Consider the following 56,441-nt stretch of genomic DNA (forward strand, 5'->3'; position numbering starts at 1 on the left):
CGGGTTCCGGGGCTTGTCCTCCGCGCTGGAGCCCGCCGACCCGCGCCGCGAGTCCACTTCGGACTCAACGGAGATGTTTTCCTGAACCTGTCTCGAAACGGGACGCCAAGCCCGTACGCGCGGCACCCTGTCCGCACGCGGTACGAGCTGAGAGCGCGATCACATCGCTGCGCGGCGGCGCCGGGTACCGTTGGAGCCGTGAGCATCAGTCTGAGCAGCGACTTCGCCACCGCCGTCCCCGAGATGGCGGTCTCGTGGGAGGCCGCCCCGGTCGCCGAGCCGGAACTCCTCGTCCTCAACGAGCCGCTGGCGCGCGAGCTCGGCCTCGACCCCGCCTGGCTGCGGGCCGACGGCCTGCCGTTGCTCGTCGGTGGCGGGCGGACCGGCGTGGCGCAGGCGTACGCGGGGCACCAGTTCGGCGGCTACTCCCCCCGGCTCGGCGACGGCCGCGCCCTGCTGCTCGGCGAGCTGACCGACGCCGGGGGACGCCTGCGCGACCTGCACCTCAAGGGCTCCGGCCGCACGCCGTTCGCCCGCGGCGGCGACGGGCTCGCGGCGATCGGCCCTATGCTGCGCGAGTACGTCGTCAGCGAGGCGATGCACGCGCTCGGCATTCCGACCACCCGGTCGCTGGCCGTCGTGGCGACCGGCGCGGTCGTGCAGCGCGACGAGCCTCTGGCGGGCGCGGTGCTCGCTCGCGTGGCCGCGTCGCACCTGCGGGTCGGCAGCTTCCAGTACGCGCGCAACACCGGCGACGCCGACCTGCTGCGCCGCCTGGCGGACCACGCCATCGCCCGCCACCACCCCGGCAGCACGTACCCGGAACTGTTCGAGCACGTCGTGGCGGCACAGGCGGACCTCGTCGCGCGGTGGATGCTCGTCGGGTTCATCCACGGCGTGATGAACACGGATAACATGACGATCTCCGGCGAGACCATCGACTACGGCCCGTGCGCGTTCATGGAGGCGTACGACCCGGCGACGCGGTACAGCTCCATCGACCACCGCGGCCGGTACGCCTTCGGCAACCAGCCGATCATCGCCGAGTGGAACCTCGCGCGGCTCGCCGAGGCGCTGCTGCCGTTGTTCGACGACGACCAGGACAAGGCCGTCGCGATGGCGATGGAGACGCTCGGGACCTTCCCCGAGCGGTTCGAACGGGCCTGGATCGACGGGCTGGGCCGCAAGCTCGGCGTGTCCGGTGACGTGAAGCCGTTGCTCAAGGACCTGCTCGCGTTGCTGCAGGAGAACCACGTCGACTTCACGTCGTTCTTCCGCCTGCTCTCCCAGGCCGCACGTGGTGACGCCGAACCGGCCAGGTCGCTGTTCCTCGACCTCGCCGGCATCGACGCGTGGATCGCCCGCTGGTGCGAGCTCGGCCCGGACGCCGACGCGATGGACCGGGTCAACCCCGTCTACGTCCCGCGCAACCACCTCGTCGAGGAGGCACTGGCGGCGGGCGCCGACGGCGACCTCGGCCCGGTGCACCGCCTGCTGGACGCGATCACCCGCCCGTTCGAGGAACGGCCCGGCCTGGAATACTTCGCGGCTCCTGCGCCGCAGGACTTCAGCGCCACCTACCGGACCTTCTGCGGGACCTGATGAAACTGCAGCCCATCGGCCACGTCGAGTCGCCGCTGCGCGACCGCGCGGCCGCACCGAGGCAGGCCGACGAGGACGCGCCGCAGGCGTGGCTCGTCTTCGCCCCCGAGTACGCGCGGGCCATCCGCGAGCTGGCCGCGGGCCAGGACGTCCTCGTGCTCACCTGGCTCGACCGCGCCGACCGCTCCGTGCTCGCCGTGCACCCGCGCGACGACCGCGACCGGCCGGAGACGGGGGTGTTCTCCACCCGCTCCCCCGACCGGCCGAACCCGATCGGCCTGCACCGCGTCGAGATCGTCGCCGTCGACGGGCTGAAGGTGCGGGTCGCGCACCTGGAGGCACTCGACGGGACACCGGTGGTCGACGTGAAGCCGGTGCTGGGCACCGAACGCTGACCGGTGAAGGTGAACGGGCGTCCCGGCCGGGTACCCGGCGGGCATGAGCCAGCCAGTACCGCCTCCAGGACCGCCCACCACGCCGGGACCGGACCAGCCGCGCCCGCCCGGCCCCGACACCGACCCGCTGAACCCACCGGGACCGGCCCCGGACCCGCTGCGGCCACCGGGGCCTGATCCGGACCCGGTCCCGCCCGGTCCCGAACCGCTGTAGCACCCCACCCGGGAACGCGGGGGCCCTACGTTTCCTCCGAGGGAACGTAGGGGCCCCGCGTTTCCTGCGGAGACGGGTTTGGCCGGCTGCCGCGGTGGGTACACGCCCCGTGCGACAGCCGACCGACCTGGGGAGCGCGTGATGCTCAGTCGTCAGGAACACCAGCGGCTCATCGACATCGAACGGCACCTGCGCGCCACCGACCCCGACCTGGCCCGTTCCCTGAGCGCCTTCCCGGACTCCCGGCGCGCCCGCCGTCAGCTCGCGGCGGCCGTGGTCGCCGTGATGGTGGCCGCGGTGCTCGCCGGGCTGGGCGTGCTGATCCTGAGCTGACCGTTCGGCGGCGCCTGCCTGCGGTTCCAGCGCATCCGCGACCACGGCAGGTCCATCTCCTCCAGCGCGCCGATCTGCCGCGGCCGCAGGTCGTCCGGCGCCATCGCCTGCTCGTGCCGGGAGTAGGCGGCGTCGACGTAGCGGTGGCCGGTGTCCGGCGCCAGCACGACGACGTGCCGGTCCGGGTCGAGGCGCTGCTCCCACCGCGCGGCCAGGTACGCCGCCCCCGCCGACAGACCGGCGAAGATCGCGTGCTCGCGCAGCAGGGCCACGCTGCCGGTCAGGGCCGCGTCGAAGCCGAACCAGTGCACGGTGTCGTAGAGCGCGTGGTCGACGTTGCCGAACGGGATGGAGCTGCCGATCCCGGCGATGATGATCTCCGGGTCGTGCACGTGCTCGCTGCCGAACGTGACGCTGTCGAACGGCTGCACTCCGGCCAGCTCGACGTCCGGGTCGGTCTCCCGGAGGAACCTCGTCAACGCGCCGGTCGACGCGCCGGTGCCGACGCCGCCCACGACCGTCAGCCGTGAGCAGTCGGCGTGTTCGCGCACCAGGTCGGCGATCGGCCGGTAGCCGCGGTAGTGGACGTCGTCGTGGTACTGGCGCATCCAGTGGTGCCGCGGGCGGTCGCGCAGGATCTCCCGCACCCGTTCGACCCGGCGGCTCTGGTCGAGCTTGAGGCTCTGCGACGGTGGCATCGGCTCGACCGTGGCGCCGAGGATCTCCAGCTGCGTGCGCAGCGTCTTGTCCACGGTCGTGGAGGCGACGATGTGGCAGTGCAGGCCGTAGCGGTGGCACGCGAGCGCCAGCGCGTGGGCGTAGATGCCGCTGGAACTGTCGACCAGCGTGTCCCCGTGCGCGATCGTGCCGCGTTCGAGGAGGTACCGGACGGCTTCGAGCGCGGAGGCGACCTTCATGGTCTCGAAGCGCAGGCAGAGGGTGCGGGAGTCGAGGCGCACCAGGGCGGGGCGGCTGAGTGCTTCTGCGATGTGGTGGTCCACGTCTTCTCTCAGGCTCGGTAGCGGTACAGCGCTGTCTCGTCGGCGCTGAACTGCGAGAACGGGAACGGCTCTGCGGACAGGGCGGTGACGCCCTCGCCGAGGAAGTGGCGGGCGACGGCGCTCGCGGTCTGGGCGTAGACGACGAGCGGCACGTCCCGCTCGCGGCAGGTGCGCAGGATCTCGTCGAACGTGCCGTTGCCGATGGTCATGCCGGTCGCGACGACGGCGTCCGCGACGCCGAGGACGTCCCGCATGTCCGGTGTCACCGGGTCGCCCCACTGCGTGGTGCGCAGGTGCAGGTCGCACGGCAGGCATTCGGCGCCGCGCTCGCGGATGGCGGCCACCAGCGGGTTCACCACGCCGATCAGCGCGACCTTCGCTCCCGCCGGCACGTCCAGCAGCCCGGCGACGGCGGCGTCACGGGCCCGCGCCCGTTCCTCCGGTGTTCCCGACGGCAGCACCACGCGTTCGGCGTCTCCAGTCCGGTGTGGACGGACGTGCCCGAGGTAGGCGTCCAGTGCCGCGATCCGCACCGGGGCGGGCGCCTCGGTGAGCAGCGTCGCGACGGGTGAGCCGGAGTAGTTCGCGCACACCGCCGGATCGGCGTCGCCTTCCGCGAACGCGCACGCGCCGAACGCGGAACCCATGCGCACCAGCACGTACTGGTTGCGGTAGGTGGTGTCGCCGCCCGCGAGCCTGGTGCCGTGGTGGACCCAGAACACGCTGGTCGCCGGCACCTCCCCCGGGTCGGGCCCGTGCCGTCCCGACAGCACCTCCGCCGTCAGTTCGTCCACAGTGGTCACTTCTTCCCCCTTCTCAGCGGACCGGCTCGCGGTAGCCCACGGCCAGGTGGCCCAGGGCGTCGCGGCCGATCTCGGCTTCCACGTCGAACACCTCGCGCAGCAACGGCGGCGTCAGCACGTCGGCGGCGGGGCCGTCGGCGACGACGGTGCCGCGGTGCATCAGGACCAGGCGGTCGCAGTAGCGGGCCGCCAGCGCGAGGTCGTGCAGCGCCACGACGACCGTCTGCGGCGTGCGGGCGGCCAGCTCCATCAGTTCGAGCTGGTGGCGCACGTCCAGGTGGTTGGTGGGCTCGTCGAGCAGGAGCCCGGTCGTGCGTTGCGCCAGCGCCCTGGCGAGGTGGGTGCGCTGCCGTTCGCCGCCCGACAGCTGCTTCCACGGCCGGTCGGCCAGGTCCGTCAGGCCGAGCCGTGCCAGCGCCTCCTCCACCACGGCGTGGTCGGCGGCGTCCGGGCCGCGCCACCGCGACCGGTGGACCGTGCGGCCGAGCATGGCGACGTCGGCGACGCGCAGGTCGCTGTCGGTGTCGGCGGTCTGCTCGACGAACGCGAGCTTGCGCGCCCGCTCGTGCGAGGGCCACCGCGTGATGTCCACGCCGTCGTAGCGGACCTGGCCCGCTGTCGGCGTGCGCAGCCCGGCGAGGCACCGCAGCAGCGACGACTTGCCGGACCCGTTGGGCCCGATCAGCCCGACCGTCTCGCCCTCGGCGACGCTCAGCGACACGGCGCGGACGATGGTCTTGCCGGGCACGCCCCAGCTCAGCTCCTCGGCGTCGATCCTCACAGCTCTCCCCTCCTGCGCAGCACCAGCAGGAAGAGCGGCACGCCGATCAGCGCGGTGAACACGCCCACCGGCACCTCCAGCGGCGCGAAGACCACCCGCGTGAGCGCGTCCGTCCAGACCAGGAACACCGCGCCGACGACCGCCGTGAGCGGCAACAGCGTGCGGTGCAACGGACCCACGAGGAACCGGACGCCGTGCGGCACGATCAGCCCGACGAACCCGACCGCTCCGACCGCGGCGACGGCGACGGCGGTCAGCACCGACGTGGTCACCAGCAGGACGATCCGCGTGGCGCGGACGTCGATGCCCAGCGACGACGCCGTGTCCGCGCCGAACGCGAACCCGTCCAGCGCCGAGGAGCACAGCCACACCACCAGCAGTCCGGCCGCCAGCACGACCGCGCACACCGCCACGGACGTCCACCGCGCCGACGCGAGCGAGCCCAGCAGCCAGTTCGTGACGGCGCGGATGCTGTCGGCGTCGCCGGACGACAGCAGGATCAGCGAGGTGAGCGCGGCGAACAACTGGCCCACCACGACACCGGTCAGCACGATCCGCGACGAGTCGAGCCCGGTGCGCCGCAACAGCACCAGCAGCAACCCGAACGCCACCAGCGCGCCCACCAGCGCGCCGCCGGTCATGCCGAGCTGCGACCCGGCGAACCCGAGCACGACCACGACAACCGCGCCGGTCGACGCGCCGGACGAGACACCGAGCAGGTACGGGTCCGCGAGCGAGTTGCGGGTGATGCTCTGCAATGCCGCCCCGCACACGGCCAGCGCCGCGCCGACGAGCGCCGCGAGCAGCACGCGCGGCAGCCGCAGGTCCCAGATCAGCGAGTCGAGCAGCCGCGGCAGCGGGACGACCGGCAGGCCGAGGCGCACCCCCGCGGCCCTGCCGATCTCCTCCCAGCTCGCGCCGACGCCGATGCGCACGGCGAGAACCAGTGACACGACGAGAACGACAAGGCCGAGCGCGATCGTCACCCCGTTGCCCCGCACCGCTTTGGGTGCTGTCACCGCACGTTCGAGCAGGGCGGCCTCAGCCACGGCCGGCGATCCTGTCGAGTCCCGCGGCGAACGCGCGCAGCGCGTCGACCGTGCGGACCGACGGGTCCATCTCGATGCCGGGCAGCTCGATGACCTTGTTCTCCCGCAACGCCTTCAGCTGTGACACGACCGGGTGTTCGCGCATCATCGCGAGCTTCTCCCCAGCCGTGTCGCCGGGGTTGCCGCGCTCGGACAGGTCACCGACGACGATCACGTCCGGGTCGCGCCGTGCGATCTCCTCCCACGACGCCTCCGGCCATTCCTGGTCCACGTCGTCGAAGACGTTGACGGCACCGGCGATCGAGCTCATCTCGCTGGCCATGCCGTCCTTGCCCGCGACGTACGGGACGCCCTTGAACACCGAGTAGACCCACACGACCTTCACGGGTTCCCGTTTCACCGCACGCACTTCGGCGAGCGCGGCACGTTGCTCGTCCGCCAGCTTCGCCGCCTGGTCGGTCACGCCGAAGATCCGGCCGAAGTCCTCGTAGTCGCGGAACAGCCGCTCGAACGGCGGGGTCGTGCCGTCCGGGCAGTTCACCGCGCTCACGAAGGTGGGCACTCCCAACGCGTCCAGCTCGTCGCGCGTCCCGGCGCGGTCGGCGGTGAACAGCTCGCGGAACGACGCCACGACGACGTCCGGGTTGGCGGCTCTGAGCGGCTCGGACGTGAGGACCTTGGGCGAGAGCACCGGGATCTTCGCGTAGGCGTCGGCGTACTTCGGGGCGACCTTCGTCTTGAGGTTCGCCGTGCCGGCCATGCGGTCCTGCAGTCCCAACGCCAGCAACGTCTCGGTGGAGTTCTGGTCCAGCGTCACGACCCGTTCCGGCGCACCGGTGAACGTGAGCTTCTTGCCGCAGCTCTCCACCACCGCCGAAGGCGTCGAGGGTGGCTGGGCTCCTCCCGGTGCGGCGCAGCCCGCGGTGAGCACCGCGACCAGCGCCAGGCCGAGCCGGGCGGGGTGTGACATCGGATCCTCCACTGATTTTCACTCGATCGGCTTGCGCTACTGTAACGACAATCATTTTCAAATCAACCCCGCTCCGGAAGGTCGATCGAGTGGTCCACGACACAGCGCGCAGCCCGTCCGTGCTGCGCAGCACCGCGTTCCTCCGCCTCTGGACGGCGACCACCGCGTCCGGCATCGCGACCTGGGCGCTGCCGTTCGTCCTGGGCCTGGCGGTGCTCTCCCGTTCGCTGACGGCCGTGGAACTGGGCGTGCTGCTCGCCGCGCGCACCGCGGGGTTCCTCGCCGCCGTCCCGGTCAGCGGCGTGCTGGCCGATCGCTACGCCCGTCGCCAGGTCGTCCTGGTCTCGGGTCTCACGTCCGCACTCGCCGCGCCCGTGCTGGCGATGTCGGTGGGCGGCTCACTGGTCGTCGCGGGGCTCGCGGCGGCGTTGATGGGCGCCGGCCAGGGCGCGTGCCGCCCGGCGTTCCAGGCGCTGACCGCCGAGGTGGTGGCGCCGGACCAACGCCAGCGGGCCAACGCGGCGATGACGTTGTCCGTGCGCGTCACGACGCTGGTGGCACCGGGCCTGACCGCCTTGCTGGCGCTGTTCCTGACGACGCAGGTCCTGCTGCTCGGCATCGGCGCGCTGTGGCTCGTGGCCGCGCTGGTGCCACCGGCGGGGACGGGGGTCGTGGCGGGCGCGTCCGGCTCCGGCTTCGTCGCCGACTTCCTGGACGGGGTGCGGGAGGCCCGCCGCCACCCGTGGTTCCTCGCAGGGCTCGGCGCGCTGACCGCGGTGATCGCGACCGGCTACTCGGCGACCGGTGTCGTGCTCCCGCTGGTCAGCCGCGACCGCTACGGCACGGAGGCGGTGCTCGCCGGAGCGCTGACCGCGTACACGCTCGGCGCACTCGCCGGGGCCCTGCTGATCGCCCGCTGGCGACCGCGGTTCGTCGGCTGGACGGCGTTGTTCGGACTGGCTTTGTACGGGTTCGCGCCGCTCAGCCTGCTGCTGCCGGTGCACCCGTTCGTCGTGGTCGGGGCCTATGTCGTGGCAGGACTGGGGATCGAGCTGTTCAACGTGCCGTGGTTCACGGCGACACAGCGCGAGGTCGAGCCGTCGAAGCTGGCACGCGTGTCCTCTTTGGACTTCCTGATGTCGTACGGCCTCGCGCCGGTCGGACTCGCCCTGATCGCACCGGCGATCTCCGCCTTCGGCGCGGCGGCGGTGCTGGTGGCGTGCGCGGTGATCTGCTTCGCGGCACCGGCTTTGGCGGCCTTGGTGCCGTCCTCACGCGACTTCGCCCCACGCACATGAGTGCGCCGCCGGGGAACCCCCCGGCGGCGCACTGGCGGAACAGCGGATCAGGACGAGGCGGCCTTCTCCAGCTCCTTCTTGAGCTGTGCCTTGCTCATGCTCGACGCCCCGCTCAGCCCCAGGTTCTTGGCCTGCGTCAGCAGCTCCTCGCGGCTGGCCTGGCCGGGCATCTCACCGAGGTGCTCGGCCCGGCTGCGGGCGAACAGCTCGCCGAGCTCGTAGCGGCGCTCGGCGCTGAGGCGCTGGCGCATGCCGGGGAGGACGGTCTTCTCCTCCTCCTCGACGTGGTGCGTGATGGAGTCGACGACGTCCTGCAGCGCCTTCTCGTACTCCGGCGAGTCGTACTCGCAGTCGAGGAGCTTGACGAGCAGCTGCTCGGCCTCGGCGTGCTCCTCCTGGCTGTGCTCGACCTCGTCCTCACCACCGGCCTCCTTGGCGGCCGGGTAGATCTCGGACTCTTCCGCGCGGCTGTGCGCGACGAGCAGACCGCACAGCACCGGCGTGAGCAGCGGCCGCTTCTCCGGGTGTCCCTTCAGCTCCGCGAAGAGGCGCTCGACCTCGCGGTGGTCCTGCATGATCAGGTCGACGACGTCGTACTGCATGGTGGTGGTTCTCCTTCAGTTCAGGTCTTGCCGCAGGTCGGGTGGTGCGAGCTCAGGTCTGGCGGGGAAAGCGGGTGGTGACGGTCGCGAGTCCGCGCCGCCCGATCCGGCCGAGCATCACGCCGAAGGCGGTGATGACGGTGGCGGCGACGGCGGCGCCGAGAACGATCGACCAGGTCAGGCCCGCGCCGAGCAGTCCGGCGGTGGCACCGCCGATGACGCCGGCGACGATCCCGTTGACGAGGTTCACCAGCCCGGACACGCCGAGCGCGGTGCCGATCAGCCGCGGCCGCCTGGCCTTGCGCCAGCCGGTCTGGCCGCCGTCGAGCTCCACACCGGTCGTGTCGTCGTGCATCTGCCGCACGAAGACGTCCCTCGTGGAGGGTTCGAGGTCGCCGTAGACGTGCCGGATGCGGTTGATGCCCAGCCCGGCCTGCACGTCCTCGATGGTCAGCTCCACCGTGCGGAACGCTCCACCGTGCGGAACAGGGTGGCGAGACCGATCAGGAACAGGCCGCCGGAGATCACCAGCATCATGACCAGCAGCACGGTCACCGGCACGAGCTGGGCGACGAACCCGAGGGCGATCATCGACGCCGAGATGGTCGTGAGCAGATGGCCCGCGCGGCTCGCCGCGTCGGCGATCGTCGCACTGCGGACCATCTGCAACGTGTAGTGCTCGGTGGTGAGGATCGTCAGCGCCGTCGCCTTGTCGATCTCGGGACCGGCTTCCGGCACGTCAGCGTCCCAGCGCGTTCGCGAGCTCCTTCTTCGTCATGGTCGAGCGACCCCTGACGTTCTTCTTCTTGGCCTCGTTGTAGAGCTGCTCCTTGGTGAGGCCCTTCTGGCGGTTCGTGCCCGACCGCTGGCCACCGCGCTTCTGCGGCGACATGTCCTGAGTGGACGACTTGCTGGCGGTCTTGGACTCACCGGACTGGGCGCGGTTCTTGTTCACCGTCCTGGCGGCGATCTCCTTCGCCCGCTTGGGTGACGCTCCCCTGTCCTGCGCGGAGTCCTTGATGTGCTCGTACTGGCGTTCCCGCTTCGCGTTCGATCCTGCTGGCATCCCGACCTCCTGGTTCGAGCTGACCCGCGAATACCCGCCGTCCGGGTGGTTCACACACCGGTCAGCGGGTAGCCGTTCCGCATGGCGATCTCATCTCGACTCGACACCACTCGCGTGCTCTCCACCGTGCTGCTGCCGACGCTGGCCAAGGGCGTCATCGTCCGCAGGCCCGCCGTGATGTCCCTCGCCGAGAAGCTCCAGTCGGACGCGTCGGCGGTCGAGACCATGCGCGGGCTCCGCGACCGCTACGGCCCCGAGCCGGTCCGGCTGCGGGTCACCGGGCGCAGCATCGCGGTCCTCGTCGACCCCACCGACGTCGGCAGGCTGCTCGCGGAGTCACCCGATCCGTTCGCGCTGGCCACGAAGGAGAAGAAGGCGGCGTTGAGGCACTTCCAGCCGCACGGCGTGCTGATCTCCGAGGGTGCCGAGCGGGAGCGGCTGCGCGAGGTCAACGAACGCGCGCTGCGTCCCGGCAACGTGCCCGTCGAGGACATCGTGCGCGACGAGGCCGACCTGCTCACCAGGCACGTGAGGAGCACCGGCGAGCTGACCTGGGACTCGTTCGCCCAGGCGTGGTGGCGGATCGTGCGCAGGATCGTCCTCGGTGACGGCGCCCGCGGCGACGACCAGCTCACCGACGACCTCAAGGCACTGCGCGGTGACGCCAACTGGGCGTTCCTGCACCCGCGGCGCCGTGAGCTGCGCGAACGCTTCGAGCGCCGCCTCGGCGAGCATCTCGCCAGGGCGGAGGAGGGCAGCCTCGCCGCCCAGCCGGGTGACCTCGCCACGCAGATCCCGCACTGGCTGTTCGCGTTCGACGCCGCCGGCATCGTCACGATGCGCGCCCTCGCCATCGGCGGGCGCGGCACGCACGGGATGCTCGAGTCGGCGCGGCTGTGGCCGACGACGCCGGTCATCCTGCGCGAGAGCAGGACCGCCACCCGCTGGCACGGCGCGTGGCTGCCGGAGGACACGCTGTTCGTGGTGTTCACGCCGTTCTTCCACCGCGACCCCGACCGGCTGCCGTACGCCGACCGGTACGCGCCGGAGATCTGGGACAGGCCGCTCGACCCGGCGATCGTGCCGTTCAGCGGCGGCCCCGGCGTCTGCCCCGGCCGCGACCTGGTGCTGGCCACCGGCGCCGCGATGCTGGACGTGCTCGGCGAGCACTTGGAGCTCCCCGCGCTCGACGCCCCGCTGCCCGCGACGCTGAACCACTTCGCGCTCCGCATGCAGGCCACCCCCGCGGGTACTCGCGTCTCATGAACGCACCCAGGCACGCCATCGTGACCGGATCGGACTCGGGCATCGGCAAGGCCGTGGCCGTCGCACTGGCGGGCGGCGGCGTCGACGTCGGCATCACCTACCACGAGGACTCCGACGGAGCCGAACGCACGGCGGAGGAGGTCCGCGCGGCGGGCGTCCAGTGCGCCGTGCGGCGGCTCGACCTCACCGACCTGCCGGCCGCCGCGTCCGTCATCGACGAGCTGGGCGGCGTCGACGTCCTGGTGAACTGCTCCGGCACCGGCACCAGCGAGAAGTTCCTGGACATGTCGTTCGACACCTGGCGCGAGGTGCTCTCGGTCGACCTGGACGGCGCGTTCCTGTGCTCCCAGCGCGCGGCCAAGCGGATGATCGCCGCCGGGCGTGGCGGCCGGATCATCAACATCACCTCGGTCCACGAGCACCTGCCGCGCGTGGGCGCCGCCCCGTACTGCGCCGCGAAGGCCGGCCTCGGCGGCCTGACCGAGGTGCTCGCGCTCGAGCTGTCCGAACACGGGATCACCGTCAACTCCGTGGCCCCCGGCGAGATCTCCACGCCGATGACGGGCCAGGAGGACGTCGACCCGCAGACCCAGCCGCGCCCCGGCGTGCCGCTGGGCAGGCCGGGCAGCGCCCACGAGGTCGCGGCGGTGGTGGCGTTCCTGGCCACGCCCGCCGCCTCGTACGTCACGGGTTCCTCGTTCGTCGTGGACGGCGGGATGTCCCTGATGGGTCCGCAGGCCAGCGGAATGCTCGCCGACGAGAAGTGGAGGCAGCCCTGATGCGTGCCGTGGTGCTCGACCGCACCCTGAAAAGGTCACCACGTCCCGCCTGGCCGACCACGACATCCCGCCGGGCCGTCCGGTGGCGTACAACAAGGTCGCGGGCGTCGCGGTGACCGGCGACGAGGACGGCGCGCACCACGTGATCAGCGAGATCGCGGGCGGGCTCGGCGACATCGGCTACACGATCCCCGGCCAGGCGTGGACGTACTGGAACCGCGGCCCCGGCCCGAGCTGCTCGGAGACCGACGAGGGTCACGAGTGGTCGGAGAAGACCGGACGCACGATAGCGGCGAACCCGCACGCGGTGACGTCGGCACTGGCGGAACGGCCCATCCCGGCCTGAGCCCCGCGAAGAACCGCCGTGCCGGGACGTTCCGGCACTGCGGTTCTCGCCCGGCTCGTCACGGCCAGGACGGCTCCTCCGCGTGCGCCACCACCAGCTCGCGGATCTCGCACCCCTCCGGCTGCCCGAGCGCGAACACGATGGCCGCCGCCACCCGCTCCGGCGGGTTCAGCTTCTCCAGGTCCTTCGGCCGGTACTGCTCGGTCCTGTCGTCGAAGAAGCTCGTCCGCATCCCGCCGGGCACCACGAGCGTGACGCCGACCCTGCCCGCGGTCTCGGCGGCGAGGGCGCGGGTGAAGCCCACGACACCGAACTTCGAGGCGCAGTAGGCGGTGGCGTCGCTGACCGCGCGCAGCCCGAGGGTGGACGCGATCGTCACCACCCGCCCGGTGCCGAGGAACGGCAGCGCGGCGCGGACCACCGCCGCCGTGCCGAACAGGTTGACCCTGACGACCTGTTCCCACTCGTCCGCCGGCACCTCCTCGAGCGTCCCGCACCGGTCGATGCCCGCCGCGGTCACCACCGCGCTGAAGCCGCCGTGGCGGTCGGCCAGCGCCCGCACGGCGGCCTCGGCGGCCCGCCCGTCGGCGAGGTCGACCAGTTCGAAGTCACCGGCCGACGGCGCGGACTTGTCGAGCACCAGCGGTGTGGCGCCCGCCTCCCGCACGGCCTCGGCCACGGCCGCCCCCAGTCCGCCCGCGCCTCCGGTCACCAGCACGTTTCCCTGCAACATCAAGTCCTCCTGGACAGGATCTCGGTCGTCGAATGTCCCGGGTGGTACGGCACGACGACGGTGCGCCCGCCCCAGCGCCGCACGACCTCCGCCTCCGGCAGCAGCTCGGCGGTGTAGTCGCCGCCCTTCACCCACACGTCCGGGCGCAGCCTCCCCAGCACGGCGGCCGGGGTGTCCTCGCCGAACACGACGACGTCGTCGACCGACTCCAGCGCGCGCAGCACCTCGACCCGTTCGTCCTGGCGGTTCACCGGGCGGCCCTCGCCCTTGAGCCGCCGCACCGACTGGTCGGAGTTGAGGCACACCACCAGGCAGTCGCCGAGGGCGCGGGCCGCCGCCAGCATCCGGACGTGGCCGGGGTGCAGGACGTCGAAGCACCCGCCGGTGGCGACGACGGTTCCGCCGCGCCGGCGCACTTCCTCCACAGTGGACGGAAGTGTCGCGCGCATCCCCGAGATGCCGCCGTGCGCCAGGAACTCGCCCGCCGCGGCCACGGCGGCGGCCACCGCCTCGTCGAACGGGGCGCCGCGGGCCAGGCCGATGGCCGCGGCCGCCGCGAACCGGTCCCCGGCACCGCACGGGTCCGCCGACACGACCGGCGGTGCAGGCACGGCGACCGGTGTCCCTCCACAGTGGAGCACCGCGCCACCGCTGCCCAGCGTCACGACCACGGCCTTGGCCTGCCACAGGTCCAGCAGCGCACGCGCCGCCTCGTCCGGGTCGCCCGTGCCGCTGAACTTCGTGGCCTCGGACAGGTTCGGCGTGGCGAGCCGCACCCCTGGCACCGGTTGCGGTCCGCGCGGGTGCGGGTCCCAGACCACCGGCACGCGGGTGAGCACGGACCGCAGCCGTTCGTCGCGGAGCATCCCCCTGCCGTAGTCGGAGGCCAGCACGAAGTCCGCGGACAGGACCAGGTCCAGCATGTCGTCGGTGACCTCGGGCGGCTCGGCCGGACCACCGCGGTCGATGCGCGCCAAGGACGTCCCGTCACAGCGAAGTCTCGTCTTCACCGGCACGGAGCCGGCGCGCCCGAACATCGCGGGCACCTCGACGAGCGAGCGCAGCCGCTCCCCCGCCTCGTCGGCGGACACGGCGCTCACCAGCGTCACGTCCACGCCGTCGCGCGCGGCCATCGTCGCCGCGAGCGCCGCGCCACCGGGCCGCGGGTGCTCGGCGACGACGTCGAGCACCGGGGCCGGCGCGTCCGGGCACAGCCTGCTGACCGTGCCCTCCACGTCCACGTCGAGCAGGGAGTCGCCCACCACGACCAGCTTCACGACGCCCTCCGGTGCGCCAGCGGCAGCGCGGCCTCGAACGCCTCGCACAACGCGTGCACGGCGACCAGCTGCGCCTCCTGCACGTTGCACGGCTCGCCCGGCAGCGCGAGGACGTCGTCGGCCAGCGCCGCCAGCGGGTTGGGCAACGGGCCGGTGAACGCCCACACGACCGCCTCGGCGCGCCTCGCCGCGTGCGCGGCCTCCAGCAGGTTCGGGCTGCTGCCGCTGGTGGACAGCAGCACCACCACGTCACCGGCCCTGGCGTGCGCCGTCACCTGACGGGCGAACACCTGGTCGTAGCCGTAGTCGTTGGCGATCGCGGTGACGCTGGACGTCTCGGAGCACAGCGCCAGCGCGGAGAACGGCGCGCGGTCGTGGCGGTAGCGGCCGACCAGCTCGGCCGTGAGGTGCTGCGCCTCGGCGGCCGACCCGCCGTTGCCCGCCGCGAGCAGCCTGCCGCCGTCGAGCAGCAGGCGCGCGAGCGTCGTCCCCCACCGCTGCACGCGCGGCGCCTGGGCGCGCAGGGCGGCGAGCGTGCCGGTCAGTCCGTCGAGGTGGCTTTCGACCGTCATCGCGCCACCGCCAGACCGTCGGTCGCCGACGCCCGCTGGTAGACCAGCTCCGTGCGGGTCGCCACCTCGTCCCAGGTGTACCGGGCCTCGACGCGGTCCCGTCCGGCGATGCCGTAGGCCATCGCGCGGGAGCGGTCCGCGAGAACCTTGCGCAGGGCCCGGCCGAGAGCGCGGGGGTCGCGCGGCGGGGTCAGCACGCCCGTCACGCCGTGGACGACGGTGTCCTTCAGGCCGCCGACCGCCGACGCCACCACGGGTACACCGCAGGACATGGCCTCCAGCGGCACGATGCCGAACGGTTCGTACCAGGGCACGCACGCCACGACGTCCGCCGAACGCAGCAGCGCGGGCATGTCCGCCCGGTCCACCTGCCCGGTCAGCCGCACGCGGTCCGCGACACCACGGGTCTTCGCGCACGCGAGAAGCCGTTGTGCCTCGGGGTCGCTGGTCAGGTCCCGGGAGCCTCCCGCGATGACCAGCTCGGTGCCGGGGACGTAGGGCAGCGCGGCGATGAGGTCGTCGAAACCCTTGCGCGGCACCAGCCTGCCGACGGACACGATCCGGCGGGCGGCCGTGCGCTCCGCCACGGGACCGGTGGTCGCGAACGCCTGCGTGTCGACGCCGCACGGCACGACCGTGATCTTCGACCGCCACAGGCCCATGCCGGTCAGCTCGTGCACCTCGTCGTCGCACGTGGCCGCCACGGCGGTGACCTCGCGGCCCACCAGCCGTTCCACGGCGATCCGTTCGGGCGGGCTGGTGTCACCGGCGCCCTGGTGGCGCCGCTTCACCGTGCCCAGCGCGTGGTAGGTGTGCACGACGGGGACGCGTGTGCCGCGGGTGGCGAGCACCGAGGCCAGCCCGGACATCCAGAAGTGGCTGTGCACCACGTCCGGCGACCAGTCCTGCCGCAGGAACCGGGCGAACTCGGTCATGTGCGGCAGCAGGTCGTCCTTGGGCAGCCGCGTCGCGGGCCCGGCGGGCACGTGCACGACCTCGTAGCCGTCGGGAGTGCCCACGCGGCACGGCAGCCGCCCGTCGCGCCTCGTGTAGACCGTGACCTCGTGACCCCGCCGCACCAGCGCCGCGGCCAGGGCCGCGACGTGCACGTTCTGGCCTCCCGCGTCGGCGCCGCCCAGCGCCGCGAGCGGGCTGGCGTGTTCCGACACCATCGCGATCCTCACCCGATCACCTCCTTCAGCAGCGCGTCCCAGCTGCGCAGGAACGCGTCGAGTCCGTAGTGGGCCAGCGCGAACTCGCGGGCACGCCGTCCCTTCTCCCTGGCCAGCGCCGGATCGGCGACCAGCTCCCCCGCGGCGCGGACCAGCTCGTCCACGTCGGTCGAGATGGCACCGGCCGCCGGCGGCACGGCGCGGATCGCCTCGGTGCTCGCGAGCGCCACCACCGGCATCCCGATGTGCATGGCCTCCAGCAACGACAGGCCCAGCGACGTCCACCGCGGCGTGTGCACGTAGACGCGGCGCCGTGCCAGCTCCCGGTGCAGCGACGGCAGGTCGTGGTCGCCCAGGCCGCCGATCTCCTCGGTCTTCATGCCGAACACGTCGATCGGGGCGAACCGCGGCAGCAGGTCGGTGCCGACGATCCGCCCGCGCCGCACCGGGTCGTTGATGACGGCGGCGGCGCGCGGCAGCTCACCGGTGTAGAGCGGTCCGGGGTCGACCACGCCGTGCTCGATCACGACGGTCCTGGTGCCGCCGCAGTCCCACATCAGGTCGTTGAAGTGCGTGACGTGGACCAGGACCCCGTCCCAGTCCGCCAGCGGGTGCTGCTGGGCGGGCATGCTCGGCGTGTTGTGCTCCAGGTACACCACCGGAACGCCCTCCGGGACCTGGGACAGCTCCTCCAGCCGCTGCACCACGGCCACGTCGGCGCCCGCCGAGTCCATTTCGGACGGATCGACCTCCCTCGCCCGCCAGTGCCGCCCGGCGAGCCCGATGCCGTGCGGCGGGCCGGGAACCAGGTACTCGTGCCCGCCCTGGACGAACGAGTGCGTCCAGGAGCCGTGCACGTGCCACAACAAGATCCTCATGTCATGACCTCCGCTACCGCAGCGACGACATCGGCCGGTTCCACCAGGTCCAGGCAGGGGTGACCGGGCAGGGGGCACTCGCGGGCCCTCGTGCCGCGGCACGGAGCGTCCTGGTCGCCCAGCAGGACGTGCTGTCCGTGCGGTGCCCAGCGGGCGGCCGGGACGACCGGCGCGAACAGCGACACGACCGGTGTGCCGACGGCGGCCGCGAGGTGGGCGGGCCCGGTGTTGCCGACGACGACCGCCGACGCACCGGCCAGCACCCCGCTCAGCTCCCGGAAGGTGGTGCGCCCGCCCAGGTCGATCCCGCACGCGCCCGCGACGTGCTCGGTCAGCCCTGCCTCTCCCGGGCCTCCGGTCACGACCACGCGGAACCCGGCCGCGGTCAGCGCGACGACGGCCTTCGCCCACCGGTCGGGCGACCAGGTGCGGGCGGGTGCCGACGCACCGGGGTGGACGACCACGTACGGCCGGTCCAGCCCGCTCCCGGGAGGGTCGGCGACCGCGAGCCGGCCGTCGTCTCCTTCCGGCAGCTCGAAGCCCGCCGCCCTGGCGACCTCCAGGGCGCGCACCGCCTCCGGGACGTCGCGCTCCTCGGTCAGCCGCACGTCCAGCAACGACCCGGGGTAGTCGGCCGACCGGGCGACGATCCGCGGCACCCCGGCGAGCCGCAGCATGAGCGCGAGCGGCAGCGGGCTCTGGTGGAACGACGTCAGGACCAGCGCCACGTCGGCGCGCACGCCGTGCACGAGCGCGATGACGGCCTCGATGTCGAGCGGCCGCACGTCCGGCGCCGGGTGGACGACCCACGGGCACTCCCACTCGAGGACGCGGGTCACCCCCGGCAGCAGCTCCGCGGCGTGCCGCCCGTTGGGCCCGCACAGGAAGACGACCTCGCCCGCGGTCGCGGCGGCGCGCACCGCCGGTCCCGCCAGGAGGACGTCACCGTCGCTGTCGAGCCTGGCCACCAGCGTCCTCACCGGATCATCCCGATCACGGTGAGCAGGTCCGGTGCGGTGCGCGGTGCGCGGCCGACCTCGTCGGCCCTGGTCACCGGAGTCGGTACGAGAACGGGTACGGCGCCCGCGGCCTGGGCGGCCTCGACGTCGGCCCCGATGTCGCCCACGACCATCGTGCGCGCGGGACTGACCCCCAGTGCCGCACAGGCGGCGAGCACCATACCGGGAGCCGGTTTGCGGCACGGGCAGGCGTCATCGGGGTGGTGGGGGCACACCTGCCAGGTGCCGAACGGGCCCAGCAGCTCCTCGACGCGCGCGTTCACCGCGGCGACCTGCGCTTCGGTGACGAGTCCCCGCCCGATGCCCGACTGGTTGCTCACCACGCCCGTGCGCAGGCCGCGGGCCCGCAGCGCGTCCAGCACGGCACGCGCGCCGGGCATCGGGGTGACGCGGGCCGGATCTCCGTTGTACGGCACGTCTTCGATGAGGGTGCCGTCGCGGTCGAACAGGATCGCGTCGAAGGGCTCGTCCATAGAGGAGAGTTAGCCCCGGAAAACGCCTTGAAACGCTACTCGCTGAAGCGGTTCCCGGAACCGGTTCACCCGGCGGTCACAACGCCGGGCTGCCGGGAACCCCCTCGCCCCGCCCGATTCCGCGCACCATCGCGCGAAGTGCCTGCTCCGCGTCGTAGCGGGGCTCCCAGCCCAGTTCCGTCCTGGCCCGCGACGCGTCGAGCAGCGGTGACCTCAGCGCCAGGTCCACCCAGCCGGGTGGTGTCGGTTGCAGCCGGAGCCGCCAGCTCAGGTTCGCCGCACCGCGCACCAGCTTTCCCGGGACGGCCACGTGCCTGGCGCCCAGCGCCTCCGCGAGCGCGCGGGGGGTGATGACGGGCTCGGACACCAGGTTGACCGCGCCGGGCAGCCGTTGCCGCAGGATCCGGACGAGCGCGTCGGCGACGTCGTCGGCGTGGACGAACTGCAGCACGAGGTCGCGCGGCAGCGGCAGCACCGGGACACCGGTCCGGAACACCGCCTTCGGCACCAGGCTGCCCAGGAAGTAGTCGTGGATCTCGGACCCGGCGTCCGGCTGCAGGATCAGGCCGGGCCGCGGGCGCGAGATGGTCAGCCGCGGCTCGAACTGCGTCAGCAGGTGCTCCACCGCGGCCTTGTGCCTGCTGTAGAACGACGACGACACGCCCCTGACCGGCCACGACTCGTCCACGCGGCGGTCCTTCGAGCCCGGCGAGTACGCGCCGACCGACGACATGTGCACGAGGTGCGGCACGCCGGCCTCGGCCGCGGCGGAGAAGACGCGTTCCGACCCGGCCACGTTGACCCGGTAGGTCAGGCGCTCGTCGCGCGCGGGCTGGATGAGCCAGGCGAGGTGGACGACGGCGTCGGCCCTGTCGAACGCGGCGGCCAGCGGCTCCTCCGCGCCCGCCCGGCCGATGTCGATCGGCGTCCAGGTGACGCCGCGGTACGGCGGCTCGTCGCCGGGAGGCCGCCGGGAGATGCCGTGCACCTCGATGCCGGGTTCCCCGGCGAGCCTGCGCAACAGAGCGGTGCCGACGTTTCCGGTCGCGCCGGTGATGACGACCTTCACGAGCGGGCCCGCGCGGTCTCGCGGTCGTTCGCCTTGCGGATGGCGTCGACGAGCTCGTCCTTGCCCATCTGCGAACGGCCCTCCACCCCGAGCCGCTTCGCGACGTCGTAGAGGTGCCGCTTGCTCGCGTTCGCGTCCACGCCGCCCGCCGTCTCGCCCTGCCGCGGGGTGCCGCGCTCGGCCTGCCGGTCGGAAGGGCCCTTGTGGCGCTTGGGCTCCCAGTGGTCACCGACCTTCTCGAAACCGTGCTTGAGGGCGGAGAACGCCGTGCGGTGGGCGCGTTCGCCCTCTCCGTACGTCTCGACCGCCGCGTCGTGCGCCTTGATCCACGTCCGCTGCGCCTTCTCCGGTGACCGCGCCACCGTGCCGGGCAGCTCCTGACGTCCGGGCATGGGTCTCCTCCCAGGTTTCGACCTGCGCTGACGGGTACCCGCCTGACATGACCGCCATGCACGCCATCGACGTCCACAGCCCGCGCGACTCGCAGCTGGTCGGCTGGCTTCCCACCGCGACCCCCGCCGAGGTGGCGACGGCACTGGGCACGGCCCGTGCCGCGCAGCCGGCGTGGGCCGCCACCCCCGCGGCCGACCGCGGCGCGGCTCTGCGGGCCGCGGCGGCGGCGCTGCGGTCACGCGCGAGCGACCTCGCGACGGTCGTGGAGACGGAGACGGGACGGCCGTTCGCGTCGGCCAGGGAAGGCGTGCTGGCGGGCGTCTCGACGCTGGAGCAGTACGCGGAGCTGGGTCCGGTCCACCGCGGGCGGTCGCTGCTCGGCACGGCGGTCGACTTCATGGTCCCCGAACCGCGCGGGGTCGTCGTGGCGCTGACGCCGTGGAACGACCCGGTCGCCGTCGCCTGCGGGCTGCTCGGGGCCGCGATCGTCACGGGCAACGTCGTGGTGCACAAGCCGAGCGAGCGCTGCCCGCACACCGGTCTGCTGCTGGCCACCGTCCTGGCGGACTGCTTCCCCGCCGGCGTCCTGCAGACCCTCGTCGGGGACGGGGAGATCGGCCACGCGCTGGTGCGCTCACCGGAGGCCGACCTCGTCGCGCACGTCGGCAGCACCACGACCGGGCGGTCCATCAAGGAGGTCTCGTCCGCGAAGCTGCTGCTGGAGAACGGCGGCAACGACCCGTTGATCGTCGACGACGACGTGGACCCGGAGTGGGCGGCCGCGCAGGCCGCGCTCGGCGCGTTCACCAACGCCGGTCAGCTGTGCACCTCGGTGGAGCGGATCTACCTGCACAAGGCCATCGCCACCCAGTTCCTCGACGCGCTGTGCGAGCAGGCCGCGACGTGGAACGAGGACCCGCAGCCGCTGGTCGACGTCCGGCAGCGCGAGTTCGTGCACGAGCAGGTGGCCGAGGCCGTCGCCGCCGGGGCGTCCGCGCTGGCAGGCGGCGCGGTCCCGGACGGTCCCGGCGCCTACTACCCGGCGACGGTGCTGTCCGGGTGCTCGGGGGCCATGCGGGTGATGTGCGAGGAGACGTTCGGCCCGGTCGCGCCGGTCCAGCTGGTGTCGTCGTTCGACGAGGCGGTGACCGAGGCGTGCTCCAGCGAGTACGGCCTGGCCGCGACGGTGCTGACCGCGTCGATGGAGCACGCGCAGCGGGCGTGGCGGGCGCTCCCGGTCGGCACGGTGAAGGTCAACGCGGTGTTCGGCGGGGCACCCGGTGGCGCCGCCCAGCCGCGCGGCGCGTCCGGCACCGGCTACGGCTACGGCCCGGAGCTGCTCGACGAGATGACCACGACCAAGGTCGTGCACCTCGGCGTTCCTACCGTCCGGTAGTGACCAGCCGGAACCCCGCCTCGGTGACCTTGTCGCGGGGCACGACGTTCCGGGTGTCGAAGATCAGCGGGTTCCTGGTGCGCGCGGCCAGGTCGGGCCAGTCGAGCTCGGCGAACTCCGGCCACTCCGTGAGGACCAGCAGCGCGTCCACTCCGTCGGCCGCCTCCCCCGCGGTGCCGGTGACGGTGATGCCCGGCCGGTCGTGCCGGACGCACGGGTCGTAGGCGCGCAGCTCGGCGCCTTCCCGCACGAGCACTCCCGCGACCACCAGCGCCGGCGAGTCGCGCAGGTCGTTCGTCCCGGCCTTGAAGGTGAGGCCCAGCAACCCGATCCGGGTGCCGGCCAGCTCGCCGACCTCCGCGCGCAGCCTCTCGACGACGCGCTGCGGCTGCCGCCGGTTGGTGCCGATCGCGGCGTCGAGGGTGGCGAAGTCGACGCCCGCGGACCGCGCCGTCTCCAGCAACGCCAGGGTGTCCTTGGGCAGGCACGAACCGCCCCAGCCGGGACCGGGCGCGAGGCAGGAGGCGCCGATCCGGTCGTCGAGCCGCATGCCCTCGGTGACGCCGCCGATGTCGGCGCCGAGGTGCTCGCACAGCTCGGCGATCGAGTTGACGTACGAGAGCTTCAGCGCGAGGAAGCAGTTGCTGGCGTACTTCACCAGCTCCGCGCTGGTGTTGTCGGTGAGCACGACCGGGGCACCGGTTCCCGCGTACAGCTCCGCCACGTCGTGGGCCCGTCGTTCGTCCTCGGCGCCGACGACGATCCGTTGCGGGCGCAGGAAGTCCTCGACGGCGTGGCCCTCGCGCAGGAACTCCGGGTTCGAGACCACCCCCGGATACCGGGACGCGGTGCCGACCGGGACCGTCGACTTCAGCACCACCGGGGTCGTGGCCCTGCCGAGCACGTCCTCGACGGCGGACAGGTCGGCCGCGCCGCCGGCGCCGGTGGGCGTCGGCACGCAGACGAACGTGAAGTCCACATCGGACAGTTCGCTGCCGGTCACGAACTCCAGCCTGCCGTTGCCCAGTCCCTCCGCGACGAGCCCGGTCAGTCCCGGCTCGTGCAGCCAGACCTCGCCCGCGGCCAGCGCGGCGATCTTCGCCTCGTCGACGTCCGCGCAGGTCACGTGATGTCCCAGGTGCGCGAAGCACGCGGCCGTCGTCAGGCCGACGTAACCCGCGCCGATGACTCCGATCCGCACAGGACACCTCCTACCGCGTCGAGAACCTCGTCCGGGGTGATCTCCAGCAGCCCCTGGTCGGGCTCCGCGGCGAACGTGTCGCCGGTGGTGCCGTGCCACAGCACCTGGTGCGGGCCGTTCAACGGACCCCAGTGCGCCGGCCGCACCGGGCCGAACAGCAGGACCGACGGGGTCCGGTAGGCGGTGGCGACGTGGGCGACGCCCGTGTCGCCGCAGATGACCAGGCGGGCGGTCGCGACCAGGTCCAGCAGCTCGGAGAGACTGCCCTGGAACGGGTCGGGCGTGATCCGGCGGGCGAGGTCGAGCTCACCGGGCCCGGCGGTGACCACGACCTCGGGGCCCAGCGCGCGGGCGACGGCGGCGTACCGCTCGGCGGGCCATCGGCGGGCACCGGTGCTCGCGCCGGGGTGGACCACGATCCGGCCGGTCCGCTCCCCTGCCGGGGGCAGCCGGAAGTCGTACGGGTCGCACGGGATGCCGTGCCGGTCCAGCAGGTCGCACCACCGCAGCACCTCGTGGCGGTCCTGGCGCCAGGTGTTCTCGTCGTAGGTGACGAGCCGCCGGGGCCGGGTGGCGAGCAGCCGTTCGACGCTCTGCGGTCCCTTGCCGTGCAGGTTGACCGCGAGATCGGGTTCGCGGAACCCGATCGGCGCCCGCTCCTCGGTCGGCAGCAGCCGGTCGACGGCCTCGATCCGCGAGACGGCGCCGGACAGCCAGCCGGGTGCCGCGAGCGTGATCTCCGCGTCCGGGAACGCCGCCCGCAGGCCGCGCAGCGCGGGCACCGCCGTCAGCAGGTCGCCCAGCCCGAGCGCCCGCAGCACCAGGATCCTCACGGCCGCACCCCCCGGTGCCGCAGCTCACCGCGCAGCCGGTGCCAGCACGCGACGGGCGGGATGAGCGCGCTCGTCACGGTCATCCGCACGATCTCGTCCCACGTGCGCGGCCCCGGCGCGATCCGCACGACGGCGAACCACGCGGTGCGCCCCGCCCACACCGCGAGCAGCGCCCCGCCGAGCCGCCGCCACCCGGCCACCCCGCACGCCACGGCCAGCACCGCGGCGGAGGCGGTCATCACGTGCGACCGCAGCCGTCCCGGCTGCCCGCCGATGCGCTCCCGCCACCGCCGTCCGGCCAGCCTGCGCATCAGGGCGTCGTCGGCGTTGCCGCGCTGGTCGCGCACGCTGGTGAGGAACGTCGCGGGCTTCACCGGGTGCGTGGTGAGCCGCGAGCCGCGGACGATCCGGTAGCCGAGGTCCTGCACGCGCAGGGCCAGCTCGGCGTCCTCGCGGTAGGCGCGCGGGAACCGTTCGTCGAAGCCGCCCGCCCGCGCCAGTGCCTCGCGCCGGTACGCCATGTCCGCGGTGATCCAGTCGGCGGTGGCCAGACCGGCGGTGCCGCGTTCGGCGTCGGTGGGCCTGCGGTCCTCCGGCAGCGGCACGAAGATCCGCGCCTGGCTCGCTCCCACGTCGTCCGGCAGGCCCTCCAGGTCGGCGGCGAGCTGTGCCTTCCAGTCGGGGGCGAGCACGACGTCGTCGTCCAGGAACGCCACCCAGTCGCCGGTCGCGGCACGCCAGCCGGTGTTGCGGGCGGCCGCCGGTCCCACCCGCGTCCGGCTGTCGTCGACCACGAGGATCTCGCACGGGTCGGGGCCCTCGCCCTCGGTCAGCGCCTTGAGCAGCACGTCGAGGTTCGGGCGGCCGACGGTGGGGATCACGACCGAGTAGCTCATCGTCGCACCACGTACGGTCCGATCGCGAGCAGGTCGACCGGTGAGGACCCGAAGCACTCCAGCGCGTCGCGCGGGGTGTCGACCATCGGGCGGCCCGCGGTGTTGAGGCTGGTGTTCACGACGACCGGCACGCCGCTGCGCGCCTCGAACTCGCGCAGCATCCGTTCCAGCACCGGGTCGTCCTCCACGGTCTGCGCCCGCGCGGTGCCGTCCACGTGCACCACCGCGGGGATCCTGTCCTTCCACTCCGGACGGACGTCGTGCACGAAGAGCATGTACGGGCTGGGCAGCGGGCCGCGGGTGAAGACCTCGGCCGCCCGGTCGGCGAGCACCATCGGCGCCACCGGGCGGAACTGCTCCCGGCCCTTCACGTCGTTCAGCCGCGTCAGGTTCTCGGCGTGGCACGGGTTCGCGAGCAACGAGCGGCGGCCGAGCGCACGTGGCCCGTACTCGCTGCGTCCCTGGAACCACGCCACGATCTTGTTGGCCGCCAACGCCTCGGCGACCTCGGCGGCGACGTCGGCGGGCTTCTCGAACGGCACGGCGGCGACCCGCAGCACCTGCTCGATCTCCTCGTCGGAGAACCCGCGGCCGAGATCGGCGCCCGGCATGGCCGACACGGTGTCGGTGGTCGTGGCGAGCGCGGCGCCCAGCGCGGTGCCCGCGTCTCCGGCGGCGGGCTGCACCCACACCTCGTCGAACGGGCCCTCCGCGAAGATCCGCGTGTTCGCCACGCAGTTCAGCGCGACACCGCCGGCCATCGTGAGCCGCTTCTCGCCGGTGCGGTCGTGCAGCCACCTCGCCAGCTCCAGCAGCACCTCCTCCAGCCGCACCTGCACGCTCGCGGCCAGCTCGGCGTGCTCCTGGGAGATGTCGTCGCCGTCCTTGCGCGGCTTGGCCAGCGCGTTCCAGTCGATCGGGCGCACCTCGAAGCCGCCGTCCTCGCGCACCCGGACGTGCTCGCGCATCAGGTCGAGGTGCACCGGCGCGGCGTGCGAGGCGAGCGCCATCACCTTGTACTCGTCGCTCGACCGCAGGAAGCCCAGGTGCTGCGTCAGGTCCTCGTACATCAGGCCCAGCGAGTGCGGCAGCCGCTGCGAGGCGAACGTCGTCAGCTCCTGGTCGACGTACCGTCCGGCGAGGTGCGAGCCGCACTCACCTCGCCCGTCGGACACCAGCACGGCGCAGTTGCCGCCGAACGGCGCCGCGAGACCGGTCGACGCGGCGTGTGCGACGTGGTGCGGCACGAACCGCACGATCGCGGGGTCGAGTCCGGGCAACGCGGTCGCGAGGAACTCGGGCGCGCGACGGGCGTACGTCGTGCGCAGCTCCTCCCACGGCGCGTACTCGGCGTCCACGAGGGACGGGTCGTACGAGTAGGCGACCGCGTCGAGGTCGCCGGCGGTGATCCCGGCGAACTCCAGGCACCAGCGCGCCGACAGCTCCGGCAGCTCCCACGTGGAGAACGGCACGGGCCGTTTGCCGTGCTTGCGGCGGGAGAACCGCTCCTCCTCCGCCGCCGCGACGACCTGCCCGTCGATCACCAGGGCCGCCGCCGGGTCGTGGAACACCGCGTTGATCCCGAGGACTCGCATGACGAGCGGCTACCCGGCGAACTCCCGGGCAAACGAGCGGAGCCCGTCTTCCAGCGCAACGGTGGGCTGCCACCCCAGGACCTCGCGCGCCAGCCCGATGTCGGGCCGCCGCCGGCGCGGGTCGTCCTGCATGGACTCGACGTGCCGCACGACGGAGCTGCTGCCGGTGACCTCGATCGTCTTGTGCGCGACGTCGAGCACCGTGACCTCGGCCGGGTTGCCGAGGTTGATCGGGCCGGGGTGGTCGCTGCGGGCCATCGCGAGCAGCCCGCGGACCAGGTCGTCCACGTAGCACAGCGACCTGGTCTGCAGGCCGTCGCCGTGCACGGTCAGTGCTTCCCCGGCCAGTGCCTGTCGCACGAACGTGGGAATCATCCGGCCGTCGTGCGCGCGCATCCGCGGCCCGTAGGTGTTGAAGATCCGCACGATCCCGGCGTCGACGCCGTGTTCGGCGCGGAACGCCACGGTCATCGCCTCGCCGAACCGCTTGGCCTCGTCGTAGACGCTGCGCGGCCCGATCGGGTTGACGTGGCCCCAGTAGGACTCCCGCTGCGGGTGCTCCTCGGGGTCGCCGTACACCTCGCTGGTGGAGGCGACGACGACCCTGGCGTCCTTGCGCCGGGCCAGCTCCAGCACGTGGTAGGTGCCGAAACCGCCCGTCCGCAGCGTGTCCACCGGCATGCGCAGGTAGTCCGCGGGTGAGGCGGGGCAGGCCAGGTGCAGCACGAGGTCGACCGGTCCGAGCAGGTCGAGCGGCCGGGCGACGTCCGCCGCCACCACGGTCGCGCCCGGCGGCACGTTCTCCCGCGAACCGGTGCGGAACGAGTCGACGCACACCACCTGCGCTCCCTCGTCCAGCAGCGCCTCGCAGACGTGCGACCCGAGGAAGCCCGCCCCACCGGTGACGACGACCCGTTCAGGCGACATCGAGGACCGTCTTCAGCCAGCCGTCCTCACGCAGGTCGAACGTCTTGTACGCCTCGATGGCGGACGCCGGCCTTTCGTGCTGCGTGATGAACCGCAACGGGTCGACCTCACCGGTGAGCACGAGGTCGAGGAGCCTCGGCACGTACCGGCGGTGGTTGCAGTTGCCCATGCGCAGCGTGAGGTTCTTGTTCATCGCGTCCCCGATCGGGAACTGGTCGAAGCCCGGCGGGTAGACGCCGATGATCCCGATCGTCCCTGCCTTCGCGACGACCTCCACCGCCCAGTCCAGGGCCTGCCTCGGCGCGTCGCCCGGCTTCCACTGCTCGCCGGTGGGTTCGCCGGGCTTCTCGGCGTCCACACCGACCGCCTCGATGACCCGGTCCGGCCCGATCCCGCCGGTCAGCTCCCTCACGACCTCGACCGGGTCCTCCTCGTTGAAGTTCACGACCTCGGCGTTCTGCGCGCGGGCGATGTCCAGCCGGGACTGGACGCCGTCGACGACGATGACGCGTCCGGCGCCCTGCCGCTTGGCCGAGGCGATGGCGAACTGCCCGACCACGCCCGCGCCCAGCACCAGCACGGTGTCACCGGACCCCACCTCGGCGAGCCGTGCGCCGAACCACGCCGTGGGGAAGATGTCGGACACCAGGATGGCCTGGTCGTCGCTGACGGCGTCCGGCACCCGCACCAGCGTCGTCATGGCGTACGGGATGCGCGCGCGTTCGGCCTGCAGCCCGTTCACCGGCCCGGTCGCCTTCGGGCCGCCGAAGAAGCAGGTCCCGGCGGCGGCACCGTTCGGGTTCGCGGTGTCGCACTGGGCGAAGTACCCGGCGCGGCAGTACGAACAGGTGCCGCAGCCGACGGTGGAGGTCACCACCACCCGGTCACCGGGGCTGAACCCGCGCACCGCGGAGCCGACCTCCTCGACGACGCCGACCGCCTCGTGGCCGAGGATCGTGCCCTCGACCATGTCCGGCATCGTGCCGCGGACCATGTGCAGGTCGGTGCCGCAGATCGCGCTGCGGGTGATGCGGATGACCGCGTCCGTCGGTTCCTGGACCTTCGGGTCCTCGACGTCGTCGAGCCGGATGTCGCCCGTGCCGTGCCACACAACTGCCTTCACGTTCTTCTCCTCCCGTTCTCAAGCTGGTTCCCTGGGAGTGCCGGAACAAACACGGGTGAATTTCAGGACATCCGTTTGCAGAACGGACAAAGCGCCGCTGGACGGTGTTTCGTGCGGAGAGCTTCGGGTACCGCCACCCCGTGGATCGCATCGCCGACGTATGGGGACCACGCACTCCGCACGGCCGCGGGGCGGACTGGCCGGCCAGGGTCGACCAGCAGCTCGCGGACGGCGTTTCGGAGTCCGATGTGGACCGCTGGGTCCCATCGGCGTGCGTGCTCTGCAGCAACGGGTGCGGCTGCGACATCGCCGTCAAGGACGGGAAGATCGTCGGTGTTCGCGGACGCGCGGAAGATCTCGTCAACCGCGGCAGGCTGGGCCCCAAGGGTCTCTTCGGTTCGTGGCAGGCGCACGGCAAGGAGCGCCTCACCAGACCGCTGGTCCGCCGGGGCGGTGAGCTCGTGGAGACCGGCTGGGACACGGCGATGGACCTCGTCGTCCGGCAGTCCCGGCGCCTGCTGGAGGAGATCGGGCCGCTCTCGCACGGCTTCTACACCAGCGGGCAGCTGTTCCTGGAGGAGTACTACACCCTCGGCGTGATCGGCAAGGCCGGCATCGGCACGCCCCACATGGACGGCAACACACGGCTCTGCACCGCGACGGCCGCGGCGGCGTTGAAGGAGACCTTCGGCGCGGACGGGCAGCCCGCCTGCCACACCGACATCGACCTGTGCGACGCGCTGTTCCTGTACGGGCACAACATGGCCGCCACGCAGACCGTGATGTGGGCACGGGTGCTCGACCGGATCGAAGGTCCCGACCGGCCGCGGGTGGTCGTCGTCGACCCCCGCACGACCCCGGCCGCCGAGGCCGCGGACGTGCACCTGGCACCGTTGCCCGGCACGAACCAGGCGTTGATGAACGGCCTGCTGCGCGCGGTGATCGCCAACGGCTGGGTCGACCACGACTACGTCTCGCACCACACGCTGGGGTTCGACGAGCTGAAGGCGACCGTCGAGCCGTACACCCCGCAGCACGTGGCCGAGATCTGCCGCGTCTCCCCGGCCGGCCTGCTGCGCGCCGCGGAGATCTTCGGCACCTCGCAGCGGGTCCTTTCGACCGTGTTGCAGGGCTTCTACCAGTCGCACCAGGCGACCGCCGCGTCCTGCCAGGTCAACAACCTGCACCTGCTGCGCGGGCTGATCGGCAAGCCGGGCAGCGGCGTGCTGCAGATGAACGGCCAGCCCACCGCCCAGAACACCCGTGAGGCCGGTGCCGACGGCGACCTGCCGGGGTTCCGCAACTGGGACAACCCGGACCACGTCGAGGAGCTCGCGCGGCTGTGGAACGTCGACCCGCTGACGATCCCGCACTGGGCGCCGCCGACGCACGCGATGCAGATCTGGCGGTACGCCGAGCAGGGCTCGATCATGTTCCTCTGGATCTCCGCGACGAACCCGGCCGTGTCACTGCCGGAGCTGGCGCGCATCAGGCGCATCCTGCGCCAGGACGACCTGTTCGTGGTGGCGCAGGACGCGTTCCGCACCGAGACCACCGAACTGGCCGATGTGGTGCTGCCCGCCGCCATGTGGGGCGAGAAGACGGGCACGTTCACGAACCTCTCCCGTGTCGTGCACCTGTCGGAGCAGGCCGTCGCACCGCCCGGTGAGGCGCGCAGCGACCTCGACATCTTCCTGGACTACGCGCGGCGCATGGATTTCCGCGACCGCGACGGCGACCCGTTGATCAAGTGGACCGACGCGGAGGGCGCGTTCAAGGCGTGGCAGGAGTGCAGCCGCGGCCGTCCGTGCGACTACACCGACCTGTCCTACGACAAGCTGCGCGGCAGCGGAATCCCTTGGGGTGGTGAACGCCTGTACACCGACAGCGTCTTCCCCACCCACGCGGATTACTGCGAGGACTACGGCCACGACCTGCTGACAGGTGCGTCGACGACACCGACGGACTACAAGGCGCGCAGGCCCGACGGGCGGGCGTTCCTCAAGGCGGCCGAGTACACGCCTCCGCCGGAGGTGCCGAGCGACGACTACCCGTTCATCGGCACTACCGGGCGTTCGGTCTACCACTTCCACACCCGCACCAAGACCAAGCGCGCCCCGGAACTGCAGAAGGCGGCGCCGCAGCCGTGGGTCGAGATCTCCGCCTCCGACGCGGCCGATCTCGGTGTGGCGGAAGGAGACCTGGTCAGGGTCGAGTCCAGCCGCGGCGGTGTCGAGGTGCCGGTCCGGATAGGACGGTGCCGTGACGGCGTGGTGTTCCTGCCGTTCCACTACGGCTTCCAGGCCGCGAACGAGCTGACGCACACCGAGTGGGACCCGGTCTCCAAGCAACCGCTGTACAAGCTCAGCGCCGTGCGGATCAGGAAGGTGTGACATGCACCTGGCCACCTATCTGGGACTGCTGCACACGTCGCTGCGTTCGCTCGCCGCCGCTTTCCGCGAGGTCGCGAAGGGCCACGGCGACGAACCGGACGTCCAGCACACCTGCACCGTGCTCGCGTCGCGCATCGACGCGCAGACAGAGAAGCTGGGTCCGATCGTCGGGCGCTATGGCGAGGACCGCGAGGACGAGCCGGAACGACTGCACACAGCGGAGTTCACGGAAACCCGCAGCGGCGGCGTCGGGCTGCTGCGCGACCTCCAGGACCTCTACGCGCTGGCCTCGTTCACGGACATCACCTGGACCGTCGTCGGTCAAGCCGCGCAGGGGTTGCGGGACAAGGAGCTCATGGACGTCGTCAGCTCGTGTGAGCAGGATACCGCGCGCCAGCTCGCGTGGTTGCAGACGCGGATCAAGCAGAGCGCGCCGCAGGCGCTCATCGCAGCGAGGGGTTGAGATGGCAGAAGCTGGTGTGCGCACGCTCATTCCGGCGAGAATCGACAGACTGCCCTGGTCGCCGTTCCACACCCGGATGGTCGTGGCGCTCGGCGTCGCGTGGATCCTGGACGGCCTGGAGATCACGGTGGCCAGCGCCATCGCGGACACGCTGACCAAACCGGAGACGCTCGGCCTGTCCTCCACCGCGGTCGGCCTGCTGGCGACGGTGTACCTGCTCGGCGAGGTCGCGGGCGCGCTGTTCTTCGGGCACCTCTCGGACAAGCTCGGCCGGCGCAAGCTGTTCATGCTGACGCTGGCCGTCTATCTGATCGGCTCCGGCCTCACCGCGTTCACCCTCGGCAACGGCGCGGGCTGGCTGGTCTTCCTGTACCTCACCCGGTTCATCGCGGGCATGGGCATCGGCGGCGAGTACGCGGCGATCAACTCCGCGATCGACGAGCTGATCCCCGCGCGCTACCGCGGTCGCGTGGACATCGCCGTGAACGGCACCTACTGGGCGGGCGCGGTGCTCGGCACGCTCGGCTCGTACATCCTGCTGAACCAGGTGGAGCTGTCGCTCGGCTGGCGGCTCGGCTTCCTCATCGGCCCGGTGCTGGGTCTCGTGATCCTCGTCGTGCGGCGGCACCTGCCGGAGAGCCCGCGCTGGCAGATCATGCACGGGCGCACCGAGGAGGCCGAGAAGACGATCACCGGCATCGAGCAGGAGGTCGAGAAGGAGTCCGGCGAGAAGCTGCCCGCGGTCGACGAGAAGAAGGCCATCGAGGTCAAGCCCGCCGAGGACATCGGCTACCTCGCGCTCGCCCGCGTGCTGTTCCGCGAGTACCCGAGCAGGGCGGTCCTCGGCGCCACGCTGATGGTCACGCAGTCGTTCCTGTACAACGCGATCTTCTTCACCTACACCCTGGTGCTGGGCAAGTTCTACGGCGTCTCGTCGGAGTCCACGCCGCTGTACCTGATCGCGTTCGCGGTGGGCAACCTGGTGGGGCCGTTCACCATCGGGCACCTCTTCGACACCATCGGCCGCCGCCGCATGCTGTTCCTGACCTACGCGGTCTCCGGCGCGCTGCTCGCCGTCACCGCCGGGCTGTTCTACGCCGGGGCGCTGAACGCGGTCACGCAGACCATCGCGTGGTGCGTGATCTTCTTCTTCGCCTCCTCCGGAGCCAGCGCCGCGTACCTGACGGTCAGCGAGATCTTCCCGCTGGAGGTGCGGGCGAAGGCGATCGGCGTCTTCTTCGCCATCGCCCAGTGCTTCGGCGCGCTCGGCCCGGTGATCTACGGCGCGCTGATCGGCGCGGGCGAGCACCCGGTGCGGCTGTTCATCGGCTACCTGGTCGGCGCCGTCGTGATGATCGCGGGTGGCGTCGTCGCCCGGTTCCTCGCGGTGGACGCGGAGAACAAGTCGTTGGAGGACATCGCGATGCCGCTGTCGGCCACCGGACGGCGCAGCCACACCAGGGCGGAGGGCGCGGGCTCACCCTTCAAGACGTGAGACCAGCACTCCCCCGCGTTCGACGAACGCCTCCGGCAACCACGGCCGGTCCACCACGCGGCCGTTCCACCGCGTCTGCGCGAGGTAGGTCCCGGGGGCACCGGGGGCCAGGATCGTGATGTTCTTCGCCGCGATCCTGGCCTTCGGGAACATCGGGCTCGACAGGTGCAGCTCGGCGCTGCTGGGGGTGCGCGGGTACAGGCCGAGCGCGGCGAAGACGTACCAGGCGGACATGGTGCCGAGGTCGTCGTTGCCGGGCAGGCCCGCCGGACCGGTGCGGTACACCAGCCGCGCCATCGCCCGCACGGTCTCCTGGGTCTTCCGCGGCTGGCCCAGCTCGTTATAGAGCCACGGCGTGTGGATGCCCGGCTCGTTGGTCGGGTCGTACCTCAGCGGGTCACCACCCGTGGCCCAGGACCCGTCCGGGCGGTGGAAGAACGAGTCGAGCCGCGCGACCGCCGTTTCATCGCCGCCCATGAGCTCCGCGAGCCCGGCGACGTCGTGCGGCACCATCCACGTGTAGGTGGCGCTGCTGCCCTGCGCGAAGCCCCTGTCCGACGCCGGGTCGAACGGCGTCACCCAGCTGCCGTCGGCCTTGCGCGCCTGCTGGTGGCCGGTCTCCTGGTTGAACGTGTTGCGCCACCAGCCCGCGCGTTCCTCCATCGCCGCGTCCGGCCGCCCGAGCCGGCGGCCCAGGTCGGCGAGCGCCCGGTCCGCCACGGCGTCCTCCAGCGTCTCGGCGGCGCCGCCCCAGCAGTGGCAGGTGTCGTGCGGCGCGTACCCGAGCCTCAGGTACTCGGCGAGGTTCGGCCGCTGCCCCTCGCACTGGCCCGGGCAGCCCTTGTCGGACAGGCCGTCCGGGTGCGGCACGGTCGCCTGGCGCAGCAACGACTCGTAGGCGGCCCGCACGTCGAAGTCCTCGGCGCCCATCGCGTACATGCCCGCGATGGCCGGTGCCGACGGGTCGCCGGTCATGACGTGCGTCGGGCCGGTGATGTGGACCCAGCGGTCCCACACCCCGCCGTTCTCGCGGGAGATCTCCAGCAACGACTGGGCGTAGTCGCTCGCCACGTCCGGCGCCAGCAACGCGAGCAGCTGCGTGTGGGCGCGGTACTGGTCCCAGCCGGAGAAGTTGCCGTAGCGGGTGGGAGAACCGACGTCGCTGATCACGTTGGGCTGCAGGAAGGTGTGGTAGAGGGCGGTGTAGAAGATCGTGCGTTCGTCCTCCGTGCCGCCGTCGACCTCGACCGCGCGGAGCTGCTTCGCCCACGCCTTCCGCGCCTCCTTCGCGATCTTGTCGACGGTCGCGCGCTTCGGGATCTCCGCCGCAAGGTTGCGCTTGGCCGCCTCCAGGCTCGTGTAGGAGATGCCGACGCGCATCCGCACCGAGCTGTCCGCGAAGGACACGTAGCCGCCGGACCCCTTGCCCGCACGCGCATTTCCGGTCAGATAGCCCTCGCCGCCGCTCGCGGTCGTGGTGCCCGGTCGCAGCTCGCTGTCGACCCACGTGCCGTAGGCGCTGATCGGGCGGTCGAACGACGCCGTGAAGTGCAGGCGGTAGTAGGTCTTCTGGTTGTTCGTGCCGCCGTTCGCGCGACGGCCGCAGAACGCGCCGGTCAGCACAGAGCCCGAGACGGTGTTCGTCGCCGGGTCGATCGTGATGTCGGCGTCCTCGCTGCCGTTCAACGAGTTCGAGGTGCGGAACAGCAGCGATCCGTTGACCGGGAAGGTGAACTCGCCGATGCCCGCCCGTGTCGTCACGGACAGGTCCGCCGTGGCACCGGACTTCAGGCCCACCCGGTACCGGCCCGGTTCGGCGGTCTCGTCGTCGTGCGAGAAGTCGCTCGCGAAGACCTGGTCCTTGGTGTCCGCGGTCGGCGACGAGGTGATCTCGCCGACGTGCGGCATGATCGGCACGTCCCCGGCCGCGCCGGGGTGGCAGCCCGCGCCGTTGACGTGCGTGAGGCTGAACCCGCGCACCCTCGTCGCGTCGTAGGCGTACCCGTTGGCGGCGCCCGTGTTCGTCTGGTCCCCTCTGGTCGACGTGGGACTCCACGAGATCATCCCGAACGGCCGCACCGCGCCGGGGTAGGTGTTGCCCCCGCCCGCCGAGCCGATCAGCGGGTCGACGAACCGGGTGTCGTCCCGCACCGCCGCGCTCGCGGGCGTCGCCAGTGCGGCGGTGAGGACCAGGACCAGTGTGACCGGAAGCGCTCGCACGTCAGGGAACCTAACCGGTTTTCAGTGAACGCAGGGTGGCCGGTAACCGTCGATCTTCAGGCCGCGGAACTCCAGCACGTTGGGCGTCTTGCCGACGAACACCAGGCCACGGGCGTCGTCGAGGGCCTCGGACAGCGGGTAGGCCGGTGCGCCGAGCTCCGGCAAACTTGTCCAGTTGTCAGGCCGGAAGCCGAAGAACCGGGTGACGAGCCGGCCGTGCGTGGACGGGATCTTCGTGACCCACTTGGCCCCGCCGCTCCAGTCCGACGCGGGCCGCAGCTGCACGTGCAGGTCGGCGGACGCGCGGTAGGTCAGCAGGAACCCGTGCGACCGGGACAGGTCCGCCTCGGCCTCGAACCGGTTGCCCAGCCACACGACCATGACGTGCCAGTCGTTCGAGAGGAACTTGATCTTCGCGGTGTGGTCGTGCCGCCCCCTCGGCACGAGGATGCTACCGGTCGCGGGCTCCGTGACGCCTTCACCGCTGGCGAGCCACTGTTGCAGCCGGTCGATGGACGGGGTGTCGCACTCGCGGCCGTGCGAGGCGTTCGCGGCGGGCGGTGCGGCGAAGAGCAGCGCGCACGCGACCACCGCGACGCGGCCGAACGTCGATTTCAAGCGCATCTGGCGGACCGTAGCGGAAAATTGGTATGAACCATTGCGTTCACAGATGACGCCTACCCCCGACAGCGGATTGTGGCGATCTCCCGGCGGGGCCACAGTGGGCGCGTGCGCCCTGCCAGATGCATCGCCGTGCTCGGTGTCATCACGGTCTTCGCCCTCCAGGTGGCCGCTCCGGTGGCCGCGTCCCCCGACTGCTCCCCGGACCGGGCCATCGCCTCGGCCGCCGAACTGCGGTCTTCGAACGCGACCGTCGCCGGGTTCGGCGTGCGGGCGACCGGCAGCCCCGCCCACGAGCGCCTGATCTCGTGGCTGGAACGGCGCGTCGACCGCCTGCCCGGCGTGCGGGTGCGGTCCGAGCACTTCCCGATCCTGCGCTGGCGACCCGGTCCCGGCCTCCTGCTGTCCGGTGGTGCCGTGCCGGTCGCGGGCGCGATCCCCTACTCCGCGCCCGGTCTGCGCTCCGGCGAGCTGGTGCGCCTGCCCACCGGCACCCCGATCACCGCCGCGAACGCCGCCGGCAAGGTCGTGCTGCGCGACTTCCCCGCCCTCGACCGCGGCTACCTCGCCGAGCCGGTGCTGAACCAGGACATGGTCGACGCGGGGATCGCCGGCGCGGCCGGTGTGGTGATCGCGTTCCCGTTCCCGCACCGGCAGGTCGAGGGCTACTGGGACCCGCACCTCGGCACCCACTACCGCGTGCCCGGCGTGTTCGTCGGCTCCGACGCGGCGGCGAAGCTGAAAGCAGGCACGCGCACCACCATCGGTGTGCTGGCCGCCCGCTCCCCCGCCGTCACCCGGTCGTTGATCGCGACGCTGCCCGGCCGCGGCAGCGAACGGATCGTCCTCGACACCAACACCGACGGCGTGGGATGGGTGCAGGAGAACGGAACCGTCGCCCTCCTCGCCCTCGCCGAGCACTTCGCCCGCCTGCCGCTGCACTGCCGTCCGCGCACCATCGAGTTCGTCTTCGCCACCGGCCACCTGCACCGCCCGGCGGAAGGCAGCGAGTTCCGCGCCCGTGCCCTGGACGCCGAGTACGACTCGGGCTCCGTCGCGTTCGCGTTCGTCCTCGAACACCTGGGGACCCGCGAGTTCCTGCCCTCCGAGGGCGAGCTGCGGCCGACCGGGGACGCCGAGTTCTCCGGCTGGTTCGCGGGCAGCCCCGCCCTCCAACAGGCCGCCGCCACCGCCTTGGCCGGACGCTCCGTGGACCGCTCGTTCGTCCTGCCCGGCAGCGACCCGCCCGTGCCGGGCCGCGTGCCGCCGCAGTGCTCGTTCGGCGGCATCGGCACGCACTTCCACTCGCACCTGGTGCCGACGATGGCGATGATCTCCGGCCCGTGGACGCTGTGGGCGCCGTCGTTCGGCGCGTCGGCCGTCGACCACGAACGGATGCGACGCCAGGTGCTGGCCGCCGCCGACGCCGTCACGGCCCTCGCCGCGCAGCCCCGCGACGTGATCGCCGGCCCGTACCTGGACCAGCGACGAGCCCGCGCGGCCGGCGCCCCGGCCTGCGCGCACGACCTGCCGCCCGAGTGGGCGCCTAAAGAGTGAGCAGGGCCTGGATCGGCAGGTGGTCGGACGGCCACTGCACGCCCTGCCGGTAGGTGTTCATCGCGGCGGCCTCGACCTGGGCACCCCGCGTGAGGATCCAGTCGATCCGCGGCCCGTCCGGCACGAGCGGGCCGAACCCGTGGAACGTGCCGTAGGCCGGGGTGGTGCGCGGCCCGGTCACCCACGTGTCGGCGAGCACGCTCGTCAGCACCTCGTACGCGGGTGAGCCGGGGACGTCGTTGAAGTCGCCCGTCAGCACCACCGGCAGGGTGAAGGTGCCGAGCCGGTCACGCACCAGCTCGGCGCTGCGCAGGCGCGCGTTCGCCGACTCGTGGTCGAAGTGCGTGTTCACGAAGACGAACTGCTTGCCCGTCATCCGGTCCGCGAACCGCACCCAGGTGACCATGCGCACGACGTTGTTGCCCCACGAGCGCGACCCGACGACGTTCGGCGTCGCGGACAGCCAGTGGTGGTCGAACTCCAGCGGCTCCAGCCGCAGCGCGTCGAAGAAGATCGCCATGAACTCGTCGTGGCTGCCGCCGAGCCTGCCCTGCCCGACCCACTCGTAGTGGTCGGGCAGGTCGTGGTCGATGTCCCTGATCTGCCCGTACAGGCCCTCCTGGGTGCCGATCACCGCCGGGCGCTCGCCCAGCAGAAGCTGCGCCACCACCGGCCGCCTGGCCGCCCACGAGTTCGGCTCGGCGGCCGAGGCGAACCGCAGGTTGAACGACATGACGTTCAAGGTCGACATCCTGCCGATCTTGGCACACGGGGGCGCGTCCCACCTGTTGTCGGGACGCGCCCCCGCGCCGTCACGCCGGCGCGTAGCCGGTCGGGCGGCTGGTGAACGTGCCGCGGCCCTGCGTCCGGCTGCGCAACCTCGTCACGTACCCGAACATCTCGGCCAGCGGCACGCTCGCCGTCACGACCGTCGTGCCGGCCCTGGCCTCGGACCCGAGGATCCGGCCCCGGCGCGAGGCCAGGTCACCGAGCACGGAGCCGACGCAGTCGTCCGGCACCGTCACCGCGACCTCGGCGATCGGTTCGAGCAGCGTCATCGTGCCCGCCGCGAGCGCGTCGCGGAGCCCGAGCCGCCCCGCCGTGCGGAACGCCATCTCCGACGAGTCCTTGACGTGCGTGGACCCGTCGGTGAGCGTCACCCGCAGCCCGGTCACCGGGTGGCCGAGCGGCCCCTCGGCCAGCGCGTCCCGGCAGCCCAGCTCGACCGCGCGGACGAACTCCTGCGGCACCCGCCCGCCCGTGACGGCCGAACGGAACTCGAACCCCTCGTCCAGCGGTTCGGTGTCGAGCACGACGTGCGCGAACTGTCCCTGACCTCCGTCCTGCTTCACGTGCCGGTACACGAACCCGGTGACACCCGCCGCGAGCGTCTCGCGGTAGGCGACCCTGGGCCGTCCCATGACGATCTCCACCCGGTGGTCCGTGCTCGCCTTGCGCACCGTGACCTCCAACTGGAGCTCGCCCTGGCCGGACAGCACCGTCTGCCCGGTCTCGGGGTCCGTCGTGACGCGCAGCGACGGGTCCTCCTCGGCCAGGTGCGCGAGCGCCTGCGCCAGCCGCCCGTGGTCCGCCGCGGTCCGCGCCTCGACGGCCACCGACACGACGGGCTCGGCCGGAACCGGCGGTTCCAGCGCCAGCGGAGCAGCCGGGTCGCACAACGTCACACCCGTGCGAGCCGACTTGAGCCCGACGATCGCGACGATGTCCCCCGCGGCCGCGTGGTCGACCGGCGTGTGCCGATCGGCCTGCACCCGCAGGATGCGCCCGACGCGTTCGTTGCGGCCGGCGACCTGCACCACATCTCCCTTGTGGACGGTCCCGGAGTACACACGCGTGTAAGCGAGCCGTCCGGTGGCGGTGGCGTTCGTTTTGAACACCAACGCCGAGAACGGCGCGTCCGGGTCAGCCGGACGCTCCTCGCCACCATCGCCTCGCACCGACGGAACGTCCACAGGGGACGGCAGGTACGCGATCACCGCGTCCAGCAACGGTTCCACGCCCCGGTTCCGGTACGCCGAGCCGCACAGCACCACGGTTCCGAGCCCACGACAGGTCAGCTCCCTCAACGCGGCCGTCAGAGTCCGCTCCGACAACCCGGTCTCGAAGAACTCCTCCACCACGTCCGGGCACAGCTCCGCCACCGCCTCCTCCAGCAGCCGGCGACGCCGTAACGCCTCCTGCGCAAGCGGTTCCGGCACAGGGATTTCCCGCATCGTCTCGTCCCAGACCAACGCACGCATTCGCACGAGATCCACGACGCCGACGAACCCGTCCTCGGCCCCGATCGGCAGCTGCACCACGAACGGAACGGTGTGCAACCGCGTCCGGATCGACTCGACGGCCCGGTCGAAGTCGGCCCCGGCCCGGTCGAGCTTGTTGACGAACGCGATCCGCGGCACCCCGTGCCGGTCGGCCTGCCGCCACACCGACTCGCTCTGCGGCTCGACCCCGGCCACCCCGTCGAACACGGCGACGGCCCCGTCCAGCACCCGCAGCGCCCGCTCGACCTCGGCGGCGAAGTCGACGTGCCCCGGCGTGTCGATGAGGTTGACCCGATGCCCGTCCCACGTGCAGCTGACGGCCGCGGCGAAGATCGTGATGCCGCGGTCGCGCTCCTGCGGGTCGAAGTCCGTGACGGTGGTCCCGTCGTGCACCTCGCCGCGCTTGTAGGTGGCCCCGGTGGCGAACAGGACGCGTTCGGTGAGAGTGGTCTTGCCGGCGTCGACGTGGGCGAGGATGCCCAGGTTGCGGACGGCGTTCAGCGTGGAAGTGCGCATGGCTCAGTGCCTTTTCGATGCGAAAGGGACTACAGGTCAGCGCGATGAGCCGACGAACCGCTCGGGTTCGTCAGACACTCCGGTGCCCGGCGCGCAGCGGGCAGCCGGGGTGCGAGGACACGAGGATCACGTCGAAACGCGACGGGGAGATGACGGCGGCGATGCGCACGGCCGGTCCCCTCTCGTCGCTCGGTGATGGTGTTCGTGGTGCAGTCTAAGGATTCCACCCGGAACGGCAACTGTTTTTTCGCCCGTTCGGCGCCTTCAGATCCGGCGAGCGACTCCTACCGTGCTTCGGATGTACCACAACGAGATCAGCGGCATCGTGTACGGCCTGTCCGTTCAGGCGGGGCAGATCACGATCGTGTCCGCACCGCTGGTCACCGACAGCCCGAACCAGCTGGTCAGGGCCCTCAACTCGGCGACGGTGGTCTTCGAGTCCCCGGCCGGCGCCGGACGTGGGGTGCGAGTGGGCACCACCATCGTGCTCACGCTGGCGAGGTTCGCGCCCGGCGCCACCCCTGTTCCGGGGCATCCCGATCTCGTCCTCGTGGAACGAGCGCCGGACGACGAGCTGTTCGCCTGCCTCGGCCACGGGCAGGAGCCGGCCGAGGCGTTCCAGACCGTGCTCGAACACGTACCCGGCTCACCGGTGCTCAACCAGCTGACCGGCGAGGTGTGCGCTCTGGTCACCGGTCCGAACACCACGACACCGGTGCCCGACCTGCGCCTGGACCCCGACCCGCGGTGGCTGGACCGCATGGAGCCGGACCAGCGCCTGGCGAGTGGCAGGCGGCACCTCACTCCGGTGCTGCGCGAGTACCTCACCGCGGTGCGGCTGCTGGGTCAGCAGCACGAGTACGCCCGCGCCGAAGGAACGGCACCGGACCTCAACACGATCTACCTGGAGCGCTGGGCCAGGAACGACGCGGAGGACGAGGACGACGACTTCCCCGAGACCATCGAGGCGGACGAGCTGCTCACGATCTGGCCCGACGCGCAGGTCATCGCCGACCCCGGCGTGGGGAAGTCGAGCCTCCTGCGCCACTTCGCCGCCAAGACCGCCGACGCGTGGCTCACCGGCGGCAGCAGCACCGTCGTGCCCGTCCCGATCACCGCGGACGCCTTCCGCGGCAAACACCTCCCCGAGGTGCTGGCCGACGGGTTCCTCCCGGAGAGCGACCTGACCCGGTCACAACTGGTCGACCTCTTCCGCGAGCCGCCGCTTCCCGGCGTCAGGTGGCTGGTCCTGGTCGACGGCCTCGACGAGGTGGTCGACCAGGACCAGCGCACGGCGGTGCTGCGCCGGGTCCGCAAGTTCCGGCAGAACGACAAGTACCGCATCGCGCTGACCAGCCGGCACCTCACCCCCGAGGACATCAGGCGGTTCCACCAGAGCGGTCATCCCACCTACGTGTTGAAGCCGTTCCGGTACGAGGACCTCGAACGGTTCGTGTCGACGTGGCTCGCACGCGCGGGGCGGCCGGAAGCCGAAGCCGGGCAGCTGGTGGCCCGGCTGCGCGACTCCAAGCTGGACGACCTGGTGTACGTGCCCTTGATCGCGACGATGGTGTGTTCCCTGTACTGCGCCAGTCCCGGCGCCGACCTGCCGCGCGACCAGACCGAGCTGTACCAGCAGTTCGTGGAGTGGCAGCTGTCCAAGATCTCGCAGCACGACCTCGGCAAGAGGCTCCGGGAGTGGCAGGCCAGGTCGGGGAGCTCCGCGGAGCAGGTCGCCGCCGAGATCCGCGACCAGCTCCTGCCTTTGCTGAGCGAGATCGCCTACGGGCTTTTGTCGGTCACGCCGGAACCGTCCGTGCTTGACTACGCGGCGGTTCGTCATCCGGAGGCCGACCGCCTCGCGCTCGACGAGGCGCTGCGCATGAGCGGCCTGGTGGTGCCGCGAGGACAGGAGCTGGTGTTCCGGCACCGCACGATCGCCGAGTACCTGGCGGCCTGTCACCTCAGGAAGACGTTCCCCAAGCCCCAATGGCTGCTCGAACCGAGCTGGGCCAACAGGTGGGAGTGGCCCGACCTGAACATGAAGGTGTTCCTCGCGGCACTCCTCGTCAAGGACAACGTCTCCATCCGCCGCCAGTTGCGCCACCTCATGTGGCCCACGTTCCGCAAGCAGCACATCGGTTTCTTCGCTGCCCTCGTCCGGCACGGGGTGGACGTGGACGACAAGATGCTTGCTCTGGCCGTGCGCCGGCTGACCAAAGCCGTTCGGAAGCCGTCGACCGGTGATGAATGGTTGCGAACCGTCCAGTGGCTGCACGACATCGACGCGGAGGCCGCGACCGGCGTGCTGAGGTCGATGGCCGCGGACGAACGGGGGAAGCTCAGCTCCAACCGGCGGTTCGAAGCGGTCCGGTACCTCATCCTCAACCTCGACGCGCGCGAGAACAGGGACGTCCTGATCGCGTACCTGATGAGCCCTCTCGTCGAAGCGATCGAACGGAGCAGCGTGAACAAGCTGCTCGCCGAGATCGACGCCAAGCTGAGCGTGGAGATCTTCACGGCGGTCGCGTCCGAGGCCCCCGGTGGCGCACATCGCTTGCAGAGCGCGGAGATCATCCTGATCCACGACGTCGACCTCGGGCTCAAGCACCTGGCCTCGATCGCCCGGCACACCTCCAGCAGCGACGATCTCCGGATCAAGGCCGTCAACCTGGCGTCAGGACACGACCGGGCCCTGGGTTTCGTGCTCTGGACCGAGTTCATGGTCACCGCACGTCTGCCGGAGTCGCGCTTGCACGCGATGGAACTGTTGTACGAGCACGACAGCGCCAAAACCGTGAAGGACCTTTCAGCGGCCAGGGTTGACCGGGAGCACCCGCCCGCTCTCCGGCACGAGTTCGCCGAGTTCCTGCACCAACGAGCAGGGAAAAGTCCGAAGATCCTGCTGGACACGGCCCGCCACCACTCCGTCGACGCCGAGAAGCGGGTGCGCGCCGCACTGCTCAACCGGACGACCGACCCCCAAGCAGCCGCCGCGATCCTCAAGGACGTGATCCGGCGGCGGAAGGCCGACGACCCGACCCTGATGCGGAACATCGACCACCTGTTGTCGCTGTCGAAGTCGGACGCCGTGGAAGTCATGGTCGAGGTGGCGAAGGACAGCCAGGAGGACGAAGGAACGCGGCTCCGCGCGGCGGAGAGGGTGCCTCGGCCGGAAGCTGTGGAACTCACCGAGCACCTCGCAGGCGATTCCACGTTGTCCGATGCGGGCAGAGTCGCGATGGCCAAGACCCTCACGCGATTCGACCAGTCGCGAGGCAGCGAGGCACTCGTCCGGATCGCGGCGGACACCGACGTCGACGCGGAGGAGCGGATGCAGGCCGCCCGCCTGGCGAGGGGCCATGGCCCGAACGCGGGCTACCGGGCGTACGCGCACATCGTCGAAGACCGCCGCGTGGAGGGCACCATCCGGGTCGAGGCCGCGATCCTGGCGAGGCGGGCCGTCTCGCACAAGGGAGCCAAACTGTTGCAGGGACTGGTGAAGGAGAACCTCGACGGCGAGGCCCAGCTCGCTCTCGCCGCGGTGCTCGGCAAGGCGGACGCCAGGCGGATCCTGCACAAGGTCGCCGCCTCCGCCCTCGAGACCTCGCACCGGTTCACCGCCGCCAAGCGGCTGCACACGGTGGCAGGCGCCAAGGAAGCCGCCCTCGCGTACCAGGTCATCGCCGACAGCAAGACCGTGTCCGCGTACCAGCAGATCGAAGCGCAGCGAGAGGCCGATCGACTGAGCGAACTCTGAGATCCCGCACGAGCAACGCCCGCTCCGCTCTAGGTGAACCGGCGGAACATCGGTACCTCCACCACCCGTTGAACAGGACATGCGTCTGTGTTTGCTCGGCGACTCCATCGCCGCCGGTGTCGGCAGCACGCGCCGGGAGGACACCCTCGGCCCGTTGCTCGCCACCCGTCTCCGCCAAGCCGGTCACCCGGTGGACCTGACCGTGCACGCCGTCCCCGGCGCCCGGTCCGCCGACCTGCGTGCCCAGGTCAGGCGGGCAGTGGCGGGAAGTGTGGACGTCGCCGTCGTCGTGATCGGTGCCAACGACCTGACGCGGTTCGTGCCCGCGCACGTCGGGGCGCAGCAGTTGCACGACGCGGTCGCGGATCTGCGGGAGGCGAAGGCGGCGGTCGTGGTGGCGACGGCGCCGGACCTGAGCGTTGTCGCGCACGTGCCGCCCGCGTTGCGTGATGTCGTGTCTGCGGTGAGCCGTGACTACGCCGAGGCCCAGCAGCGGGCGGTGATCAAGGCGGGTGGGGTGGTCGCGCACGTGGAGCGGGCTGTCACGTCGCTCTTCGCGGCCGACCCGTCGCTCTTCGCCACCGACCGCTTCCACCCGTCCGCGGCCGGGTACCGGGCGATCGCCGAGGCGCTCGCGCCCGCTGTCGAGGCGGCGGCGGGACTCCACGCCTGACCTGTTGCGATCTGGAGCGCGGCGTCGTACTGTCCGGACTAAGTTCAAGCATTGAACGAATGAGGTGGATCATGGCAACGTCGCCCACTCCGGCGGACAAGTTCTCCTTCGGTCTCTGGACCGTGGGCTGGCGGGGGCGCGACCCCTTCGGCGAGGCCACCAGGGCCCCGCTGGACGTGGTCGAGGCGGTGGAACGGCTCGCCGAGCTGGGCGCGTGGGGCCTCACGTTCCACGACGACGACCTGTTCGGGTTCGCCGCGACCGACCGCGACAACCAGATCAGCAGGCTGCAGGGCGCCCTGAAGGACACCGGCATGGTCGTCCCGATGGTCACGACCAACCTGTTCGAGCACCCCGTCTTCAAGGACGGCGGCTTCACCAGCAACGACCGCTCCGTGCGGCGGTTCGCGCTGCGGAAGGTGCTGCGCAACATCGAGCTGGCCGCCGAGCTGGGCGCCGAGACGTTCGTGCTCTGGGGCGGCCGTGAGGGCGCCGAGTACGACGTCGCGAAGGACGTGCGGGCGGCCCTCGACCGGTACCGCGAGTCGATGAACCTGCTCACGCAGTTCGTCACGGACCGCGGCTACAACATCCGGTTCGCGCTGGAGCCCAAGCCGAACGAGCCGCGCGGCGACATCCTGCTGCCGACGGTCGGGCACGCGCTCGCGTTCATCTCGACCCTCGACAAGCCCGAGCTGGTCGGCCTCAACCCCGAGGTCGGGCACGAGCAGATGGCGGGCCTGAACTTCGTGCACGGCATCGCGCAGGCGCTGTGGCACGACAAGCTGTTCCACATCGACCTCAACGGGCAGCGCAGCATCAAGTACGACCAGGACCTGGTCTTCGGCCACGGCGACCTGATGAACGCGTTCGCGCTGGTCGACCTGCTGGAGAACGCCGGCTACCAGGGCCCGCGGCACTTCGACTACAAGCCGTCGCGCACCGAGGACTACACCGGCGTGTGGGACTCGGCCAAGGCGAACATGGCGACGTACCTGCTGCTCAAGGAGCGTGCGGCCGCGTTCCGCGCCGACCCGGAGGTGCAGGAGCAGCTGCGCGTCGCCGGTGTCGACGAGCTGGGCAAGCCGACGCTGAACGAGGGCGAGTCCTACGAGGACCTCCTCAAGACCGACGACGGGTTCGAGCCGGAGAAGGCGGCCGAGCGCGGCTTCGGCTTCGTCCGCCTCAACCAGCTGGCCATCGAGCACCTCACGGGAGCGCGCTGACATGACGCTCGTCGCGGGCGTCGACTCCTCGACGCAGTCGTGCAAGGTCGTCGTCCGCGATGCGGAGACCGGCGAGCTCGTCCGGGAGGGGCGCGCGTCCCACCCGGACGGGACCGAGGTGCACCCCTCGCACTGGTGGGACGCGTTGCAGTCCGCTCTGGCGGACGCGGGTGGTCTCGACGGTGTCGAGGCACTCAGCATCGCGGGCCAGCAGCACGGGATGGTGTGCCTCGACGAGAGCGGCGAGGTCGTGCGGGAGGCGCTGCTGTGGAACGACACCCGTTCCGCGGCGGCGGCCGCCGAGCTGACCGATGAGGTCGGTGCGGAGCAGTGGGCGACGCGGATGGGCGTGGTGCCCGTCGCGTCGTTCACGATCACCAAGCTCCGCTGGCTCGCGCAGCACGAGCCGGAGAACGCCCGGCGCACCGCCGCCGTCTGCCTGCCCCACGACTGGCTGACGTGGCGGCTGCGCGGGTCCGGCGACCTCGCCGACCTGGTCACCGACCGTTCGGACGCGTCCGGCACCGGGTACTTCGACTCGGTGACGAACGAGTACGCGCCCGACCTGCTGGCGCTCGCGATCGGCCGGTCGGACGTGGTGCTCCCCCGCGTGCTGGGGGCGTCGGAGTGGGCCGACGGCCCGGTGCGGCTCGGTCCCGGCGCGGGTGACAACGCGGCGGCGATGCTCGGTGTCGGCGGTGGCGTGGTGGTCTCGCTCGGCACGTCCGGCGTCGTCACCGCGACCGCGGACGTGCGGGCGGCGGACCCGTCCGGCATCGTGGCGGGCTTCGCCGACGCGACAGGCCGTTACCTGCCGCTGGCGTGCACGCTCAACGCCGCTCGCGTGCTGGACGCGACCGCGCGGATGCTCGGCGTCGACCTCACTCGGCTGAGTGAACTCGCGCTGTCGGCGCCGCCCGGTGCGGAAGGCGTCGTGATGGTGCCGTACCTCGAAGGCGAACGGACGCCGAACCTGCCCGGCTCGACGGGCGCGTTGCACGGCCTGACGCTGACGAACGCGACGCCCGCGAACATCGCGCGTGCCGCTGTCGAAGGCATGTTGTGCGGTCAGGCCGTGGGTCTCGACGCGTTGATCGCGCAGGGTGCGGACGTGAGCGGCGTGCGGCTCGTGGGCGGTGCGGCGGTGTCGCAGGCCGTGCGGGAGATCGCGCCGACGGTGTTCGGCGTGCCCGTGACGGTGCCCGCGCCCGGCGAGTACGTGGCCGACGGTGCGGCGCGGCAGGCCGCGTGGACGCTCACGGCCGCGGACAACCCGCCGGAGTGGAGCAGCTCGGAGAGCACGGTGTTCGAGGCGGACGCGGTGCCGGAGGTCCGCGCCCGGTACGCGGAGGCGGCCCAGAAGTTCCTGAACCGCTGACGACGCGATACTGATCGCGATGACCACCGTCGACCACCTGCGCCAGGTCCGCCTCGGCAACCTGCGCACGGTCCTGCTCGCGCTCGTCGACCGCCCGGGGTCGCGGGCCGACCTCGCGGCGCGCACCGGCCTGACCAAGGCGACGCTGTCCAACCTGACCGAGCCCCTGCTGGCCAACGGCATCCTCGTCGAGGACCCGGCCACGGGGGCCGGCATGGGCAGGCCGTCCAAGCCGCTGCGCTTCCACCCGGACGGCCCGGTCGCGGTCGGCGCGGAGGTCAACGTCAGCCATCTCGCCGTCGAGATCCTCGGACTCGACGGCGAGACGCTGCGCAGGCACATCGTCCCGGCCGACATCCGGAAGTCGTCGGCGGACGAGGTGCTCGACCGGGTCTCGGACCTGATCCGCGAGCACGCCGGACCCCGCACCCTCCTGGGCGCGGGGCTGGCCGTGCCCGGCGTGGTGCACGACGGCGTGCTCGTGCGGGCACCCAACCTGCCCAACCTCGTCGGCGTCCCCCTCGCGCAGCGCCTCGGCGAGCGGCTCGGCATCGAGGTGGAGCTGGACAACGAGGCGAACCTCGCCGCCCTCGCGCACCTGTGGCCCCGGCACCTGGCGGGCGAGGACTTCGTGCACGTGTCGGCCGACGTCGGCATCGGCGCGGGCGTCGTCCTGCACGGCGAGGTCTACCGGGGCACCAGCGGGTTCGCGGGCGAGCTCGGGCACGTGGTGATCGAACGCGAAGGCGAGCCGTGCACGTGCGGCAGCCGCGGCTGCGTCGAGCGGTACGCGGGCCTGGACGTCATCCTGCGCGAGGCGGGCCGCCGCAGGCTCGACTCCCTCCAGAAGGCCCTCGGAGCCGGGGACGCCAGAGCGGTGGGAGCCGTGCGGCAGGCCGGGCAGGCGCTCGGGGTCGGCCTGGCGACGCTGATGAACCTCTTCGACGTGCCCACGGTCGTGCTCGGCGGCAGCTACGCCGTGCTGCACGAGCACCTCAGCGAGGCCATCCTGTCCGAAATGGACACCCGCGTGCTCGCGGGCGGCGAACGGCACACGCACCTGGTCCCGTCACCGCTCGGCGAGTTCGCGGTCGTGCGCGGCGCGGCAGGACTCGTCACCCGGCGCGCCGTGCACCAGCCCGAACGCCTCGTCGGATAGCCAGCCAGCCGGCCACGGCCGCCGCCACGCCCAGCACCAGCGAGAAGTACCCGCCGACGATGCCGTAGCCGGTGCCGGGACCCCCCTTCGCCATCAGCACGACCATCGCGCCGAGCACGATCCCGACGCCGCCGCAGACCAGCGCCACCACCCCGCTGCGGCCACGTCGGACGACGACCCACAGCACCCCGCCCAGCCCGAACGCGACGCCGACCAGCGACCACAGGCGTCCGGATGTCATCTCATAAGCAGCAGCAAGTGTCATGGCACCAAGCCTGGGCTCGCGAGAACGCGAAGTCGTCGTTCCCGCGCAGACACCTCCTACTACGAGCGCAGTAGCCGCAATGTCGTCCCGGCGCAGGATCTACCAGCACGAACACCGGTCTAAGGTGCTTTCGTGCACGCACGTTCGCTGGACTGGGCGATCGCCGCCGGGGTGGCGGCGAGCCTCGTCGCGGCCGGACACCCGGCGACCCCGACCGGCTACGCCTGCCTGGCCGCGAGCGGCCTGGTCCTGGCGAAACGCCGCACCGCCCCGATCCCGGTCCTGGCGGCCACCGGACTGCTCGCCCTCGCCTACCAGGCGACCGGAGCGGACGTGCCGGTGATCGCGTTCCTGTTCGCCGTCTACTCGACGATGAAGGCAGGCCACCGAGCCGTCACCCTGACAGGCTCCCTCCTGCTGCTGGCAACGCTCCCCCTGGCAGCCCTGATCTCCCCGCGCGACCTCACGACCTACGAGGCGTTCACCCAGTCGCGTGACGTCCTGCAAATCGCCTGGCTCGTCGCCGCGGCCGCGGCCGGTGAGGCCCTCCGACAAGCCGAGCAACGCGCCGACGAAGCCGAGCGCACCAAGGAAGAGGCGGCCCGGCGGCGAGCCGACGAGGAACGCCTCCACATCGCCCGCGAGCTGCACGACTCGCTCACCCACCAGATCTCGGTGATCAAGCTCCAGGCCGAGGTGGCGGTCCACCTGGCCCGCAAACGGGGCGAGGAGGTCCCGGAGGCCCTGCTGGCCATCAGAGAAGCGGGCCGGGAAGCCTCCAAAGAGCTGCGAGCAACACTGGAAGCGCTCCGCGACGACGACAAGAGCCCGCCACACGGCATCAACGACGTCGGACAACTGGTCGAACGAGCCAGAGCCACCGGCCTGAACGCCCACCTGACCATCAAGGGCCACAACGACGACGTCCCCGCCGCCGTGGAACGCACGGCATACCGAATCGTGCAGGAGTCATTGACCAACATCACCCGCCACGCAGCCGCCGCGACCGCACAGATCCACATCGACTACCGCCCCGACGCCCTCCTGGTACGAGTGGACGACGACGGCACCGCAAACCCCAAGCACGTCAAACCCGGCATCGGCCTGCAAGGCATGCGCGAACGCGTGACAGCCCTGGGCGGCAACCTGAGCGCCGAACCCCGCACCGAAGGCGGCTTCACCGTCCAGGCAGAGCTCCCGGTGGCACGCCCATGATCCGCGTCCTCCTGGCAGACGACCAACCGCTGATCCGAGGCGGCTTCCGAGCCCTGCTGGAAGCAGAGGACGACATTGAGGTAGTGGCCGAGGCCGCAACCGGCACCCAAGCCGTGACAGAGGCCAGGCGCCACCTCCCGGACATAGCCCTGGTCGACATCCAAATGCCCGAGATGGACGGCATAGAGGCCACCCGCCAGATCGCGGCGGACCCGTCCCTGACGGGCACCCACGTGGTCATCCTGACCAACTACGGCCTGGACGAGTACGTCTTCCACGCCCTGAAAGCAGGCGCGGCGGGCTTCCTGGTCAAGGACGTCCTCCCCTCGGACTTCCTGCACGCGGTACGAGTAGCAGCCAGAGGCGACGCCCTGCTGGCTCCGTCGATCACCCGCAAGCTGATCGACCGCTACGTGACCACCCCGCCCCCAGCCAGCACGGGCGCGAACCACCTCACCACCCGCGAACAGGAAGCCGTCACCCTCGTAGCGCGCGGCCTGTCGAACGACGAGATCGCCACCCACATGGTCATCAGCCCCCTGACGGCGAAAACCCACGTGAACCGAGCGATGACCAAGCTGCACGCCCGAGACCGCGCCCAACTCGTCGTGTTCGCCTACGAGACGGGCTTGGTGGTCCCACGCGGGTAGACTGGGACGTAGCCGCACAGGCACACCACGCAGGTGAGCCACCACACAGATCAATTGCGAAACACTTCGGGCCCGGATTCCGTTGTTCAGAGTGATCGGTGCGGTCGCGTCCCCCGGGCCTCACCCACAGCCTCAGCGGAAACCCGCCGAGCCGGAACCGCGCAGAGCCACTCGCCGAGAGGCGACCGCCGCCCCGATCTCTCCACACTCGCCCTCAGGCCGTCATTCTCCCCCGACGGGCGGCCTGAGGGCGTCCCGAGAACGTCCGCACACCACACACCCCCGGTGGTCCAGGACGTTCACCGATGCCCCCGGACTGCCATCCTCCCCCAGGCAGCACGGGGGCATCCCCCTTGCTACTTACATTGGCACACAAAGGTTTTTCGCAAGGTTGCAGTGAGCACGCACACAGTTTCCCTTACGACACAACGACCTTGCTGAGCAGCCGAGACATCGACTCAGGGTTAACCCTTACGCCAAAAGGGTTTTCTTGGTGGTGACAGACCACACAGGCCAGCCGGAAACAGAACAGACACGCGTTCCGTTGAACAAGATGGTCGGTGCGGAACGAGTCCCCGGGCCCCACCTCACAGCCTTCGAGGAAGACCGTTCGGCTGGTACCTCGAAGTGCACACCGCCGAGAGGCGACCGCCGCACCGACCACAAGCCCGCCCCCACGCTGCCGCTCTCCCCCGTGCAGCGCGGGGGCTTCCTCATTCAGGCGGAAACGCCACACACCACACGAGCGCGCCTCGGGCCATAACGAGCACACCCAGGTCCGGTAGCCGCCGGGTGCCTCAGATCCGGCGATGCGAAGCGAGCCGCCTGCTGCTGTGCGGCACAACCCAGCCCCGGCGGCGATGAACGCCACGCCCGGCCGTGGCGCGCCCCGGTCAGCCCAGGCACGGCCCAAGCTCGGTCAGCCCAGTCGCGCTCAAGCCACTCCGGCCGAAATCAGCATCTTCCACACCACCCCTTGGTCCACCACCTCAACGCCCAGCTTCTCGGCCTTGGTCAGCTTCCCAGCCCCCACACCTTCGCCGGTGATCAACAAATCCGTACTGGCCGAAACAGAGGAAGCGGCGGTGGCCCCAGCCCGCTCACACATCTTCTGAAAAGTGGGCCGAGTGACCTTCTCCCCAGACCGCGGATCACTGATGGACCCGGTGATCACCACGGACTTCCCCTCCAACGGAGCCCCGGCCACCACGACAGGCGGAAGATCCTCCTCCCGGACATCAAGCGAGACCCCGCGAGCGCGAAGCCGCTCGATCTCCGGCCGCAACCGCCCCAGATGCTGCGTCAAGGACTCGGCCACCTTCTGCCCGATGTCCTCCACCGCAACAAGCTTCTCCACCCCAGCGTCCGCCACGTCCTCCAACGACTTGAACCCGGCCCGGCAGAGACGAGCCGCCGTCCCCTCGGAAGCCATGGGGATGGACAGCCCGATCAGCGCCCGCCGCAACCCCACCGCCCGGCTGCGCTCGATCGACTCGATCATCCGCGTCGCGGACACCTCGCCGACGCGGTCGAACTCCAGCAGCCGTTCCTTGGTGAGGGTGTAGAAGTCGGACGGGTTGACCAGGTCGCCGGTCTCCGCGAGGCGTTCGATCCACACCTGGCCGATCGCGTCAATGTCCGCGGCGGCGCGGGAGGACCAGTGGATCAGGCGGCGCACGGTCTGGGCAGGGCAGACCGCGTTGGTGCAGAACAGCTCGCGGCTGTTGCCCTGCTCGGTCAGGGGCTGGGCGCACGACGGGCACGCGGTGGGCGGCACGATCTCGACCTCGGCGCCGGTGCGCTTCGACTCGTCGAGGACGCCCGCCACGAACGGGATGACGTCGCCCGCGCGGCGGACGAGGACCGTGTCGCCGATCTTGATGCCCCGCGCGCGGATGACCTCCTGGTTGGCCAGGGTGGCGCGGGTGACGGTGGTGCCGCCGACGAACACCGGTTCCAGCCAGGCGACCGGGGCGATCTTGCCGGTCTTGCCGACGTCCCACTTCACGTCCAGCAGGACCGTCGTCTTCTCCTCGGCGGCGAACTTGTAGGCGATGGCGCCGCGCGGGGACGACGAGCGGGTGCCGGCGGCGGCGAACGCGTCCCGGTTCGCCAGGCGCAGCACCGCTCCGTCGAGGTCGTAGTCGAGGGAGTTGCGCGCGTTCTCGATGGCGCCGATCAGCTCCTGGGCCTCGGCGGCGGTGGTGCAGTGCCTCATCTCGGCCACGCTGAAGCCGAGCTTGCGCAGGCCCGCGTCCAGGTCGGAGTCGGCGCTCTCCGGCTCGGTCGTGAGGTCGAACGCGAAGAACTGCATGCGGCGGCCCTCGACGGCCTTCGGGTCCTTGGCGCGCAACGTGCCCGCGGCCGCGTTGCGCGGGTTGATCAACGGCTTGTCCGGGTGCGCCTTGTTGTACTCGTCGAACGTCGAGCGCAGCATCACGCACTCGCCGCGCACCTCGACGCGGCCGGGAGCGTCCACTTTGTCCGGCACGCCGTCGCACAACGCGCGGGTGAGGAACGTGACGTCGTCACCCGTGGTGCCGTCGCCCCGCGTGACCGCGCGCGCCAGCCTGCCGTTCTCGTACACCAGCGCGAGCGACAGGCCGTCGAGCTTGGGCATCACGACGACCGGCTGGCCGGGGAACCGCGCGAAGAACGACTCGACCTGCTCGGGCTTGTTCGCCTTCTCCAGCGACAGCATGGGTCGCGAATGCCGCACCGGCGCGTGCAGCACCGACGGCGCGCCCACGTGGTCGAGCGGGTTGTCCTCCGGCGTCAGATCCGGGTGCTCGGCGACCAAGGCGCGGTACTCGTCCTCGATCGCGTCGTACTCGGCGTCCGCCACCAGCGGCTCGCCCTGGTAGTACGCGTCGCGCAGCTCCACGATCCGCGCGGCGAGCTCCTGAATCCGTTCCCCAGCAGCACTCATGACCGGGACGTTACCGGGCACCCCTGACAATTTTCGTGCAGTCGCGATCGAGCGGCGCTCAAGCCATCGGGTGAATCAGTCCCGCGGTCCACGCAACGTCAGCACGACCCGCAGCACGTGCTCCACGGCGGCCGGGAACACCGCTCCGCGCAGCTCGTCGCGGTGCGCGAGGGTGAGCCCCGCGAACTCCAGCATCCGCTGCGGGCCCACCCGGCGCACGACGAGCGCGGCGACCTCCTCCAGCTCCAGGCCGGGGTGGTCGAGGCGGGTCAGCGCGAACTCGACGAGCAGTTCCTCTTCGGTCACCGGCCACCTCCGCGATCTGTCGGAATTCTCGCACCGGTAGGCGCCGGGAACGCGCGCCGCACCGATGATCCGCACCACGCTGTGCCGCAGGAAGAACGAGCTGCCCGCGGAGCCGGGCGCCCGGGACGAATCCTCCCGCCTCGGTCTGCCCGCTTTCAAGGTTCCGTGCGCCTCTTGGGCCGTTCACCACGCCCACACCGGCCGAACCGAGCAATTCGGTGCCGAAGGACGCTCGCGGTCCACTTCGGACCGCCGGTGGTCAGGGAGCGAGCATCCGCTTGAAGTCCGGGCACTCGACCAGCGGCTCGTGGGTGCAGACCGCGGCGTGGTCCAGGCTGTCGCGCATCCGGACCAGCCGCGCGATGTCCTCGTCGAGGCGCCGGGCCTTCGAGACGAGGTCCGCCCGCGTCACCTCGTCCGCGGGACCGGCTCCCAGGAACCGGGCGATCTCCGCGACGGTGAACCCGGCCCGGCGGGCGCAGATGATCATCGTGAGCCGGGACAGCACCGACGGGTCGTAGGTGCGGCGCAGCCCGTTGCGCCCGCTCGGCGTGAGCAGGCCCTTCTTCTCGTAGAACCGCAGGGCCGACGGTGCGAGCCCGGTCCTGCGCGCGACCTCGGCGATGTCCAGCACACCGCCGACGATAGCGCCCTTGACTTGAAGCGCGCTTCAAGTCGCACGATCACCCACCATGCGGATCCACCACCTGAACTGCGGTTCCATGCGCCGGATCGACCCGACCCACGACGGCCTGCCGAGCGCCCCTGCCGTGAACCACTGCCTGCTGGCCGAGACGGAGGACGGGCTCGTCCTCGTGGAGACGGGGCTCGGGCTCGGCAACGTCCTCGACCCCGCCGGCACGCTCGACGCGGCCTGGACGGCGATGGTCGAACCCGCCCTCGAAGAAGAAGAGACCGCCATCCGCCAGATCAAGCACCTGGGCTTCGACCCCGCCGACGTCCGCCACGTCCTCGTCACGCACCTCGACGTCGACCACTGCGGCGGACTGCCTGACTTCCCCCGCGCCACCGTCCACGTCCTGGCCGCCGAGCTGGACACCGCTCTGCGCGAGGCACCGAGCCACCGCTACCGCCCCGCCCACTGGGCGCACGGTCCACAGTGGCGCACGTACGAGTCCACGAACGACAGTTGGTTCGGTCTCGACGCGATCCAACCGGCCGGGTTGCCGGAGGAGATCAAGCTCGTCCCGCTGGGCGGCCACTCCGCGGGCCACACGGGCGTGGCGGTGCACAACGGCGACAGGTGGCTTCTGCACTGCGGCGACGCCTACTACTACCACCGCGAACTGGACGAAGCACCTGAAACGCACCCCGTGCTGGACATCGTGCAGACGCGGGCCGAGGTCGACCACGACCGCCGGATGAGCACTCAGGCCGCACTGCGCACCCTCGCCCGCGACCACTCCGCCGAGGTCACGCTCTTCAGCGCACACGACCCGTGGGAATTCGGCAGACTGGCGGGATGACGCGACCGAGGACGACCTGACGTGCACGCCGCCGGTCTGGTGCTGCACCCGAGACGGGACTCCGCCGCGGCCGTCGAGGCGGTGCTCGGCTGGGCGGCCCACCGGGGCGTCGAGATCCTCGGCATCGCCGACGAGATCGACCGCCTGCGCTGCGAGGCCACCCCGGTCTCGGCGGAGGAGCTGGGCCGGCGGGCCGACCTGGTCGTGAGCCTCGGCGGGGACGGCACGATGCTGCGCGCCATGCGCCTCGCCGACGGCCAGGACGCCCCGGTCCTCGGCGTGAACCTCGGCAAGCTCGGCTTCCTGGCCGAGGTCGACGTGCCGGACCTGCCCGCGGCGCTGTCCGCGATCGACGCGCACGAGTACACCACCGAACCGCGCCTGGCCGTGGACGCGGTGTTCGGCGACCGGAAGGTGACGGCGTTCAACGACATCGCGGTCGTCCGCACGCCGGGCCGGGGCAGCGCACGCGTGGCCGTCCGGGTGGCGGGACAGCCGTTCGTCAGCTACTCCGCGGACGCCGTCATCGTCGCCACCCCGACCGGGTCGACGGCGTACAGCTTCTCCGCGGGCGGGCCGATCACCAGCCCGTCCGTCGAGGCGCTGCTCGTCACCCCGGCCTCGCCGCACTCGGCCTACAGCCGGGGCGTCGTGCTGTCGGTGGACGACCGGGTGGACCTCGACCTGCTGCCGTCGAGCGGCGCGCTGGCCGTGGAGGTGGACGGGATGGTCGCCGGACACGTCGAGCCCGGTCAGCGGGTGTCGCTGCGGGGCAGGCCGGGCGCCGCCCGCGTGGTGCGGCTCGGGATGACGACGTTCTACCAGCGGGCCCGGCGCAAGCTGCGGCTCGCCGACTCGGCGGAGCTCGGGTGAGGCTCCGCCCGTGGACCGCGCAGGACGCGGCCTGGTACGCGGAGGCGACGAGGGACCCCGAGGCCCAGCGGTTCACCGCCGATCCGCCGGACCTCACCGAGGAGCGGGTCGCCGCCGCGATCGAGGCGTTGGCCGGCAACCCGGACGCCGCGTCGTTCTGCGTCGAGGACGCGGGTGAGCGCTGCGGCAACGTCGCCGTCGCGTTCGAGGACGGCGTCGGCCACGTGTCCTACCTGGTCGCGGCCCACGCGCGGGGACGCGGTCTCGGTACCGCGGCGCTGTCCGAGTTCGTGACGTGGATCTTCGCGCACCACCCGGTGACCGAACTGCGGCTGTGGACCCACCGCGACAACACCGGCTCCCGCAAGGTCGCCGAACGCGCGGGGTTCGTCCGCGACCCGGCCCGCGACCAGGACCGCGAGGTCAAGGGCCGCACCTGGCCCACCGTCGCCTACCGGCTCGTCCACTGACCTCTCCAGCCGTGCTCGAGCGGCGCTTGCTCGGATGTCCGCGCCGAGCAACGGACGGGGGCACGAGGTCATGGAGCTGAACAGGCGAAGAGTGTTCGCGCTGGGAGCGGGAGCCGCGCTCGCGGCGAGCACCGGGACAGCGGCGGCACACGCGAAACCGGCGCACGCCGAGCCGGGGCTGCCCGGCTTCCAGCACAACCACACGCAGGTCAACGGGGTCCGCCTGCACTACGTCACGGGCGGCAGGGGCGAACCGCTCGTGCTGCTGCCGGGGTGGCCGCAGACGTGGTGGCTCTACCACAAGATCATGCCCGCGCTGGCCGAGCGGTTCCGCGTCATCGCGGTCGACCTGCGCGGCATGGGCGGGTCGGACAAGCCCGCGGGCGGCTTCGACAAGAAGACGATGGCCACGGACATCCACGAGCTCGTCCGCAAGCTCGG

General features: G+C 71.7%; 56 protein-coding genes (1 of these 56 only partly in view). 24 read left to right on the forward strand and 32 right to left on the reverse strand.

The features are described 5' to 3' along the window. The first annotated feature begins 198 nt into the window (after nt 1-198). From BLT23_RS22385 to BLT23_RS22395, 4 genes are all read left to right on the forward strand, one after another. Complete coding sequence (locus BLT23_RS22385; RefSeq protein ID WP_245744096.1) at nt 199-1,602, forward strand: protein adenylyltransferase SelO; 1,404 nt, start codon at nt 199-201, stop codon at nt 1,600-1,602. Next, nucleotides 1,602-1,997, forward strand: a complete 396-nt coding sequence (tsaA, locus tag BLT23_RS22390) for a tRNA (N6-threonylcarbamoyladenosine(37)-N6)-methyltransferase TrmO (RefSeq protein WP_090051791.1) — start codon at nt 1,602-1,604, stop codon at nt 1,995-1,997. Before BLT23_RS22385 ends, tsaA begins: the two co-directional genes overlap by 1 nt. 43 nt (nt 1,998-2,040) lie before the next feature. After that, nucleotides 2,041-2,211, forward strand: a complete 171-nt coding sequence (locus BLT23_RS40880; protein WP_176946865.1) for a hypothetical protein — start codon at nt 2,041-2,043, stop codon at nt 2,209-2,211. 141 nt (nt 2,212-2,352) lie between these two features. Next, on the forward strand, nt 2,353-2,544 hold the full coding sequence (locus BLT23_RS22395) for a DUF3040 domain-containing protein (protein WP_090051792.1): 192 nt from the start codon (nt 2,353-2,355) through the stop codon (nt 2,542-2,544). On the opposite strand, the gene BLT23_RS22400 is transcribed toward BLT23_RS22395, so the two are convergent. Genes BLT23_RS22400 through BLT23_RS22420 form a run of 5 tightly spaced genes read right to left on the reverse strand, consistent with a single transcriptional unit; the run spans nt 2,469 to nt 7,148 of the window. Next, on the reverse strand, nt 2,469-3,545 hold the full coding sequence (locus BLT23_RS22400; RefSeq protein ID WP_090051793.1) for a pyridoxal-phosphate dependent enzyme: 1,077 nt from the start codon (nt 3,543-3,545) through the stop codon (nt 2,469-2,471). The two genes, BLT23_RS22395 and BLT23_RS22400, sit on opposite strands and share 76 nt — an antisense overlap. Nucleotides 3,546-3,553: 8 nt before the next feature. Further along, nucleotides 3,554-4,348 (reverse strand): Rossmann-like domain-containing protein, encoded by a 795-nt coding sequence (locus BLT23_RS22405; RefSeq protein ID WP_090051794.1) that lies wholly within the window; start codon nt 4,346-4,348, stop codon nt 3,554-3,556. 13 nt (nt 4,349-4,361) lie between these two features. Then, on the reverse strand, nt 4,362-5,129 hold the full coding sequence (locus tag BLT23_RS22410) for an ABC transporter ATP-binding protein (RefSeq protein ID WP_090051795.1): 768 nt from the start codon (nt 5,127-5,129) through the stop codon (nt 4,362-4,364). Then, nucleotides 5,126-6,178, reverse strand: a complete 1,053-nt coding sequence (locus BLT23_RS22415) for a FecCD family ABC transporter permease (RefSeq protein ID WP_090051796.1) — start codon at nt 6,176-6,178, stop codon at nt 5,126-5,128. The genes BLT23_RS22410 and BLT23_RS22415 overlap by 4 nt, the downstream gene beginning before the upstream one ends. After that, complete coding sequence (locus tag BLT23_RS22420) at nt 6,171-7,148, reverse strand: ABC transporter substrate-binding protein (protein WP_090051797.1); 978 nt, start codon at nt 7,146-7,148, stop codon at nt 6,171-6,173. The genes BLT23_RS22415 and BLT23_RS22420 overlap by 8 nt, the downstream gene beginning before the upstream one ends. A 119-nt stretch (nt 7,149-7,267) precedes the next feature. On the opposite strand from BLT23_RS22420, the gene BLT23_RS22425 reads away from it, so the two are divergent. After that, a complete protein-coding gene (locus tag BLT23_RS22425) occupies nt 7,268-8,446 on the forward strand; it encodes an MFS transporter (protein WP_090052082.1) in 1,179 nt (392 codons plus the stop codon). Nucleotides 8,447-8,493: 47 nt separating this feature from the next. On the opposite strand, the gene BLT23_RS22430 is transcribed toward BLT23_RS22425, so the two are convergent. The 4 genes from BLT23_RS22430 to BLT23_RS22445 are packed head-to-tail and all read right to left on the reverse strand — an operon-like array spanning nt 8,494 to nt 10,114. Beyond that, nucleotides 8,494-9,048: a hemerythrin domain-containing protein gene (locus BLT23_RS22430; RefSeq protein ID WP_090051798.1), complete on the reverse strand. Its 555-nt coding sequence runs from the start codon at nt 9,046-9,048 to the stop codon at nt 8,494-8,496. Nucleotides 9,049-9,100: 52 nt separating this feature from the next. Beyond that, nucleotides 9,101-9,508: a hypothetical protein gene (locus tag BLT23_RS22435; protein ID WP_090051799.1), complete on the reverse strand. Its 408-nt coding sequence runs from the start codon at nt 9,506-9,508 to the stop codon at nt 9,101-9,103. Beyond that, the gene (locus BLT23_RS22440; protein WP_090051800.1) at nt 9,499-9,786 is read right to left on the reverse strand and encodes a hypothetical protein; all 288 of its coding nucleotides are present in this window, start codon (nt 9,784-9,786) and stop codon (nt 9,499-9,501) included. The genes BLT23_RS22435 and BLT23_RS22440 overlap by 10 nt, the downstream gene beginning before the upstream one ends. Before the next feature lies 1 nt (nt 9,787). Then, on the reverse strand, nt 9,788-10,114 hold the full coding sequence (locus BLT23_RS22445; RefSeq protein WP_090052085.1) for a plasmid stabilization protein: 327 nt from the start codon (nt 10,112-10,114) through the stop codon (nt 9,788-9,790). A gap of 81 nt (nt 10,115-10,195) precedes the next feature. Here BLT23_RS22445 and BLT23_RS22450 point away from each other — a divergent pair, with 81 nt between their 5' ends. The 3 genes from BLT23_RS22450 (at nt 10,196) to BLT23_RS22460 (ending at nt 12,505) form a co-directional block, all read left to right on the forward strand. After that, nucleotides 10,196-11,380 carry a cytochrome P450 gene (locus BLT23_RS22450; protein WP_090051801.1) on the forward strand — a complete coding sequence of 395 codons (1,185 nt, stop codon included), beginning with the start codon at nt 10,196-10,198 and terminating at the stop codon, nt 11,378-11,380. Next, the gene (locus BLT23_RS22455) at nt 11,377-12,159 is read left to right on the forward strand and encodes an SDR family oxidoreductase (RefSeq protein WP_090051802.1); all 783 of its coding nucleotides are present in this window, start codon (nt 11,377-11,379) and stop codon (nt 12,157-12,159) included. Before BLT23_RS22450 ends, BLT23_RS22455 begins: the two co-directional genes overlap by 4 nt. A gap of 82 nt (nt 12,160-12,241) precedes the next feature. Further along, complete coding sequence (locus tag BLT23_RS22460) at nt 12,242-12,505, forward strand: flavodoxin family protein (RefSeq protein WP_218133835.1); 264 nt, start codon at nt 12,242-12,244, stop codon at nt 12,503-12,505. Between the two features lie 58 nt (nt 12,506-12,563). Here BLT23_RS22460 and BLT23_RS22465 read toward each other — a convergent pair whose 3' ends face one another. From BLT23_RS22465 to BLT23_RS22505, 9 genes are all read right to left on the reverse strand, one after another. Further along, a complete protein-coding gene (locus BLT23_RS22465; RefSeq protein WP_090051803.1) occupies nt 12,564-13,238 on the reverse strand; it encodes an SDR family oxidoreductase in 675 nt (224 codons plus the stop codon). Then, nucleotides 13,238-14,515, reverse strand: coding sequence for a D-glycero-beta-D-manno-heptose 1-phosphate adenylyltransferase (gene rfaE2 / locus BLT23_RS22470; protein ID WP_090051804.1), 1,278 nt, complete (start codon nt 14,513-14,515; stop codon nt 13,238-13,240). Before rfaE2 ends, BLT23_RS22465 begins: the two co-directional genes overlap by 1 nt. Beyond that, nucleotides 14,512-15,087: a D-sedoheptulose-7-phosphate isomerase gene (locus BLT23_RS22475; RefSeq protein WP_090051805.1), complete on the reverse strand. Its 576-nt coding sequence runs from the start codon at nt 15,085-15,087 to the stop codon at nt 14,512-14,514. Before BLT23_RS22475 ends, rfaE2 begins: the two co-directional genes overlap by 4 nt. Further along, nucleotides 15,084-16,271, reverse strand: coding sequence for a glycosyltransferase (locus BLT23_RS22480; protein WP_090051806.1), 1,188 nt, complete (start codon nt 16,269-16,271; stop codon nt 15,084-15,086). Before BLT23_RS22480 ends, BLT23_RS22475 begins: the two co-directional genes overlap by 4 nt. Beyond that, nucleotides 16,268-17,137 (reverse strand): glycosyltransferase, encoded by an 870-nt coding sequence (locus BLT23_RS22485; RefSeq protein WP_090051807.1) that lies wholly within the window; start codon nt 17,135-17,137, stop codon nt 16,268-16,270. Before BLT23_RS22485 ends, BLT23_RS22480 begins: the two co-directional genes overlap by 4 nt. Beyond that, nucleotides 17,134-18,117 (reverse strand): glycosyltransferase family 9 protein, encoded by a 984-nt coding sequence (locus BLT23_RS22490; protein WP_090051808.1) that lies wholly within the window; start codon nt 18,115-18,117, stop codon nt 17,134-17,136. Before BLT23_RS22490 ends, BLT23_RS22485 begins: the two co-directional genes overlap by 4 nt. Beyond that, complete coding sequence (locus BLT23_RS22495; RefSeq protein ID WP_090051809.1) at nt 18,114-18,629, reverse strand: D-glycero-alpha-D-manno-heptose-1,7-bisphosphate 7-phosphatase; 516 nt, start codon at nt 18,627-18,629, stop codon at nt 18,114-18,116. Before BLT23_RS22495 ends, BLT23_RS22490 begins: the two co-directional genes overlap by 4 nt. 76 nt (nt 18,630-18,705) lie before the next feature. Further along, on the reverse strand, nt 18,706-19,698 hold the full coding sequence (locus tag BLT23_RS22500; protein ID WP_090051810.1) for an NAD-dependent epimerase/dehydratase family protein: 993 nt from the start codon (nt 19,696-19,698) through the stop codon (nt 18,706-18,708). Then, nucleotides 19,695-20,090, reverse strand: coding sequence for a ChaB family protein (locus BLT23_RS22505; protein WP_090051811.1), 396 nt, complete (start codon nt 20,088-20,090; stop codon nt 19,695-19,697). Before BLT23_RS22505 ends, BLT23_RS22500 begins: the two co-directional genes overlap by 4 nt. A 47-nt stretch (nt 20,091-20,137) precedes the next feature. On the opposite strand from BLT23_RS22505, the gene BLT23_RS22510 reads away from it, so the two are divergent. After that, the gene (locus tag BLT23_RS22510; protein WP_090051812.1) at nt 20,138-21,487 is read left to right on the forward strand and encodes an aldehyde dehydrogenase family protein; all 1,350 of its coding nucleotides are present in this window, start codon (nt 20,138-20,140) and stop codon (nt 21,485-21,487) included. On the opposite strand, the gene BLT23_RS22515 is transcribed toward BLT23_RS22510, so the two are convergent. The 6 genes from BLT23_RS22515 to BLT23_RS22540 are packed head-to-tail and all read right to left on the reverse strand — an operon-like array spanning nt 21,474 to nt 28,062. Then, nucleotides 21,474-22,688, reverse strand: coding sequence for a UDP-glucose dehydrogenase family protein (locus BLT23_RS22515; RefSeq protein ID WP_090051813.1), 1,215 nt, complete (start codon nt 22,686-22,688; stop codon nt 21,474-21,476). The genes BLT23_RS22510 and BLT23_RS22515 overlap by 14 nt on opposite strands. Continuing rightward, complete coding sequence (locus BLT23_RS22520) at nt 22,649-23,521, reverse strand: glycosyltransferase family 9 protein (protein WP_218133836.1); 873 nt, start codon at nt 23,519-23,521, stop codon at nt 22,649-22,651. Before BLT23_RS22520 ends, BLT23_RS22515 begins: the two co-directional genes overlap by 40 nt. Continuing rightward, on the reverse strand, nt 23,518-24,417 hold the full coding sequence (locus tag BLT23_RS22525) for a glycosyltransferase (protein ID WP_090051814.1): 900 nt from the start codon (nt 24,415-24,417) through the stop codon (nt 23,518-23,520). The genes BLT23_RS22520 and BLT23_RS22525 overlap by 4 nt, the downstream gene beginning before the upstream one ends. Beyond that, on the reverse strand, nt 24,414-26,012 hold the full coding sequence (locus BLT23_RS22530; protein WP_090051815.1) for a carbamoyltransferase family protein: 1,599 nt from the start codon (nt 26,010-26,012) through the stop codon (nt 24,414-24,416). The genes BLT23_RS22525 and BLT23_RS22530 overlap by 4 nt, the downstream gene beginning before the upstream one ends. Nucleotides 26,013-26,021: 9 nt before the next feature. Beyond that, nucleotides 26,022-26,939 carry an NAD-dependent epimerase/dehydratase family protein gene (locus BLT23_RS22535; protein ID WP_090051816.1) on the reverse strand — a complete coding sequence of 306 codons (918 nt, stop codon included), beginning with the start codon at nt 26,937-26,939 and terminating at the stop codon, nt 26,022-26,024. Further along, on the reverse strand, nt 26,929-28,062 hold the full coding sequence (locus BLT23_RS22540; protein WP_090051817.1) for a zinc-dependent alcohol dehydrogenase: 1,134 nt from the start codon (nt 28,060-28,062) through the stop codon (nt 26,929-26,931). Before BLT23_RS22540 ends, BLT23_RS22535 begins: the two co-directional genes overlap by 11 nt. 140 nt (nt 28,063-28,202) lie before the next feature. On the opposite strand from BLT23_RS22540, the gene BLT23_RS22545 reads away from it, so the two are divergent. Genes BLT23_RS22545 through BLT23_RS22555 form a run of 3 tightly spaced genes read left to right on the forward strand, consistent with a single transcriptional unit; the run spans nt 28,203 to nt 32,413 of the window. After that, on the forward strand, nt 28,203-30,455 hold the full coding sequence (locus BLT23_RS22545; protein WP_090051818.1) for a molybdopterin oxidoreductase family protein: 2,253 nt from the start codon (nt 28,203-28,205) through the stop codon (nt 30,453-30,455). Nucleotide 30,456: 1 nt separating this feature from the next. Further along, nucleotides 30,457-30,918 carry a hypothetical protein gene (locus BLT23_RS22550; RefSeq protein ID WP_090051819.1) on the forward strand — a complete coding sequence of 154 codons (462 nt, stop codon included), beginning with the start codon at nt 30,457-30,459 and terminating at the stop codon, nt 30,916-30,918. 1 nt (nt 30,919) lies between these two features. Then, nucleotides 30,920-32,413: an MFS transporter gene (locus BLT23_RS22555; RefSeq protein ID WP_090051820.1), complete on the forward strand. Its 1,494-nt coding sequence runs from the start codon at nt 30,920-30,922 to the stop codon at nt 32,411-32,413. Here the strand turns inward: BLT23_RS22555 and BLT23_RS22560 are convergent. Continuing rightward, nucleotides 32,396-34,633 (reverse strand): GH92 family glycosyl hydrolase, encoded by a 2,238-nt coding sequence (locus BLT23_RS22560; protein WP_090051821.1) that lies wholly within the window; start codon nt 34,631-34,633, stop codon nt 32,396-32,398. The two genes, BLT23_RS22555 and BLT23_RS22560, sit on opposite strands and share 18 nt — an antisense overlap. 21 nt (nt 34,634-34,654) lie before the next feature. Further along, nucleotides 34,655-35,257: a hypothetical protein gene (locus BLT23_RS22565; protein WP_090051822.1), complete on the reverse strand. Its 603-nt coding sequence runs from the start codon at nt 35,255-35,257 to the stop codon at nt 34,655-34,657. 105 nt (nt 35,258-35,362) lie between these two features. On the opposite strand from BLT23_RS22565, the gene BLT23_RS22570 reads away from it, so the two are divergent. Next, complete coding sequence (locus BLT23_RS22570) at nt 35,363-36,811, forward strand: PA domain-containing protein (protein ID WP_143036002.1); 1,449 nt, start codon at nt 35,363-35,365, stop codon at nt 36,809-36,811. Here the strand turns inward: BLT23_RS22570 and BLT23_RS22575 are convergent. Continuing rightward, complete coding sequence (locus BLT23_RS22575) at nt 36,801-37,562, reverse strand: endonuclease/exonuclease/phosphatase family protein (protein ID WP_090051824.1); 762 nt, start codon at nt 37,560-37,562, stop codon at nt 36,801-36,803. The two genes, BLT23_RS22570 and BLT23_RS22575, sit on opposite strands and share 11 nt — an antisense overlap. A gap of 61 nt (nt 37,563-37,623) precedes the next feature. Further along, a complete protein-coding gene (gene fusA / locus BLT23_RS22580) occupies nt 37,624-39,609 on the reverse strand; it encodes an elongation factor G (protein WP_090051825.1) in 1,986 nt (661 codons plus the stop codon). Between the two features lie 298 nt (nt 39,610-39,907). Between fusA and BLT23_RS22585 the strand changes: the two genes are divergently transcribed. From BLT23_RS22585 to BLT23_RS22605, 5 genes are all read left to right on the forward strand, one after another. Continuing rightward, nucleotides 39,908-43,369 carry an NACHT domain-containing protein gene (locus tag BLT23_RS22585; RefSeq protein WP_090051826.1) on the forward strand — a complete coding sequence of 1,154 codons (3,462 nt, stop codon included), beginning with the start codon at nt 39,908-39,910 and terminating at the stop codon, nt 43,367-43,369. A 79-nt stretch (nt 43,370-43,448) separates the two neighbouring features. Further along, nucleotides 43,449-44,042, forward strand: coding sequence for an SGNH/GDSL hydrolase family protein (locus BLT23_RS22590; RefSeq protein WP_090051827.1), 594 nt, complete (start codon nt 43,449-43,451; stop codon nt 44,040-44,042). A gap of 71 nt (nt 44,043-44,113) precedes the next feature. Further along, on the forward strand, nt 44,114-45,268 hold the full coding sequence (gene xylA / locus BLT23_RS22595; protein ID WP_090052089.1) for a xylose isomerase: 1,155 nt from the start codon (nt 44,114-44,116) through the stop codon (nt 45,266-45,268). Nucleotide 45,269: 1 nt separating this feature from the next. Further along, nucleotides 45,270-46,646 (forward strand): xylulokinase, encoded by a 1,377-nt coding sequence (xylB, locus tag BLT23_RS22600; RefSeq protein WP_090051828.1) that lies wholly within the window; start codon nt 45,270-45,272, stop codon nt 46,644-46,646. A 19-nt stretch (nt 46,647-46,665) separates the two neighbouring features. Further along, a complete protein-coding gene (locus BLT23_RS22605) occupies nt 46,666-47,805 on the forward strand; it encodes an ROK family protein (RefSeq protein ID WP_090051829.1) in 1,140 nt (379 codons plus the stop codon). Here the strand turns inward: BLT23_RS22605 and BLT23_RS22610 are convergent. After that, a complete protein-coding gene (locus tag BLT23_RS22610) occupies nt 47,762-48,070 on the reverse strand; it encodes a DUF6223 family protein (RefSeq protein ID WP_090051830.1) in 309 nt (102 codons plus the stop codon). The two genes, BLT23_RS22605 and BLT23_RS22610, sit on opposite strands and share 44 nt — an antisense overlap. Nucleotides 48,071-48,202: 132 nt before the next feature. Between BLT23_RS22610 and BLT23_RS22615 the strand changes: the two genes are divergently transcribed. After that, entirely contained in the window at nt 48,203-49,285 is a 1,083-nt protein-coding gene (locus BLT23_RS22615) for a sensor histidine kinase (protein ID WP_090051831.1), read from the forward strand. Further along, nucleotides 49,282-49,935, forward strand: a complete 654-nt coding sequence (locus BLT23_RS22620; protein ID WP_090051832.1) for a response regulator — start codon at nt 49,282-49,284, stop codon at nt 49,933-49,935. Before BLT23_RS22615 ends, BLT23_RS22620 begins: the two co-directional genes overlap by 4 nt. A gap of 934 nt (nt 49,936-50,869) precedes the next feature. On the opposite strand, the gene ligA is transcribed toward BLT23_RS22620, so the two are convergent. The 3 genes from ligA to BLT23_RS22635 form a co-directional block, all read right to left on the reverse strand. After that, on the reverse strand, nt 50,870-52,864 hold the full coding sequence (gene ligA, locus BLT23_RS22625) for an NAD-dependent DNA ligase LigA (protein ID WP_090051833.1): 1,995 nt from the start codon (nt 52,862-52,864) through the stop codon (nt 50,870-50,872). 75 nt (nt 52,865-52,939) lie between these two features. Continuing rightward, entirely contained in the window at nt 52,940-53,170 is a 231-nt protein-coding gene (locus tag BLT23_RS22630; protein ID WP_090051834.1) for a hypothetical protein, read from the reverse strand. Between the two features lie 259 nt (nt 53,171-53,429). Continuing rightward, complete coding sequence (locus tag BLT23_RS22635) at nt 53,430-53,804, reverse strand: MerR family transcriptional regulator (protein WP_218133837.1); 375 nt, start codon at nt 53,802-53,804, stop codon at nt 53,430-53,432. A gap of 58 nt (nt 53,805-53,862) precedes the next feature. Between BLT23_RS22635 and BLT23_RS22640 the strand changes: the two genes are divergently transcribed. The 4 genes in view from BLT23_RS22640 to BLT23_RS22650 are tightly spaced (at most 34 nt apart) and all read left to right on the forward strand, a layout consistent with a single transcriptional unit that may run on beyond the window. Further along, nucleotides 53,863-54,657 carry an MBL fold metallo-hydrolase gene (locus BLT23_RS22640; RefSeq protein ID WP_090051836.1) on the forward strand — a complete coding sequence of 265 codons (795 nt, stop codon included), beginning with the start codon at nt 53,863-53,865 and terminating at the stop codon, nt 54,655-54,657. A 21-nt stretch (nt 54,658-54,678) separates the two neighbouring features. Continuing rightward, nucleotides 54,679-55,530, forward strand: a complete 852-nt coding sequence (locus BLT23_RS40885) for an NAD(+)/NADH kinase (protein WP_176946878.1) — start codon at nt 54,679-54,681, stop codon at nt 55,528-55,530. Next, nucleotides 55,527-56,000, forward strand: a complete 474-nt coding sequence (locus BLT23_RS40890) for a GNAT family N-acetyltransferase (RefSeq protein ID WP_176946879.1) — start codon at nt 55,527-55,529, stop codon at nt 55,998-56,000. Before BLT23_RS40885 ends, BLT23_RS40890 begins: the two co-directional genes overlap by 4 nt. A 34-nt stretch (nt 56,001-56,034) precedes the next feature. Next, a protein-coding gene (locus tag BLT23_RS22650) for an alpha/beta fold hydrolase (RefSeq protein ID WP_245744097.1) crosses the window boundary here: on the forward strand, nt 56,035-56,441 show its beginning. The gene runs 577 nt beyond the window's last position; only the first 407 of its 984 coding nucleotides appear in the window; the start codon lies at nt 56,035-56,037; its stop codon lies off the right edge, out of view.

Source organism: Lentzea fradiae (genome assembly GCF_900100955.1).
In the GTDB taxonomy this organism is placed as follows: Bacteria; Actinomycetota; Actinomycetes; order Mycobacteriales; family Pseudonocardiaceae; genus Lentzea; species Lentzea fradiae.

Excerpts from the sequence above, each read along its gene's own strand:
- fusA (WP_090051825.1), bottom strand. The coding sequence starts at position 39,609 with ATGCGCACTTCCACGCTGAACGCCGTCCGCAACCTGGGCATCCTCGCC.
- BLT23_RS22610 (WP_090051830.1), bottom strand. The coding sequence starts at position 48,070 with ATGACACTTGCTGCTGCTTATGAGATGACATCCGGACGCCTGTGGTCG.
- BLT23_RS22495 (WP_090051809.1), bottom strand. The coding sequence starts at position 18,629 with ATGGACGAGCCCTTCGACGCGATCCTGTTCGACCGCGACGGCACCCTC.
- BLT23_RS22445 (WP_090052085.1), bottom strand. The coding sequence starts at position 10,114 with ATGCCAGCAGGATCGAACGCGAAGCGGGAACGCCAGTACGAGCACATC.
- BLT23_RS22590 (WP_090051827.1), top strand. The coding sequence starts at position 43,449 with ATGCGTCTGTGTTTGCTCGGCGACTCCATCGCCGCCGGTGTCGGCAGC.
- xylA (WP_090052089.1), top strand. The coding sequence starts at position 44,114 with ATGGCAACGTCGCCCACTCCGGCGGACAAGTTCTCCTTCGGTCTCTGG.
- BLT23_RS22525 (WP_090051814.1), bottom strand. The coding sequence starts at position 24,417 with ATGAGCTACTCGGTCGTGATCCCCACCGTCGGCCGCCCGAACCTCGAC.
- BLT23_RS22605 (WP_090051829.1), top strand. The coding sequence starts at position 46,666 with ATGACCACCGTCGACCACCTGCGCCAGGTCCGCCTCGGCAACCTGCGC.
- BLT23_RS22530 (WP_090051815.1), bottom strand. The coding sequence starts at position 26,012 with ATGCGAGTCCTCGGGATCAACGCGGTGTTCCACGACCCGGCGGCGGCC.
- tsaA (WP_090051791.1), top strand. The coding sequence starts at position 1,602 with ATGAAACTGCAGCCCATCGGCCACGTCGAGTCGCCGCTGCGCGACCGC.
- BLT23_RS22510 (WP_090051812.1), top strand. The coding sequence starts at position 20,138 with ATGACCGCCATGCACGCCATCGACGTCCACAGCCCGCGCGACTCGCAG.
- BLT23_RS22585 (WP_090051826.1), top strand. The coding sequence starts at position 39,908 with ATGTACCACAACGAGATCAGCGGCATCGTGTACGGCCTGTCCGTTCAG.
- BLT23_RS22550 (WP_090051819.1), top strand. The coding sequence starts at position 30,457 with ATGCACCTGGCCACCTATCTGGGACTGCTGCACACGTCGCTGCGTTCG.
- BLT23_RS22455 (WP_090051802.1), top strand. The coding sequence starts at position 11,377 with ATGAACGCACCCAGGCACGCCATCGTGACCGGATCGGACTCGGGCATC.
- BLT23_RS22420 (WP_090051797.1), bottom strand. The coding sequence starts at position 7,148 with ATGTCACACCCCGCCCGGCTCGGCCTGGCGCTGGTCGCGGTGCTCACC.
- BLT23_RS22620 (WP_090051832.1), top strand. The coding sequence starts at position 49,282 with ATGATCCGCGTCCTCCTGGCAGACGACCAACCGCTGATCCGAGGCGGC.
- ligA (WP_090051833.1), bottom strand. The coding sequence starts at position 52,864 with ATGAGTGCTGCTGGGGAACGGATTCAGGAGCTCGCCGCGCGGATCGTG.
- BLT23_RS22475 (WP_090051805.1), bottom strand. The coding sequence starts at position 15,087 with ATGACGGTCGAAAGCCACCTCGACGGACTGACCGGCACGCTCGCCGCC.
- BLT23_RS40880 (WP_176946865.1), top strand. The coding sequence starts at position 2,041 with ATGAGCCAGCCAGTACCGCCTCCAGGACCGCCCACCACGCCGGGACCG.
- BLT23_RS22575 (WP_090051824.1), bottom strand. The coding sequence starts at position 37,562 with ATGTCGACCTTGAACGTCATGTCGTTCAACCTGCGGTTCGCCTCGGCC.
- BLT23_RS22555 (WP_090051820.1), top strand. The coding sequence starts at position 30,920 with ATGGCAGAAGCTGGTGTGCGCACGCTCATTCCGGCGAGAATCGACAGA.
- BLT23_RS22465 (WP_090051803.1), bottom strand. The coding sequence starts at position 13,238 with ATGTTGCAGGGAAACGTGCTGGTGACCGGAGGCGCGGGCGGACTGGGG.
- BLT23_RS22430 (WP_090051798.1), bottom strand. The coding sequence starts at position 9,048 with ATGCAGTACGACGTCGTCGACCTGATCATGCAGGACCACCGCGAGGTC.
- BLT23_RS22535 (WP_090051816.1), bottom strand. The coding sequence starts at position 26,939 with ATGTCGCCTGAACGGGTCGTCGTCACCGGTGGGGCGGGCTTCCTCGGG.
- BLT23_RS22565 (WP_090051822.1), bottom strand. The coding sequence starts at position 35,257 with ATGCGCTTGAAATCGACGTTCGGCCGCGTCGCGGTGGTCGCGTGCGCG.
- BLT23_RS22485 (WP_090051807.1), bottom strand. The coding sequence starts at position 17,137 with ATGAGGATCTTGTTGTGGCACGTGCACGGCTCCTGGACGCACTCGTTC.
- BLT23_RS22395 (WP_090051792.1), top strand. The coding sequence starts at position 2,353 with ATGCTCAGTCGTCAGGAACACCAGCGGCTCATCGACATCGAACGGCAC.
- BLT23_RS22505 (WP_090051811.1), bottom strand. The coding sequence starts at position 20,090 with ATGCCCGGACGTCAGGAGCTGCCCGGCACGGTGGCGCGGTCACCGGAG.
- BLT23_RS22450 (WP_090051801.1), top strand. The coding sequence starts at position 10,196 with ATGGCGATCTCATCTCGACTCGACACCACTCGCGTGCTCTCCACCGTG.
- xylB (WP_090051828.1), top strand. The coding sequence starts at position 45,270 with ATGACGCTCGTCGCGGGCGTCGACTCCTCGACGCAGTCGTGCAAGGTC.
- BLT23_RS22640 (WP_090051836.1), top strand. The coding sequence starts at position 53,863 with ATGCGGATCCACCACCTGAACTGCGGTTCCATGCGCCGGATCGACCCG.